Raw genomic sequence first — 57,671 nt, 5'->3', positions numbered from 1 at the left:
CATTTCTTTGTGCTTCTCCCACAATATGATCTCGATCTTTTTGCTGTAGCCAAACTTCTCTAAATTGTGGGAATTCTGCATTCTTTACTTCTAGATTTTGAATTTCATGCTTACGCAAGCGATCTAATTCAATAACGTAATCCATCTTCCTCCCCCCCTTTGTGCTATTATACTATGTGGAGGGGAGTAAAATGCAATTAATTAATATTACACAAAATCAATTTTTAAAAGATTTACCAAGTACAATTTCATTTGCTCAACAATATACTTACGGTTCTTTAACTATTGAATATTACCGAATAAAAGAAAAAGAAAAAATAATAATTTATCATCCAACAAGAAATATTCAACCAAAAGAAATTATTGATATTTATCAGACTTTCCCATTTCCGATTCCAAAAGAAAATCTTAGTTATATCTATTTGTATCATCAATTTCAACTTACATGGAAAAAGCTCCCTAAATAGGGAGCTTCTTTTTATAATAATTTTTTCAGTTCTACATCTGGATACTTATCTTGGAACCAATTCATTGCGTATTGATTTTCAAATAAGAATAATGGTTGACCAAAGCGATCTTTAGCTAAAATGTTACGACTAGAACTCATTTTTTCATCTAAATCTTCTTCATTAATCCAACGAGCCATTTTATTCCCCATCGGTGTCATAATGACTTCTGTATTGTATTCATTTTGCATACGATGTTGGAATACTTCAAATTGTAGTTGACCTACTGCCCCTAAAATATATTCATTCGTTAAGTAAGTAGTGTATAACTGAATGGCACCTTCTTGAACTAATTGTTGAATTCCTTTATGGAATGATTTTTGCTTCATAACATTTTTAGCTGAGACCTTCATAAAGATTTCAGGTGTGAACTGCGGTAATTTTTCATATTGAATTGGAGTTTTACCCGTATACAATGTATCTCCAATTTGGAAATTCCCAGTATCATATAACCCAATAATATCTCCGGCAACGGCATTTTCTACAGTTTCACGACTATCCGCCATAAATTGTGTAGAGTTATTTAAACGCATTTTCTTTTGTGTACGGCATAAAGTAACATCCATGCCACGTTCAAACTCTCCAGAACAAATGCGAACAAAAGCAATACGGTCACGGTGGGCAGGGTTCATATTTGCTTGGATTTTAAAGACAAATCCTGAGAAGCGTTCATCTTCCGGTTGAATTTCTTCTCCTTCTTCGTCTAAGTGACTTGATGGAGCAGGCGCAAATTGTAGATAAGTTTCTAAAAACGTTTGCACTCCAAAGTTAGTTAACGCAGAGCCAAAGAAGACAGGCGTTAATTTTCCTTTCGCAATCGCTTCTTCAGAGAATTCGTTTCCTGCTTCTAGTAATAATTCAATATCTTCTTTTGCTTGAGTGTAAACACTATCTTGATGCAATGGATGGTCTTCTGGAATATCCATCTCTTCATTTAAAGGAATAAAACGCTCTTCTGATCCATATTCTTCTGGACGATGTAGTTCTACACGTTTATGGTAAACATCGAATAATCCTTTTAATCCTTTTCCCATACCAATAGGCCAATTCATTGGATAAGCATCAATACCTAATACTTCTTCTAATTCTGCGACAAGATCTAACGGTTCACGTCCATCGCGGTCTAATTTATTAATAAAAGTAAAAATAGGAATTCCACGCATACTACAAACTTCAAATAATTTCTTTGTTTGTGCTTCAATCCCTTTTGCGCTATCGATAACCATGACTGCACTATCTACCGCCATCAATGTACGATAAGTATCTTCAGAAAAATCTTCGTGCCCTGGGGTATCTAGGATATTAACGCGTTTCCCATCATAATCAAATTGCATCACAGAGCTCGTTACTGAAATCCCTCTTTGTTTTTCAATATCCATCCAGTCTGATTTCGCAAAGTTTCCAGTTTTCTTCCCTTTAACTGTCCCTGCTTCACGAATTGCGCCACCAAACAATAATAATTGTTCAGTAATGGTTGTTTTCCCCGCATCGGGGTGGGAAATAATCGCAAAAGTACGGCGACGTTGTACTTCTTCTTGCAAATGACTCATATTAGTTTTCCTCTTCCTCTACTATTTTTTCTTCTTCTAAAAATTTCACTTTTAATTCAATGATACGTGCATCTTCAATTACTTCTGTAGTTAAAATTAAATGATCCACCTCATAGCTTAAGTGTTCTCCTTCTTCTGGGATTACACCTAAAGCAGAAATTAAATATCCTGCCATAGTATCTACTTCATCCATCTCTAATTTTTGATGGAAAATATCATTAAATTCATTAATTGTCATGCGTCCTTGGATTAAATATTCATTTTCTGAGATTTTCTTATATAGACAATCAATTTCATCACTTTCATCATCAATTTCGCCTACAATCTCTTCTAATAAATCTTCCAAAGTAACCAACCCTACTGTGCTACCATATTCATCTAAAACAATAGCCATTTGATTTTGTGTACGCTTGAATTCATACAATAAATCATCGGCAAAAATAGTTTCAGGCACAAATAAAGGCTCTTGCATCACATCTTTTAATTGGAAATTTTCAAATCCTACTTGATATGCCGCATTTAAAATACGTTTTGTATGAACAATACCAATCACATTATCACGGTCTTCTTGATAGACAGGAATTCTTGAATATCGTTCTTCTAAAATTTTACGGACACTTTCTTTTTGGTCTTCTTCTACATCAATCATAAACATATCTGGTCGTGGTACCATCACTTCTTTTGCTTTCATTGAATCTAAAGAAAATACCCCTTGGACCATTTCTAGTTCTTCATGATCTAAAATGCCTGCTCCTTCATTTTCTAATAAGTAGCGCATTTCATCACGCGTCATTTTGTTTTCTGCATCATCAAATTTCATCGGTGTTAATTTAGACAACACATCGATTGATTTTGACAATAACCAAACAAAAGGCTTCGCTAAAATACTCAACCAACGAATCGGTTGAACAACAAAACGAGCGACTTGGTCGGGACAATTCATAGCAATACGTTTTGGGTATAATTCTCCAAAAACAATGGAGATATACGTCAAAATAATCATCGCAATCACTTGAGAGATTTGATACGCTGCTGTAGAACCTCCTAATAAAGGCGCAATCATCTTCGCAATCGAATCTGCTAAAGAGGCCCCTGATAGCAAAGTAACGACCGTAATTCCTACTTGAATCGTTGATAAAAAGTTCGTTGGTTCTTTTAAAATTTTCAAGATCAACGTTGCTTTTTTATCTCCTTGCTCTGATTGCTGCTCTAAGCGATTATGGTTCACTTGCACCATCGCCATTTCTGCTGCAGCAAAAAAAGCATTAATTAATGTTAAGACGACTAATAATACCAATTCGAATAAAATCGAATGACTGTCTCCGTCTGGCATTTCACATTCCTCACTTTTTATTCATTTTATCGTTATTATAACACAAAAAAGTAAGAGGCGTACCCCTTACTCTTCTCCATTAATTCCTTTAACTAAAGCATCTTCTCGTTGCTGCTGCTTGTGAATTCGGTAAATCTGTAAAAATGACTTCACAATCACCTTAACAATCGCATAGAAAGGAACTCCTAAAATCATTCCTAATACCCCAGCGATATTTCCTGCAACAAGTAAAATAATAATAATTGTTAAAGGATGTATATCTAAACTCTTTCCAATGACATTTGGATAAATAATATTTCCATCAATTTGTTGGACGATTAAAACCACTACAGCACATAAAACGGCTTTCCATGGAGAATGGAATACAGTAACAAACATTGCTGGTGCCAATCCCAAATAAGGCCCTAGGTAAGGAACCATGTTTGTTAGCCCGGCAATAACCGCTAATAAAAAGGCATAAGGAATACCAATTAATTCATAACCAACAAAGGTGCAAAGTGCTACAAACACACATTCCATCGCTTGTCCACTAATATAAGAAGATAAAGTATCACTCATTTTATGTAATAAGTTAGCAATGTCATCACGAATACTTTTTGGCAAATGTTTACGAATTCCTGGAATCATTTTATGACCATCTTTTAGCATGTAAAACAAAATAAAAGGCACAGTAATCATCATCATCACCATACTGGTCAATGAAGATAATAGATTTCCTAGTCCAGAACTAATCGTCACTAATAATCCTTTGATCGTTTTAGCAATCGAAATATCAAATTTATGCAAATATTGATCAATGTTTAATTCTTTCATCCATGGCTCATGGCTAATTTTAGCAAAGAAATCTTGTAAATCTCCCATCACTGAAGGAATATTTTTTGATAAATCTACCAATTGAGCAATCAAGCTTGGGATAAAAGTAGATACAGAAAGACTAATAATGCCAATTAACAATAGAAAAACAATTGCAATTCCAATAATTCGCTTGATTTTAAAGCGCTCTAATAATGTTACTAATGGATTCGTAATATAATATAAAAATCCAGCAAGCAACAAAGGAGCAAACAAGGTCGAACAAAATGCTGAAATTGGCTGGAAAAGAAATTTAATCTTTGTCGAAACAAAAATTAAAGATGCCAAAATCAATAATTCTAACGACCAAAATAAAAGATTCGATTTATTGAATTTTTCAAACATAGATGCCTCCTTTTCTTTTTTTCATTATACAAAAAAAGGCTAGTAAAGACTAACCTTTTTTCATAAAAATCACCCATCAAAACTTATTTTCTCGACAGTTGCTTGTAACGATCATACCAAATATCTACATATTCTTGAGAGAAAGGTCCTTTATGATGATTAATCCAATCGACTAAAATTTTGACATTTTCTTTTAAAATATAGTCTATTTCCTTGGAATAATGCATTTGACGTCGATGAATTTCATACTCGTCTACATCAAGGAGGCGTTTTTCTCCATCTGGGAATACTTTGATATCTAAATCATAATCGATATATTTTAACGCCTCTGCATCTAAAACATATGGGGAAGCTAAATTACAGTAGTAAGATACTCCACGTTCGCGAATCATCGCGACAATGTTAAACCAATATTTTTTGTGAAAGTAGACAATGGCAGGTTCACGTGTAACCCAACGTCTACCGTTGGCTTCAGTTACTAATGTATGATCGTTTACACCAATAATGGAATTCTCACTTGTTTTTAAGACCATGGTGTCTCGCCAAGTGCGATGCAAGCTACCGTCATGTTTATAACTTTGGATGGTAATGATGTCACCTTCTTTTGGAACGTGCATCCTTTACCCTTCTTTCTAACAGAATATCGTTCATTCTTGATTATTATATCGAAAGTTCGTGCTTCTGTCTATTTTCCTTTTTCGCTTTTTTCAATACATTGATTCATCTTTTCTTGTAATTTACAAAGTGCAAATGGAACTTGATTTAATTGATATCCACCAAAATCTGTGGATTCTTTTACTTTTTGAGTTAACACTAAAATATGCCATACTTTATGGGTAAAAATATGTTTCACTTCCCCTGCATAGTGCCACTCTTCTTGATTTGTCGCCAAAGAAGAAAGATAAGGAGTAGATGGCTCCAATAAAGAAACTTGTCCTTTTTCACTATAGTAACGCTCAAAAGACATAAACTTTTCTTTAGAAACTTCTTCTAATGGAAAAAGGCGCATATTTTGTAACAATCCTTTTTCTTTTGGCGGTAAGAAGTAATACTCTCCGTTTTCATTATGGTATGCCATAGCCACAAAATACTCTTCTTTTTTCTCTATCTTTTTCCCTTTTTCTGGAAAATCAAGTACGGTATTTTGTTGGAAAGAAAGACATTGTTCTTGTAAAGGACAATCCAAACAACGTGGTGATTTTGGAGTACAAATCTCACTTCCAAGATCCATCAATGCTTGATTAAAGTCTCCAGGTCGAGTATGAGAAATCGTTTGTTCTACGACTTTACGAACTTCATTGACTGTACGTGCCTTTTTGATATCTCCTTTGATTTGATATAAGCGAGTATATACCCGTAATACATTCCCATCTACTGCTGGAACTGCTTCTTGAAAAGCAATGGACGCAATCGCTCCTGCGGTATAAGGTCCAATTCCTTTTAAAGTAAGTAATTCAGTATAAGAAGAAGGAAAATACCCTAATTCTTGAATTTGTTGGGCTGCGACTTTTAAGTTTCTTGCTCTTGAATAGTATCCCAACCCAGCCCAAAGTTGATGTAACTTTTCTTCAGAAACTTCTGCTAACGCTTGAATCGTCGGTAATTCTTCAATAAATCGTTGATAATAAGGTAAAACGGTCACAACTCGAGTTTGTTGTAACATAATTTCTGATACCATAACATGATAAGGTGTAGGATCACTTCGCCACGGCAATTCTCTTTTATGCCCATCATACCATTGTAATAACTGTTCTTTCATCCTTGCTCCTCTTCTTTTTCTTGTAAATACTGTTGAATATCATCACTGGCATATCCTTTACGATATAGCATCATTTTTAATTTTTCTTTTCTTGTGTATTCATCATATTTTTGATACTTTTTCCAATATCGATCTGCAACCGGACGCATTTTTTCTAATTCTGATTCTAAAGAAAATTCCAATTCGCTACATACTTCTTGAATAATGTCACTTTGAAATCCATCTTGATATAATTTTTGCCGAATTTTTTCTTTTTGTTCTCGAATACTTTTTTTCTGATAGCGCAATTGTAATTTTTCGGCTTGTTTTTTAGCATTCTCGTATTCTTTTTCTCTTGGATATTCTTTTTGGCTTAAAAAAATATCATTTTCAGAAATCCCTTTTTCTTTTAACTGATACGCAATCGCTCGTGGTCCTTTTTTACCCTCTCTTCGTTTGGTACGCATATAACATTGTGCATATTCTAAATCGTTTAACCAACCATAATCGATGAGTTGACGAATCACTTTTGCTCGCACACGCTCCTTATGATTTTTTTCCTTTAAATACTGATCGACTTCTTGAATCGTCCGCATTTGATAAGAAATCCAACGTAAGGCTTGTTCATACGCTTGGTCAGAACTCATATTTTTTTTCATTTCAATAAAGTCTTCTTGCGTGAATTCCTTATCTTTTAATAAGCGGTATTGCACTAAAAAATCTTCTGAAACAATCATTGGCTCATGATTTTGCCAATAGATGCGATAATTTTTCTTTAATTTCTCCACTTTTTGGACTTTTTCATAGATTTCTGCCATCTCTTTTCTCCTTTCATGGTATAGTAAAGGCAAATAACTGTAGAAAGGATCCACTATGAATAATCAATCTCTATTAAACCAAACTTTGCGTTTAAAAGTAAAGCGCCTAGGAATTAACGGAGAAGGAATTGCTTATTATAAAAAAACTTTAGTCTTCATCCCTTACGCCTTACCAAAAGAAACGGTACTTGCTCGTGTGACAAAGGTCAAGCAAAATTACGTTGAAGCTACCCTTGTAAAATTTGAAACTATCAGTAAAGAACGAGTGAAACCTCGTTGTCCTCATTATGCAAAATGTGGTGGATGTCAATTACAGCATCTATCTTATGAGGGACAACTTGCTTTTAAAGCAGATGTCATTTTACAAGCTTTAGAACGCTATTATCCTAAAGGAGCGAAAAATATTTCTATCCGTCCAACCATTGGCATGGATGAACCTTACTTTTATCGTAACAAATTACAATTCCAATTGCGTTATCAAAAGGAAAGAAAAATGGGCTTATTCCAAGAAGGATCTCATACGCTCGTTCCAATCGATGACTGTTGTGTCCAAGATCCATTAACACAAGAAATCGCCAACAGTGTATTTCAAATTTTAAATCGCTTTGAAGCTTCTTTTTACGATGAAAAAACACATCGCGGCTTGTTTAAAACTTTAATGGTTCGTGTCAGTAAATATACAAGAGAAGCACAAGTTGTTTTAATTACTACGAAAAAAAATGTGCCGCAACTAGAACGCATCGTCCAAGCGATTGCTAAAAGTAATGAAGCAATTATTTCTATTATGCAAAATGTTCAACCTGATAAAACTTCTTTAATTATGGGAGAAGAAACCATTCATTTATGGGGTAAAGAAACGATTCGCGAATATTTAGAAGAACAACACTTTGATTTATCTGCTCGCTCTTTCTTCCAATTAAACACAGTACAAACAGAACGTTTATATGAAGAAGTTCGTAAAGCGTTACAAGTTCAACCCAACGATACCATTATCGACGCTTATTGTGGAGTGGGAACGATTGGATTATCTGTTGCCCCTTATGTAAAAGCAGTATATGGGATGGATATTATTCCTAGTGCGATTGAAAATGCTAAGAAAAATGCCCAACAATTAGAAAATAATAATACACACTACGAAGCTGGAAAAGCTGAAGTTATTATTCAACAATGGGTGAAAGAAGGTCTTCCTGTCGATGGAATGATTGTCGATCCACCACGCACAGGATTGGATGATACGCTATTAGATACTTTACAAGCTTATCCGATTCCAAAATTAGTCTATGTAAGCTGTAACCCTTCTACTTTAGCTAAAGATTTAAATCGTTTATCTTCTCTTTATGAAGTACAATATATCCAATCGGTAGATATGTTCCCACAAACAGCTAGAGCAGAAGCGGTTGTTTCTCTAACTCGAAAAAATTAATAAGAAAAGATTAAAAGAAAGAATAAAGAGATAGGATAATTATCTCTTTATTCTTTTTTCATGTTATATTGAACTTGTTTCAAGAAACCTAGTACATAAAGGAGAAAAGAAAAATGAAAAAGAAATGGTTAGGAATTGGCATGGTCGGCTTATTGAGTGTTGCTTTAGTCGGTTGTGGAGATAAAAAAGAAGAGGAACACAAAGAATCTTCTTCTAGCAGCGTAGAGCAAACAACAAAATCGACAAAAGAAGAAACAAAAGATAGCAAAGCTCAATCTGGAAATCAAACCACAAAAGCTGATGCAGCAAAATACGTTGCGACTCCAGAACAATTAAATAAAGCCTTCCAAAAGAAAAACAAAGGATACCAATTGACTGAAGTCAAATTTGAAACAGAAAATCAAACTCCTGTTTATAAAATGGAAGGAATTAACTCTTCTGCTAAGAAAGAAGTAACTTGGGTAATTAACGCCGATAAAATGAACAAAGAACTTCAACGTACAGAAGAAAATGAACAAGAAAATAAAGACCACGAAGTATTACCATTAAAAGAAATCAAAACTTCACCAAAACAAGCCATTGAAATTGCGAAAAAGAACGCAGATACTGATATGAAGGCAACAGAGTGGACTTTAAAAGTTGATGATAATACTCCTGTATATAGTGTAACTTTCCAAAAAGATCGTAAAAATGAACAAAACGAAAAAGAAATTACCTTAACGGCAAAAGATGGTAAAGTCGTAGATTCTGAATCTGATTTTGAAGCAGAATCTAGTTATGATGACTAAAAATAAAAAAAGACCTCTAATCTGAGGTCTTTTTTTATTGCAAACTAACCGACTAAATTAGCAAAACGACTGCTTAAATTTTGATTTTTCGTTGGTGTAAAGTAAGAATCTACAGTATTAGATTCAATATAATCTGAATTTTGTGAAACAAGAACTACTCCTTGTCCATTATGGATCGCAAATAAGTAAGTAGTATCATCCCCATTATTTGTCATTCCATCATAAGCACCTACAATATGATAGCTGCTTCCTGCTTCTTGATTACCTAACGTTACCGTAACAGGTTGTCCACTCACATATAAGGTTGCAGAACCATTTTGGAAATCAGAAACAGAGCATCCCATATTACCTACATATTCAGAAAATCCAACTTTTGAATAATCTTGTCCCATTGAAGCACTCCATTGCGTCATTAAATTCCCTAATTCCGCTTGTTTTGTGCCATTCCATTTTGAATTAGAAACATTGGCGGCTTTTGTGGCTGCTTGTTCTCTTTTTTGTACTTTTTTCTCTTTTGATTTTTGTTGTTTCTCTGCTAATTCATCTTTAGCTTTCGTTTCTAGATCTTTAGCTTTACTATCCATTAATTCTAAACCAGATTCTACTTTGCATACTTTTTTAGCATTATCTAATGCTACATCGTAACGACCTTCACGATAAGCTTCTTTGGCTTTCATATACAAATCTACTTGCTCTTTGGCTGCTTTTAAATCTTTATTATCTGGATCTTTTTTCAAGGCCTCATCTAATTTTTCTTTGGCTTGATTATAAGAATCTTCTTCTAAATCATTTTTGATTTCTACTAAAGAATTTACCGTTTGTTCTTGTGCTGATTCTGAACTAGAAGAAGAACTAGAAGAAGAAGACTGCCCACAACCAGATAAAAGGAAAACGCTAGCTAATCCTAAAGTAGCGACAATATATTGCATTTTTTTCATACGATATTTCTCCTATTTTCATTCTTTTGCCTTTTTAGGATAGCATAGTTTTCTTCCTTTATATACCTTTCTGTTTATTTTTCTTAATTTTTCTCGATTTTTTCTAATAAAAAAAAGAAATTGTACATCTTTCTGTACAATTTCTTTTTCAGTAAAGGCTAATGACTTACCAATTGATTTTTGGCCTTTGTTAATTTATCCATTGCCTCTGTCAATTCATGTTCTGTTGGTTTTGGCATTTCATAAACCGAAAGTGCATACGCATAGGCTTGATAAAAATTCATCCAACTTTCTTTTGTATACTCATCGCTACGATAACTTTGTAAAGTAGCTAATTCATCATATAGTCGATGTAGTAGACCATTAATTCTTTCTGTAGAAGTTTCTTTCTTATCTTCCGCGGTTTCTACTTTGTCTGTAGAGACTGTGGATGATACGGTAACATCTTCTCCTTTTGAAGATTCATCTTTATTTTCTTGCATGCGCATTGCATTTAAAAAAGCTTGTTTTTGTGCATCATCCATTTTGTTCATTGCCCATTCCTCCTTCTTGCGTATTCATTCCTAGAACAGATTGTAAGGCTTGTTTTACTCGTGGTAAATCACCACTAATATCTTCATAAGAAATACCATCTAACATGAAGTTATTTCCATGTAAATAATCAGTTTCCATATGATCAAAACTACTACGATAAGTGGTAGCCATTTTTATCATCACTGACATTGGCATATCGGTTTTCATGTTGTGTTCTACCGTATCTAAAATAGATTTATAATGCAATAAAGAGCTAGCAGAACCTAATTTTTTAATAATCGCTGTCACTAATGCACGTTGGCGTTTTTGACGTCCATAATCTCCATCTGGATCTTCTTTACGCATACGAGTGAAGGCTAACGCTTCTGCTCCCGTTTCAATTTTATTTGGTCCTTTTTGGAAAGTATAACCATCAAAAGTAAAGGCTAAATTACTATCTACCGTTACTCCTCCTACTGCATTTACTAAGTCTTCCAATCCTTTCATATTAATAGTGACATAATATTCAATGGGAATTCCTAATAGCTGCTCTACGGTAGCAACAGAATTTGTGGCTCCTCCATAACGATACGCGCTATTTAATTTAGCCTTTCCACCACCGTTCGTAATATCTACATAAGAATCACGTTCCAAACTCATCATCAACGATTTATTCTCTTTTGGATTCATAGCTAATACCATCATTGTATCGGTTAATCCACCATTATTACTACGATTTAATGCACCATCGTCCGTACCTAGTAATAAAATTGCGATTGGTTCTCTTTTCTTCACTTTTTCATTCGCTACTTTTAGAGACGTTTCATCATTTGGATTTTTTTGATCTTGAATTCCATTCATCATTCTTGTTGTATCCCATAAAAATTTACCTAAGAGAACTAACAGTAGTACAACAATGATCCAAAGCCAATATTTCTTCTTTTTTTTCTTTTTCTTTGGTCCTACTTCTTGGGTAGTAGAAGCAGTAGTTGATGAAATTTTTGTTTCTTCTCTACTTTCTTCTTGTTCTTCTACTCTAGAAGTCTTTTGTTTCTTTTCTGGTACACGCAAAATCTCTTTTTTACTCTTTTTCTTATGACGATCCATTCTTGAAGTCATAATCTACTCTCCATTACTAAAAATAATATTTCTCAATATATGCTCGATCAATAAATAATGCTTTTGGTACATTTTCACATAATAAGTAAACTGCAGAATGACGATCTGCTAGTCGTTTAATAATATCAATACATACATTGTATGATTCTTTAAGTGATTGTACCATATGTTCTAACTGAGAGAGTACCTCTAACCAAGGATTTTTCTTATCCTTAAAATCTTCTTTACTTTCTTCTAACAAAGTTAAATATAATTGCTCAATATATTCAATTCGACGATATAAATTTGTACAATAAATAAAGTTAATTAAATTTCCTTTCTTTTCTACTTTTGGAAAAGCTTTTTGGTCATCGTAAATATATTTTGCTTCTTGCTCTAATGTACTTTTAAACCCATGAAATTGTGTGCTAATACGTAAACAAACTTCTTCCGCTTCCTTACAGCGAAGTTCTAATTTTTGTAAACGATCAAAAATATCATTCGTTTGTTCAATTTCACTTACTTCATCCCAAATTCCCATGATTCTCACCTCGAATATATCTCTCTTACTATTAAATGTATCATAATTTTTACACTATCCCTAATAAAAATAACCGCTTTCTTAAAAAATATGATATGATGACAAAGAACGAATAAGGAGGGATAAAATGTGGCAAAAAATTAAAAACAACGAAATTATTATGTATCTAATTTTTGGTGTACTGACAACTGTGGTTAACATTGTGAGTTTCCAAGTTTTTCTTTTTCTTCATTGTCCTATTATGGTCTCCAACGTGATTGCTTGGATTTTATCAGTTCTTTTTGCCTTTGTTACCAATGCAAAATATGTCTTTCAAAAAACATACACTAGTAAAAGAGAACAAATCAAAGAATTTGCTTCTTTCACTTCATCTCGTATTGTCACTTTAGTTTTAGAGATGATTATTTTAGAAATTGGTCTTTGGTTTTTACCTTCTGCCACTCTTTTAGTGAAAATCATTGCTCAAGTATTAGTTATTATTTTGAATTATCTTTTAAGCAAGTTTATCGTTTTCAACAAAAAAAGCAGGGAATAAGCTCCCTGCTTTTATACTACTTCATCATCGCATTCTTCATCGTAAAAATCTTCAATTTTTTGTACCGATTCTGGATCAATTTGTTCCAAACATTTTTTCATTGTATTCATTGCTTCATCATAGCGGTATTCTTTAAAGTATTGTAGACTTTCATTAATCGTTGATGTTACATCATGAGTAGTACGATAACGATTTGCATATTGCATGTATTGTTCAGCTAAGCGTGCATGACGGACAATTTGATTTGTCTTCATCGCGATATTTGCTACTTTTTCACGAATCGTCGCTACATATTCGTTTAGTTTTAAAATATCGACACGAACTTTTGCTAACTCTACACCTAAACTTTCAATATATTCAGAAACCAAGAAGAAATCATCTAGATATTCTGTAGGTAATCCAGGTAAACGATATTTTTCAATATAGCGTTTATAAGTACGCATTTTAAATTCAAATTCTTCAAAGGCAGCTTCCGCTTTTTTGTAATCCTCTGTCATTTGAACCATCGTTTGATCCATTTCTACTTGTTGATTTTCAATATCCTCTAATACATTGAAGGTTTCCCGATAAAACTCTTCTACTTCACTGTAGATAGCAGTATGGTTATCTAACATTGCTTCCCACATATTCACTTGACTTTGTAAAGAATCAATTTCTTTTTGGAAATTACGTGCACGACCCACTTCATTATTATGGAAAACATAAGACTGTGCAGTATGATCTAATTCAATCGATAACTGACGATTATTTTTATAGGCATGATCTAAAAAGTCACGAATCATACCACGACTGCTATCCACATAATTTTTAGCGTCGACTTCTTTTTGCATTCCTTCATAAAGTTCATGAATTTCATTTGCAATCCGTTTATTTTGTGTTTCTACAATATCAATATCACAACGTTCTAACGCATTTTGTGCTTCTTCAATATGAGCTTTTAGTTGAGATAATAATTCCGAAATATCTCCTAATTCTGCCGGAAATTGGAATTGCATTTCTACTAAATGTTGATATCCTTCTTGTAAATCTAACCATTGTTCTTTGAAGGTAGTTTCGATTTCTTTATTTAATGGTGGAATTGCTTTGAAAAGTACACTTGCTACATTCACTTCTTTTTCCGCTTTTTGTAAGCGTTGTGCAGCTTCTAATGGATCCCCATTTTCATTTAAATCATCTACTTCTTTAAACGTATTGGTTACATATTGCAATTGTTTTTGAACTTCTGGTAGAGCAACACCATAACTTTCAGGATTTTCTTCAATATCAGAGGTTAGGGCTTGTAATAAATCTAACGAAGCTTGAACTCGTTTTGAATTATCGGCTTCACTTTCTTGTAAAAGTTGTAAACCGTCTTCAATCGAATGAACATTTTCTTCCCATTCTTGTAAACGAGCGTCTAAATAATCCATATATTCTTTCGTATGAGAAATGTAAGCATAACGGTTCATTGTTTCTGTAATTTCCATAAAATCTGCTTCGATGTTTTTCTCATCGGCATGAACCACTTGCCAACGTTCTTCCCATTGATGGAAAATATTTTGACTTTGACCTACAAGATGCATCTTTTTGATTTCATCTAATTGTTCTTGGACTTTATTCTTTAATAATTCCATTCTCCGTTCGTTCAATGCTTCATAGCGTTTTTGTAACTTATGGATTGTATAAGTTAACCAAAGGAAAATTCCTAAACTCACAAGAAGAATGAGTATTAAAACGAATAACCAAGTTTTCGATGTCATCTTTATTCCTCCAATAGTATAATAATTTCAAGGTGCAATGAATAATAAAGGATTATCTCCTTTTGCTATGTTGACCCTACATTAGCGACAATATAACAATGATATTATAGCATACTTTAGAACAATAGAAACAAATTCCCTTAAATCTTTTCTTCGCTAGTAATAAAAGAAAGAATCTCTTTTGGTGTTCTTACTATAAAATCTGCACAAGAAGGATCTTGACCATATTGAGGTTGATGATAGGCAATTATCGTTAATCCTGCTTTTTTTGCTGCAGTAATCCCCACTTCACTATCTTCGACCGCAATCGCTTCTTCATTTGAAACCCCTAAATCCTCAATGATTTGTTGATAAATGGCTGGATGAGGCTTTGTTTTTGGAAACTCTTCTCCACTACGAATCTTTTGAAAAACATGTGTTAATTGTAATTCCTCTAAACAACGTTGAATATCTTTTTTCGTTGAAGAAGAAGCAAGCCCTAAAAGATACCCTTTTTCTTTGAGAGACAAAATTGTTTCTACCATCTCTTTATTTTCCATATCTAAATAAGATAAGGGATGTTCTTTTTTATAGGCTACATATTTTTCTTGTAATTCTTGGCAAGAAATATCCACCCAAGGCTCTACTAAATGCCATAAAGAAGAAAAAGTTTCTCCAATAAATTGATACCAATCAATAGTATCTGTAGGGTAACCCAAAGAGGCCATAAAGGCTTTTCGTCTTTCTTGGTAGGCTTGTTCGGTGTCTACAATTACACCATCCATATCAAAAATCACTGCTTTTATTTTTTTCATTGCTATTCCTCATCTCTTCTTTTTTCTAATAAACCAAAATGCTCTAGAGCATGATAAATCCCATGCTCATCGTGATGTTTTGTCACATAATCACAAACTTCTTTTAATTCAGGAATACCATTTCCCATTGCCACACCAATCGCCTTACTTTTCATTACTTCTAAATCATTATAACTATCTCCAAAAAATAAAAGATGTTCTAATCCCATTTGGTGAGCTTGTAGTACCTCTTCAATCCCTCGTTTTTTGGAATGACCTTTTTGGATAATTTCGACGGTAAAAGGATTAGAACGAGTAATGGTTGCTTCTTTTACTTCCTTTTGTAACGATTCATCCTCAGATTGTGGTTGTAACAAAGTAATTTGATAAATCTTCCCTTGAATCTTTGGAACACTAGCAGGTGCTCCTCTTCGTAATTGATAACACCCTTGCAAAACAACATTGGGAATGTAACGTTTCATTTGATGTACTAATGGTAAAAAGACAGAGCTTTGAGCAAAGCGCATAAATAAACTGCCTTTCTCTTCTTCTACCCCTTGCCAAATTCCTTGGATATGTTGAGCTTTTTGATATTGCTTTACTTTATGCAAAATTTTTTCTTCTAAAGGATGGCAATACAAACGATGATAGCATTGATCAATGATGTATTGACCATTAAAGCAAACGTAAAAATCAATGGGTAGCTCACTTACTTCTTTTGGTAGTTGATTTGGACCTCGACTTGTCGCAATACCAATTTTATAACCATTTTCTTTTAAAATTTGAATTGCTTTTTGTGTAGAAGCAAGTACATGATTCTTTCTTGTCACTAAGGTACCATCAATATCAAAAAAGATTGCTTGAATCATTCTACTTCGCCTCCTGTAGAAAAGGAAGCATAGTAATGATAAAGATATAAAAAGCTAATCACAATGAGTGCAACCAATCCATAATTGATTTTTAAAAAGCGATAAACCGTTAGTAAAACTACAATGGCAAACATAAATCCTAAGCACCACATCATAATCTTCCGCCCAAAGCAAGCAACCACTGCTTTTTCATTCGCATTGAGCTCATATTTTCCATTATTTTCTTTCCATTTTATAAAATAACGAGGAAATAAATACAATCCTTTTTTATGAGACCAAAAAGCGCCAAGTACATAAAAAAGAACAAGAAGTCCGAAAATAACCCAACTAAAAGCAGGGATATTTAAATTAACTAAAGAAAACATATTTTTTCCTCCTTTTTTTCTTTTTTATCATGATAACATGATATACTTAAGAAGAAATAGGATTTATGAAAATAATAACAATAGGGAGAGAAAAATTTTGCTACTTTATGTACTCATCGTTTTATGGATTATTATTGCTTTAGGAATCAGTTTGGTTGCTGGAAAACAAATTTATAAAAAATGTCGTACACACGTTCATTTTATTATCACAATCAAGACTGAAAAAGAACAAACGAATGGTAGAAAAAAAATTCATATTCAAGTGAAAAACGAAGGAATTACTAAAATTCTAATTACAGAACTAGGCATTCGTTCTTTAGATACTAAAGAAGTTTATTCTTTCCATAAATTAACAGATCATAGTGCACCTCTTCCTAGTTGGTTAGCACCAAATCAAACCATTGAATTCATCCAAAACTTAATGGATATTCCTCTTGAATTTCGTGATAAAACAAAAGAATATGCCATTTATGCTAAGGATGATCAAGGAAAGGTTTACTACGAAACCTATCAGAGAAAGGATGAAAAATAAAAAATGGGGTTATCTTACACTACAACACACCAAGTTCAATTTTATGAGTGCGATATTCATAAACAGCTTACTTTACCAATGCTGATGAGTGTTGCCATCACAGCAGGAGAATTACAAACTTATTCTCTTGATCCTACTGCGGATGCGTATTTAGAAGAACATCATTTAGGATGGATTATTACCAACCACAGCTTAGATATTCATCAATTTCCCAAAGAAAATGAACAAATTTTTGTCACAACGGAAGCTGAATCTTACAACAAATTTTTCTGCTATCGTAACTTCTATATTCATAATCAACAAGGCAAATGTCTAGCTACTATGAAAAGCGTTTTTTCTTTAATGGATCTAGAGACAAGAAAAATCGTTACCGTACCAGAAGAAGTCATTTCTGTTTATCAATCAGAAAAAATTAAACGTATTCATCGCTTCCCAGTGGTACCAGATCCAAGTGGAGAAATGCTAGCACAAGAAAATTATCGTGTTCGTTACTTTGATTTAGATACAAATCGTCACGTAAATAATGCACGTTATTTAGCTTGGATGCTAGATGTACTTCCTTTCTCTTTCTTAGAAAAATACGAACCAACACACATTGAAATTTCTTTCCAAAAAGAAATTGAATATGGCAATACCATCTCTAGTCAATGTGAAGAAAGAGAATCTACAGAAGCAGATAAAGAAACGGCTCATTACATCTATAATCAAGATGTTTTATCTGCCAAAGCTCTTATCTCTTGGCGCCAAAGAAATGAGAATGAATAAAGAATCGAGGAATCGTTTATGCAAGTTACAAAACAAATCAATTGTCCATCCTCTTTTATTTATAATGAATTGATTGATTCTGTCTTATATGATATTAAAAGAACTACTGGAAAGAAGCCTAAACGCTCTCATCTAGAAAATTTTTCCTACGAAAAACGATTCCATGATGGGAGTATTGGCACAGTCACGATTACAAAACAAGAAGATGATCGTTGCTATGCTTTCCAAACAAAAACTAAAAATAATACCTTTTACACTTCTTATGAAATCACACCCATTGATGACTATCACTGCCAAATTTTTGTGCAAGAAAAAGTAGAATCCGATGGTTTTTTCCAAAAAATCAATGACTTCTTAATGATGACATTATTTTTACGTAATAAAAAGCAGCACTTATTGCAAATGCTTGCGGAAATGGAAAAAAAATATCAAACTGAAAAAATCAAAGAAGATAACGACCGTTTGAAAAAATAAGCATTTTTCGTTATAATTAGACTTGATTTTTCGTCCTCGTAGCTCAGCTGGATAGAGCATCGCCCTCCTAAGGCGAGTGTCGCACGTTCAAATCGTGTCGGGGACGTAAAAAGGACTAGAGAATTTTCTCTAGTCCTTTTTTATTTCTAACGTTCTTTATTTCTCATTATTACCCTTTTCATTTGCTTGATTAATGTTTCAAGTCTTTAGCAGCTGCTTCGTCAATAATAATCGTTACATCAGGATGTTTTTGTAAAATACTTGCTGGTAAATCTTCTGTAATTTCCCCTTGGATCATTTTTGCTACTGCATCTGCTTTCTTTTCGCCATAAGCTAATAAAATAATAGATTTTGCCTGCATGATAGAATCAATTCCCATAGAATATGCTTCTGTTGGCACATCCTCTACACAATCAAAGAAACGCTTATTCGCTTCAATCGTTGATTTAGTTAATTGAACTTTATGCGTTGGAGTCGTGAATGGTGTTCCTGGTTCATTAAATCCAATGTGTCCATTTTGACCTAAGCCTAAGATTTGTAAATCAATAGGATGCTCTTTTAAAATTTGATTGTATTCCGCGCAAGCTTCTTCTCCTTTTTTCCCATCTGGAATATAGCTTTTCTTAAATGGTTTTACATTAAATAATTGCTCTTGCATAAAATAGTGATAACTTTGTGGATCTTCTGCTCCTAATCCTACATATTCATCTAAATTTACAGAAATTGTATTGGAAAAATCTAAATTACTATTGCGAATGTTTTCATATAAAGTACAAGGAGTGCCTCCTGTTGCTAATCCCAAAACGTTTAATTGTCCTGTTGCCATTGCTCCTTTAATTTGATCAAAAGCAATGCGTCCGCCTTCTTGTTCATCTTTTACAATTAATACACGCATGTTGGTTCTCCTCCGTTCTCATTGGTCTATACCAAAAATATACCATAGGGCGAAAAATCTGTCTATACCATTTATCGAAAAAAATAAAAAATAATCACCAAAAGAATTTTCCTTGGTGATTATAATGTATTAATACAATGAAGCTGCCAATACTTCGCTACCTTTATTTGATCCAATATATAATTTACCATTAGAATAAGCAATTCCTTCAGCTTCACGACGTTGACTATTTAATTTCGTATTCGCAATCAATTTCGAACCGCCCGTATCTTCTGTTGATGTTGGTAATGTGAAACCAATAAATCCACCATCAGTTACAACATACAATGCATTTTTATTCGCAATATAAGTCATACCTTGAATTGGTGTATCAATGCCAATTGGCATACGTAATGAAATTACTTGTCGAGATTTAAATGTACCATCACTTTGACGTTTTGATTCCCAAACTTCCCAATTAGCTGCTGATGATGTTCCCGGTTTTGTATTTTTGTATTCATTACATTTATATAAAGCATAAAATGTATTCTCATCTTTAGCTGCCATATTGAAAAATTGACGATTCGCAATATAGGAACGAGACTTATTTGTTGCAATAATACGTGATGTTGTATATTCACTCACTGTCAATGTATTTGGATTCACTTTGTTAAATGAATTAACTCCTGTTAAATCTCTATTATTTTCTCCCTCATTTGTTGTATTAACAAATAAGTTTTTACCATCTGTTGTTAATGTTTGTCCATGTCCCACAACAATTTCTGGTCCAACAGTAATTCCTGTAGAAATGGAAGCATATTTATTATAATCTTCACGAGATAATGCACGTAATTGACGTAAATCGCCCAATTTTCCTACTTTACTTTGGTCATAACATACAATATAGCCTCGATTTTTCATTGGATTTGAAGCTGATTTTTTCTCATCTAGTTTTTTATATAAAACATATATTTTCTTCCCAATTACGGATAATCCTTGTGGTTGCACTGTCTCCGAATTAGCCATTGACTCTTTATTGTTTGATTCACTTAAACGATAAGGTGTAAACAAAGCTGTTTTAAAAGTCATGTTCGGTGTACCTTTAGCTGTTGTCCACGTATTTGGAATCGATGATACTCCATATCCATTATCTCCTTGTGGTGCTGTGCCATAACTAGAACCACCTTTATACCCTGCTAAAGTATAGTTTAAATTAGTCATTTGATTCAAATATGGAATTTTTGGATATCCTTGGGCTGGTTGTTGAGGGTTTGCATTATATTTTACTTCCATTTCTGATTCACTATCACGGACTACAATATCCACTGTTTTACTTGCTGTTCCAATAGAATAGGTAACTTTATGGATTCCTGGTTTTGAAGTATCAATAGATGTTTTGTCTACTTTGACATCACGTGTCGGATTTAAAACAGAGCCATAATTACTTGTTGCATAGTTTACTGCGTTTAATGGATTCCATTTAGCAACATAGGTACCATTTTCATTTTTATATGAACGAACTAAACTAATTTTAGTTGGCACATTAATTTGGTTACGTAATACAAAATCATTATCTACCCAACCTGCATTAGCACCATTGCTAACAATATGATATTGTGTTATCCCTTTTGGATTGATATATTGCTGATTTACCTCAATATGTCCTTTTTGGAAAGTTGACATTGTTGTAAGTTTTGATCCGCCATCTGGTTCACTCCATACGCCATAATGATTTTTTTCATGGTTAGCCATTTTAGCTGTCGTGTTACTATCATAAATATAACGACGATCTAACCATCCTAAAAAAGTATTCGAACTTGGTTTTGTTCCCTTAAATACTTTCACTCGGTTACCAGATTCGTTAAAAGATTCGTCTGTATAACAAACTTTCGTACTATAACCTAATTTTCGATTGGTATAATCATAGTTTGATGTTGGTCCACTATAAAATTTTAATGTAGCTCCTGTGTTGATATATCCAGTTTTATCACTAATATTTTTATAATCAAAATATTGATTATAAACAGATTTTGAATCAACTAGTTTCGCGCAACCACCATCAATATAGCCCCACCATTTTTCTTTACCATTACTATCTGTACGATATAATGAATAATAACGATGTCCGTTTAAATAATAATATCCTTTTGCTTGGTATACCTGCCCATTTTTAGCAGTTGCATTCGGATTTGCCATTTTTTTAGAAAAATATAAATTATTCCATAATGAGTAATTATTTTTATCAATCACCACTTTTTTATTGTAAGATGTATATTTCATATCACGTAAGGATCCACTATACGTATACCCTTTCCATACGCGTTTTCCATTACGATCATATTGCGCCAAAGAATAATATTTTTGTCCATTTCCTAAAGTGTAATAACCATCTGTTTCATAGACACGTTCTCTATCTGAAGTTATATTTTTCTTTTTAAAATATAAGTCATTCCAAATATTTTTACCTTTCAAAGCAATGTATTTCTTTGATGAAGATAAATTTGTTTTTGTTAGTTTTTTAACATTATCAGAATGCATATATCCACAATATTTTGACCCTTGGTACATACGATAATAACGCTTACCATTAATATTGCGATAACCATCAGCTTGATATACAGTTCCTTGTTTTACGTTACTACTGCTTTTTAATGAAGAATCTTTAAAAATTCTTCCGTTTGATGATGATACAGTCATTTTTGATTGATAATTATATAATCCACTGGTTGCTGCATCTGCTTGATTATTTTCTAAAACTATTGAGGTAAATAATCCTATTGTGACTAATGCTAAATAACCTTTTTTCACTCTATCTTTCCCTTTCTTTTAATCATTAAATCATTCAATTAATATAAACAATCTATCAGATATACAATAAAAAATCATCACCTTCTATATTTTAATAAAAGATGATGATAATAATTCTACTTATTTTGTACCAAATAGACGGTCTCCAGCATCTCCTAATCCTGGAACGATGTAACCATCTTCGTTTAATTTTTCATCTAAACTTGCGGTATAAATATCAATATCTGGGTGTGCTTCTTGTAATGCTTTAACCCCTTCTGGAGCAGCTACAAGACATACAAATTTGATATTATTACCTCCACGTTTTTTCAATGCATCAATCGCCATAATTGCAGATCCACCTGTTGCTAACATTGGGTCTACTACGAATAATTGACGTTCATCAATATCTGAAGGTAATTTTACAAAGTATTCTACTGGTTCTAAAGTTTCATGGTCACGATATAATCCGATATGACCTACTTTAGCAGCTGGAATTAAAGATAAAATTCCATCCACCATACCTAATCCTGCACGCAAGATTGGAATAATTGCGACCTTTTTCCCAGATAATGTTTTTTGTGTTGTTTTAACAATTGGTGTTTCCACAACATAATCTTCTAGTGGCATATCACGAGAGACTTCATATGCCATTAACATCGCGATTTCATCAACGACTTCACGAAATTCCTTCGTTCCACAATTTTTATCACGAATAATACTTAGTTTGTGTTGAATCAATGGATGATCAATCACTTGGAAAATTCCCATGCCTAATCCCTCACTTTATCTTTACTGATACTATACTATCATGAAAACGGTTTTTGAGCTAGGCTAAGAATTGATTTCCTCCTGCTGCTTTTTCTAGTCGATTCATATACGCACGCTGAATTCCTGCACTCTCTTCTTCAATCGGAAAGGCTTCCGCTAAAATGGTTTCTACTCCCCATTCATCACAAGTACGTAAACCTGCAAATAAACGTTGTGCGGCTTCTTGTAATGTATTTCCTAGAGAAAATGCTTTTTCATTTGGAAACTGAGCAATAACATCATCAGAAGCTAATAGGGCAACCTTTTCTTTTCCATAATGTTTTATTGCTTGAGCGAAATCTTTCTTTTCTACCATCACTACGGGAGTTGTTGGAGAATAATGACGATATTTCATCCCTGGCGCTTTAGGAATCCCTTTTTCACCTAAAATAGTTTGGTCATAGACAACAGGAACATCAACGACTTGTTGTAATTCCTCTACACCAATTTTTCCTGGACGTAAAATAACAATTTCTTCTTCATTAGATAAATCAATGACGGTAGATTCTACTCCTACTTGGCACTCTCCACCATCTAAAATCCCTGTCACTTTTCCTGCTAAGTCATGATAAACATGATCAAAAGTTGTTGGACTTGGTTTTCCTGATGTGTTGGCAGAAGGACCTACTAAAGGGCCAGTTTTTTCTAATAATTGCAAAGTCAACGCTTTATCTGGCATACGAAAAGCGCAAGTATCTAATCCGCCGGTTACCGTTTTTGAGAGACGCTGATTTTTTAAAGGTAAAATAATGGTCAATGGACCTGGCCAAAAGGTATCCATCAATGTTTTTGTCACTAAAGAAAAATCATCCGTATAAGAAAGAATATCTTCTGGTTTAGCAATATGGACAATTAATGGATTATCACTAGGACGACCTTTCGCTAAATAAACTTTTTTTACTGCCGCTTCATTTTCTGCACAAGCTCCAAGACCATATACCGTCTCTGTCGGAAAAGCAACGACTTCTCCATTTTTTAATTGTTCTGCTGCTTGATCTATGCTTTCTTTTGTATATCGTTTTGTTTCCATCTTCATTTCCCCTCTACAATCAATAAGCGATCATTGCCACTCCAATCTTTTAACACTTCCACTTGATGTTTAGGAAATGCATTTTGGAATAGTGTTTTCACTTTCTGTCCTTGTTGGTAACCAATTTCTAAATAGGCTCGCCCATTTTCTGCTAAATAGTTTGGTAATTCTTGAGCAATTTTTTCATAAATCGCATAACCTTGATGATGAGCATATAACGCCAATTCTGGTTCAAAACGTTTTACCCCTTCATTCATCACTTCTTTTTCTTCTACTCCAATATAAGGTGGATTAGAAACAAAAAGATTAATCGGAGCGCCATGATAATTAGAAAATACATCACTACAAACACATTCTACCTTTGCTTCTAGTCGTTCTGCATTTTCTTTTGTAATGGCTAATGCCTCTTTAGAAATATCTAGTTCTTGAACGATAAACGAAGGTCGTTCTTTTTTCAAAGTAATACCAATACAGCCACTGCCACATCCTAAATCAACGACTTGTTGCTTCTGATTAGGTTCTCTTTGTAAGATTTGTTCAACTATCCATTCGGTTTCCCAACGTGGAATTAACACAGATTCATTGACTAAAAATTCACGTCCATAAAAAGATTGATACCCTAAAATATAACCGACTGGATAATAATCTTGAACCTTTTGTAGTGCTTCTTTTAGCCATTCTTGCTCCTCTTTGGGCATCACTTTCGTTTCATTTTGCCATAATTCTTGAGCGGACCAATGATGATATCCTTGAATTAACGCAATTGGAGCATCACAATCTAACTCTGGGTCTTTTTGTTCTTCTAAAAAAAGGACTGCTTGAGTAAGCACGTCCTTGTAAGTAAGATTAGATTTCATTATTTTGCATCTCTTCTAATTTTTTCGTTTGGTCATAGATGACTAAAGCATCAATAATTTCATCTAATTTTCCAGATAAAATTTGGTCTAATTTTTGTAAAGTCAAACCAATACGGTGATCAGTCACACGATTTTGTGGGAAGTTATAAGTACGAATACGTTCTGAACGATCCCCTGTTCCGACCGCTAATTTACGGTTGGCATCATATTCGCTTTGTGCTTCTGATTGTAATTTATCATAAACACGTGCACGCAATACTTTCATCGCTTTTTCACGGTTTTTAATTTGGCTACGTTCATCTTGCATTGCCACGACGATTCCTGTTGGCAAGTGAGTTAAACGAACCGCAGAAGCTGTTTTGTTGACGTGTTGTCCACCAGCTCCAGAAGCGTGATAAATATCTACACGAATGTCTTTTTCATCTAAATCTAATTCCACTTCTTCTGCTTCTGGCATAACCGCAACTGTCGCTGTAGAAGTGTGGACACGACCTTGAGATTCTGTCACTGGAACACGTTGTACACGGTGAGCTCCGTTTTCATATTTTAATTTAGAATATACATTATCTCCTGTAATCATCATGATTACTTCTTTGTAACCACCAATTCCAGTGACGCTTGCTTCTAAAGTTTCTACTTTCCAGCCTTGAGATTCTGCATAACGAGTATACATATTGTATAAGTCTCCAGCAAATAAGGCTGCTTCGTCTCCTCCTGCAGCTCCACGGATTTCCATGATAATGTTTTTATCATCATTTGGATCTTTTGGTAAAAGTAAAATTTTAATTTTTTCTTCTAATTCTACTTTTTCTTTTTTCAATTCAGAAAGTTCTTCTTTTGCCATTTCTAAAATGTCGCTATCACTTTCTTCTTTTAAGATTTCTTCATCTTCGACAATTCCTGCGACTACTTTTTTATATTGGCGGTAGCATTCTACAGTTTCACGAGTAGAAGCTTCCTCTTTTGATAACGCCATAAAACGTTTTGTATCTGCAATTACATCTGGGTCACTTAATAATTCCCCTAATTCTTCATAACGATCTTCTAACGCTTGTAATTGATCAAACATGCAATTTCTCCTTATTTATCTTCTTTCTTTTCAATCGGTTTTGGATGATGATAATGTTTGCGACAAACTGGATAGTACGCTTCATTGCCTCCAATTTGAATTTGTTCACCATCATAAACCGGCTTACCATCAATATAGTGTAAATTCATTGTTGCTTTGTGCTCGCAAAACCAACAAATCGTTTTAATTTCTTCAATCTTATCCGCTTGTAATAGTAAATGTTTCGTTCCTTCAAACATTTCATTGCGGAAATCATTTTTTAATCCAAAGGCCATCACAGGAATCTCTAATTCATCAACGATTTGCGCCAATTGATAGACATGTTTTTTTTCTAAAAATTGTGCTTCATCGACAAGTACACAATGGATGGTTCCTTGTTCTTCTTGAATTCTTTTGACATCAGCAAAGACATCTGTGTCCTCTCCAATGATTTTTGCTTTTCGTTCTAATCCAATACGGCTTGCAATCATTCCTTGGCCAGCTCTTGTATCTAATGCACTTGTAAATAAAAGAACCTTTTTATCTTGCTCTTCGTAATTGTGGGCCACCTTCAAAATTTCAATGGTTTTCCCACTATTCATTGCGCCATATTTAAAATAAAATTGTGCCAAAAGAATCTCCCCTTTTATCTTTGTTACTTTGATATTTTACTACATTTTTCCCTCTCACTCAATGAAACTTTTTTTGCTCAAAAAGAAAAAGAAGAGGAAATCCCTCTTCTTTTCTTTGTTATCCTTCTATTAATTCTTCTTTTTCTTTGGCCAGTGCACCTTTGATTAAGAATGGTGAAATTAAGGTTGTTAAAATAATCGCCATAATAATTTCAGAATACATATTATCACTAATTAAATGATAGCGAACGCCCATTTGGACAATGATTAATGCCATTTCTCCACGGGACACCATCCCTGCTCCCACAACAAAACTTTGACGAGAAGTTAAATGAGAGAATCGTCCACCAATGTAACCACCAATCAGTTTTGAAAGCACTCCTAATACCGTTAAGATTAAGATGAAAGGTAAGTTTTTGATGAATCCATCAAAACGAACATTTAATCCAATCGAAACAAAAAAGATTGGAATAAATAAAGAGTACCCGATAACGTCGATTTTTTCTTGGACTACTTTTTGGTGTTCGGTTAAAGAAATCATTAATCCGACAAAGAACGCACCAATAACATCGCTCATTCCTAATTCTTCAGATAATAGTGCAAAAGCAAAACATAGTGCTAAAGAAAATGCAGTTACTGCTTCTGTCGCATATAAGCGTTTTGCAATACGTAATAATGGTAATAATAAATATTTTGCAAATAAGAAAGCTACTAAGAAGAATAGTAATTTTCCACCAATCATATCCCATAAGAAAGCTAGATTAAAAGAAAAGCTACCTTTTTGATCTAAAATCGTGGTAAAAATACTTACAATCATTACCACCATAATGTCATCTACAACCGCAGAACCAAGAATAATCGAGCCATCTTTTGAATCCAAATGATTGTACTCACGTAACACTTGAACCGAAATACTTACAGAAGTTGCCGCAAACACGATTCCTAAAAAGACCGCTTCCATCGTTGGCATATGGAAGACATTTCCCACAATGAAAAATAAGATCATTGGTAAAATAACTCCCAAACAAGCAATGACCACCGAAGGCTTCATATATTTTCGTAAAAGATGGAAATCACTCTCTAATCCTGCTAAGAACATTAAAAAGATTACTCCAATTTGAGAAAAAATTTCCATGGTTTGCGAAGGATGGACGAGATTTAACATCGCAGGTCCCAATAAAATCCCTACTAACAATTCACCAATAACCGATGGAATATTAATCAATTGGCACAGATGAGCTGCTAGCTTTGTCCCTAATAAAATGACAATAAAAGCTAATAAAATTTCTATCATATTCTTTTCCTTTCTTCACATAACAAAAGACGCCGTTCCAATGTTTTTCCCGCCCCTGAAAAACAAACCTTGAAACTAGCGTCCAACCGTTACTTATTCTCTTTTATTTTACAAAAAATTAATCTTTACTTCAATCCTTAGCTAAATTCTTTTCTTTCTGTTGGATTTTATCATCAAAAAAATAAAAATGTGATATGATGAGAAAGAATGGAATTTAACCGAAAGAAAAGAATAAAGGAGAAAGTAAATGTCTTTTAAAGGTCAAATGGCCATGATGGCTGGAAAAAGCTCACAATGGTTTTTACGCACTTTTTTAAAACGTGGAAGTAGTCTACCTGGAAAGATTGCGTTAAAAATCGATCCTAATGTTTTAGAAGAGCTTGCAAAAGATTATGAAATTATCGTGGTTACCGGTACAAACGGAAAAACATTAACCACTTCTTTAATTGTTAATATTTTAAAACAAAAATATCCACATATTATTACCAATCCAACGGGTGCGAACTTAAAACAAGGAATTGTTGCAACATTCCTTTCTGCACCAAAAATCAAAGACGGGAAAAAATTTGCGGTCTTAGAAATTGACGAAGCAACACTAAAAAATGTCACTCAATTTTTACAACCAAATGTATTTGTCTTTACTAATATTTTCCGTGACCAATTGGATCGTTATGGAGAAATTTATACGACTTATAAATTAATTGCGGAAGGACCAAAAAATGTCCCAAGCGCAACAGTCATTGCCAATGGAGACACTCCTCTTTTCAATGACTCTTCTTTAAAAAATCCACATTATTATTATGGATTTGATCATTTACCAGATGGAGAACAACTAGCAGATGCCAATACGGATGGTGTATTGTGCCCTCATTGTCAACATATCTTACATTATAAAATGATTACTTATGCGAACCTTGGAAAATATTATTGTCCAAATTGTGATTTCCAACGTCCAGCATTGGATTGCCGCTTAACGGATTTAGAAGAAATCACCAACCACTCTTCTTCTTTTGTCGTTGATGGTCATTCTTATCAATTAGAAGTCGGTGGCTTATACAATATTTATAATGCTTTAGCTGCCATTGCCGTTGGAAAATTTTATGATATTCCTGCTGAACAAATTGCAAAAGGCTTACAACAAAGTAAAAATGTCTTTGGTCGTCAAGAAGTGATTCAAGTCGATGATAAAGAAGTGACAATTATGCTCGTGAAAAATCCAGTAGGTCTAAATCAAGTCTTAGATACGATTGCTCTTGCGCCGCAGCCTTTTGGTGTTGTGAGTCTTTTAAACGATAAATATGCCGATGGAATCGATGTTTCTTGGATTTGGGATGGTCATTATGAAAAATTACAAGAAATGGAAATCCCACAAGTAATTACAGGTGGAAAACGTCATAAAGATATGACTCTTCGCCTAAAAGTTGCAGGTTTAGAAGATCGTTTAACTGAACAACCAGAGTTTGCGAATCTAATTGAAAACATTAAAGAAATGCCATGTCAACGCATTTATGTCTTAGCTACTTACACAGCGATGTTAGAGCTACGTCAATTATTCAAAGAAAAAGGCTATTTAAAATAGGAGGAAATCATGAAAGAATTACGTATTTGCCATTTATATGGAAATTTGATGAATACCTATGGAGATATCGGTAATATCTTAGTAATGGAATACTATTGTAAAAAAATGGGTATCACCACAACTTACGATTTAATCAGCTTAGAAGATGATTTTGATCCTAATGCCTATGATTTTGTTCTTTTTGGTGGTGGACAAGATTATGAACAATCCGTGATTGCCAAAGACCTACAAACTAAAAAAGCTCCATTGACGACTTACATTGAAAATGGAGGTGCTCTTTTAGCAGTTTGTGGTGGATACCAATTACTAGGTCAATATTATGTTACCGCAGATGGAACAAAAATCGATGGAATTGGTGCTCTTTCTCACTACACTCGTAGTCAAGCAGAAAATGAAGATCGCTTAATTGGTAACGTTAAAATTTATAATGATGATTTTAAAGAAGAATATATTGGCTTTGAAAATCATGGGGGACGTACGTATTTAGGAGACGACGAAAAACCACTAGGAAAAATTTTAGAAGGAAATGGAAATAATGGTACCGATGGTGGCGAAGGAGTCATTTACAAAAATACTTTTGGTACTTACTTCCACGGCCCAATCTTAGCTCGTAATGAAAACTTAGCGGTACGCATGATTAATATCGCCATGAAACAGCGTTATGGTGCAGAATATACCGAAATTCCTTTTGAAGATGTAAAATAAGAAAAACCTCTATCGTAAAAGATAGAGGTTTTTTTCTTAGGCTTCTTGGTTGATAGATTTGCCTTCTTCTTTTTGTTGTTCTCTCACTGCTAATTTAACAAATGGGATATACATCAAAATAGAAATGATTAAGTTTACGGCCGCTAACACTCCGCCTTGCCAACTTGCGGTAGCTAATACCCCACCAATTACAGGTGGTGTAACCCAAGGTGGCATAACCGTTGCGGCTGGGACAAGGCCAAATTTTGTTGCCCAATAAGAAGTAGTTACTAATACCAATGGAGTCAAGATAAATGGAATGAATAAAATTGGATTTAATACAATTGGTAATCCAAACATCAATGGTTCATTGATATTAAACACTCCTGGAGCTGCAGATAATTTGGTTACAGTCATCATTGATTTACTCTTACGTCCTACTAAGAAAATCGCAATAATTAAACCAATCGTTGCTCCTGTTCCTCCGATGTTAACAAATACATCAAAGAAAGGTTTATTTACAATATTTGGAGCAATTTGTCCTGCTTGAATCGCACGAATATTTTCTTCAATCGCTGGCGCATTTAATGTTTGCATTAAAGGTTCTACCATGTTTCCACCATGTAAACCAAAGAACCATAATAATGGAGTGATTAAGGCTAAGATTAACGCTGAACCATAACTATTAGCTAGACCCATAAATGGTTTTTGTATCCATTCATAGAAAGAACCAATGATATTTGGCATATTAAATCCAGCAAAGATAGCATAAACTAAAGCAAATAAACTAATCGTAATCATAGATGGTAATAATGCCGCAAAAGCTTTCGCTACTGCAGGTGGAACTCCATCTGGCATTTTAATGACTAGGTGTTTATTTCCACTTAAACGAGTAAAGATTTCAGCAGAAACGATTCCTACAATTAAAGCTACGAATAATCCTTGAGAGCTCATTCCAGCAATGTTATCTGGAGTATTTAAAGCACCTAATGCAAAGAAAGAAGCTAAAGATACAATTCCTGCAGATAATCCATCTTTTCCGTAACTATTGGCTAAATGATACGCAACTAAAAATGAAATACAAACAGATAAAATAGCAAAAGTTGCGTTCCAAATGCCTCCACCAAATCCTTTCCAAGCTTCTCCATGGAAAATTTGATTCATGAAGTTTTGGAAAAATGGAATTGGTAAGTTATTAATCATTACGGCTAAAGCGCCTAAAATCATCAATGGCATCATGACCATAAAGGAATCACGAATGGCCACAAGATGACGTTGTGCCCCGATTTTTGCGGCTATCGGCACAAATTTTTGTTCCATAAAATTCATAAATTTTTTCATCATCATTATTCCCTTTTCATTTATTTTTCGTCAATACGTTTATAAACTTCCACAAATTCTTTAGCTAAATCTACAAACGTAATAGCAGTCATTAAATGATCTTGACTGTGGACAACCAAAAGCGTCACTTGCATCTCTTCTCCTTGCGCCTCTTTAGTTAATAATTCTGTCTGCGCATGGTGTGCTTGCACTAAACATTCATTGGCTGTCTCTAATTTTTCTTTCGCAACAGTGAATTCTCCTTTTTTAGCAGCTTGAATCGCCTCTACTGCTTCACTTTTTGCATTCCCTGCATTCATAATTAAGCCCATCACTGCTTGTAAAGTTTCTTGTTCCATTGTATTTTCCTCGTGTTTTGTTCTTATCCTTCAATTAATTTTAGGGCAGTATGTAGAACATTTTCTCCATTCATCATGCCATAATCTGCCATATCAATGACCGCTACAGGAATGCGTCCATTTACTTTTTCTTCAAAAGAAGGTAACATAAAGCGCACTTGTGGTCCTAATAATAAAACATCAATATCTGAACGATCTTCTAACATTTTTTCTGCTTCATTAGAGGCACAAGCAAAGATTTCTGCTTCAATTCCTTCATTTTTTGCTGCCTCTTGCATTTTGCTGACTAATAAACTTGTGCTCATTCCTGCTGAGCAAGCTAACATAATAGTTTTCATAATAAATTCTCTCCTTTTTTCTTTGTACACTTAATATAAGCAAGAATCGTGCCAACTTTTTATGCTTGAAAACGCTTTATTTATCACGTTTTGAGCGTTTTACACACTACAGAAAAAAATAAAAAAATCTACACACTGAAAATAGTGTGTAGATTCTACGTTTTAATTATTCACAAAAATTTGTGCGATATAAGCAATTTCATCATCCGAGATAGTAATACCATATTTTTTCTCTAAAGAAAGTAATTGCGCTGAAATGATATCAAATGGCAATTTATTTTCTTTTTTAAAGGTCTCTAACTCTGGGAATGTACGCTGAGAAGCATCATGATTGGTCAATAATAAATCAATCAAAAATGCTAAGTGCATAATAATTCCTAGTTCCACGCTTGGATCTAAAATAATATGTAGCGTTTGTTTCATTCGTTTAATTTCTTGATGAATTAACGATAAACATTGATCCAAATCTGGAATATGCGTCAATGTTTCGGATAAGGTACGTTCAATTTGCCATAGATCAATTTCATTTTCTAATAAGCCATAGAATTTTTGTGCTCGTTCTTCATCAAATAAATCTAAAGCTGAGAAATAAGGAATATTTTGATAATGAATCTCTGCTGTTCCAATAATCGCACGGACATCATATTCACTACGTAAATGATCAATATGACGAATAAAAGCACCAGATTCTAAAAATTGCATCGGAATAATTTGATATTCATCTTTAGGAATTAGTTTTTCTAAGCGACTTTCTAACTTATTCGCTACACTTTCTCCTGTAAAGCAAGACACAATAATAGCTTTTGGTTTTTCATAATTCTCTTCTATTGCTTCTTTTTCATTACTATATAAAATATCACGAATAGAAGTCGTTAATTGAGATTTAATTTCTGATAGAGAATAACCATCATGTGCTAATTGTAAAGCTTCCATCACTACTAAGGTACTTGTTAAAGAAATGGATTCTGTTTTAATTTGAATATCTTCTTCTAAAATTCCTGCCAAACGATTTAATGAGCCCATGTCCGTCAATAGTAGAATTCCATTTTGATATTCTTCTTTATTTTCTAAAACATGAGATTTTAACTCTTCATAGATTTCTGAGACATCCATTGTCATTGGCATGTTCATTGCGTATCCTTCACGAATTCCTGTTAGTTCTTGTGCCGATTTCAACATCGCACTAGAAATTTCTTCCCCATGCATAATCGTAATAATACTTACATGATTACGAATGGCTTTTTTCTTCTCTTGTACCGGCAAATGTAAAAGTAAAGATAGATAACCAATTTCTTCCATCGGTAAAAACAAATGATATTCTTGTTCAATCATGGAGGCAAGTTCTAGAGCTACTTGGAATTCTAATAGATAGTGTTTACGAATTTCATTGAGTTTTTGGTTTGGAATTTTCTTTCCACTTTGAATTCGTTCAATCGCCGCTTGTAAATGCAAAGCTAATGTAAAGCGATCTTTTTTAGAATATACGCGATTTAGCTTCATACTTGCTTCATCACAAACACGATCTGCTAATTTTTGTGTTTTTAAAGGAACTTCTTCTTGTACTTCCTTTTCTAATGTATACAAGCTAAACGCTTCGTTTTTCTCATTTTCTGTCACTTCTTTGGTTTGCCAATGAATAGAACGTTCTTCTTGATTGAAATATAATTGATGCCATTTCTTATGTAAAAGGGTTTGGATTTCTTGATGTAAATGTTTCTCGTTTAATAATCCTTTTTGAACAGTAATTGGTAAATCTTGTTGCTCAATTGTAATTTCTTGTTGGTCTTTTTGTTGATAATGTAAAAATCCTTTGGCACAAACCAATTTGATGTCGCGCTTTAATTGACCAATATTACCTGGTGTTGAATATAGAAGAAACGCAAGTAAAACATCGCGATGTAATAAAATATTAGTTTCTAAACGCATTGCTTCTTGTAAAAAGAAACTTGTAATCATCTGGTAACGTTCTTCAATCGTGCGGTCGGCTAGCGAAGGCAATTCAATACACATTGGAATACGACGTTTAAATGTTTCTAAGAAATTTTCCTCAGATTCTGTCGTTGCGCCAATAATTTGTACCGTTGCTTTCTTTTCTTCTCCGCTATCTCCTAAGGGATGATATACTCCTTTATCAATAAAAGTAAAGAGCATTTCTTGTCCTTCTGGAGGTAGACGATGGATTTCATCTAAGAAAAGAATGCCACCGTTTGCTTGTTGAATTAATCCTGGACGATCTTCATCTGCTCCGGTAAACGCTCCTTTTTTAATGCCAAAAATATGTCCAAATAACAATTGTGGATTTTGTGCATAATCGGCACAGTTAAAGGCAATAAAAGGTGCTTCTTCATCTACCACTTCTGATTCTTTTGCAAATTGATACATGCATTCTGCAAATAAAGTTTTCCCTGTACCAGAAGCGCCAAAAATCATCGTATGTAATCCTGTTGGAGGATATAAAATCGCAGCTTTTCCCTTTTGAATCGCACTACTTAATGATTCCTCTGCCCCAATTAAATGATCAAAAGAAAGATGATTTTCATCTAAAAGCAAAGGAATAGAATTCGTATTTTCTTCATTTGCCTGAATAGCTACTGGATGTTGTGTCACTTTATAAAGAACTGGACGTCCTTTAATTTTGACAATTTTTCCTTCTTTATATAATTCATTTAAATATCGACTTACATTGGTACGGTGTAATTGTAACTCTTCTGATACTTGATCTGCTGTTTTCGCTTCTGTTGCTTCTTTTAAATATTGATAGATTTCATCTTTCCGAAATGGCATAATATACCTCCTTATAAAATTCAAAATTTATTCTATCATGTTTCTACCTAAATTGTTATGAAAATATATAGAAATACATTAAAGTTTAATTTTCTATCCTTTCTCTGCATTTTTTCGATTTTCTTTCTTAGTATTTTTATAGTAAAATAAAAATGACTATTCAAAAAGAAACACTTTTTCAAGGAACTATCCTTGTCATCCCTGTATCCTTCCTTTATAATGAAAGGTGATTGAGAATGATTTTCAATTTCAATTAAATAACCATCCTCAATCAATCCATCATAAAGGGGGAAAGAAATGGATACGCGGAACAAGTCTTTAGAAGACATTAACAGTTCCATCGCCCTGCCTAAAACAAAAAACTTCTGGAAATTGCTATTTTCTTATTTAGGACCAGGAGCATTAGTGGCCGTGGGCTATATGGATCCAGGAAACTGGGCAACTTCAATTACCGGTGGACAATACTTCCAATACCACCTACTATCAATTATTTTACTTTCTAGTTTAATTGCGATGGTATTACAATATGCCTCTATGAAACTAGGAATTGTAACTCGTCTAGATTTAGCACAGGTTACAAGAAAATATACAACCAAGCGCTTGAGTGTTGTATTATGGATTGTTGCGGAATTAGCGATTATGGCTACCGATATCGCAGAAGTTATTGGTGCTGCGATTGCCTTAAAACTACTATTCCACATTCCATTACTTTTTGCGGTTTTCATTACCATTTTTGATGTATTCTTACTATTACTATTAACAAAAATTGGTTTCCGTAAAATTGAAGCGTTAGTTGTGTGTTTAATTGCGGTAATCTTCCTTGTCTTTAGTTACCAAATTTACTTATCTGATTTCCAATTTGGTGAAGCATTAAAAGGAATGATTCCATCTTTATATACCGTACAAGACCATCCAGTGATTGGCGGAACTTCTCCGTTGGCCTGCTCTTTAGGTATTATTGGAGCAACGATTATGCCGCACAACTTATACTTACACTCATCAATTTCACAAGTTCGTAAAATTGATGGAGATCATTCCACAAAAGAAATGATCAAATTTTCAACGATTGACTCTAATTTACAATTAGGAATGGCTTTTATCGTCAATGCCCTTCTATTATTCATGGGTGCTGCCGTATTTAAAGGCAATGCGATTCAAGATACGTCATTCTTTGGGATTTATGATGCGTTACAAAATCCAGCGTTGATTAGTAACCCAATTATGTCTAATATTGCAAAAACTGGTATTTTATCTACCCTATTTGCCGTCGCTTTATTAGCTTCTGGACAAAACTCAACGATTACTGGTACTTTAACTGGACAAATCATTATGGAAGGATTCGTACATATCAAACTTCCACCTTGGTTACGTCGTTTAGTGACTCGTTTATTAGCCGTATTACCAGTTATGATTTGTATCTTATTTACACATCATATGTCTACCGCACAGCAACATTTGACTATTAATAACTTAATGATCGATTCCCAAATTTTCTTATCTTTAGCGTTACCATTCTCTATCATTCCATTATTAATGATTACGAACAACAAACGCATTATGGGAGAATTTGCTAATCGCTTATGGATTAAAGTGATTGGATGGGTATCAACGATTGTGTTAGTATATTTAAACTTAACTTCAATCGAAGGACAAATTGCTTCGATTTGTCATGACTTTGAAATTCCAGCCAATCAAACAGTAATTCAAGTTATTAGTTTTGTATTATGTGCCACTATTATTTTATTATTAATTCGTGTTGCTTGGGATATGCATAAACGTATGAAAGAAATTCATCCTGAGTAACAAAAAAGCAAGAGTTACCCCTCTTGCTTTTTATTTTTATTTTTTACTTTTCTTTTTCTTTGCTTTTTTCTTTTTCGCTGTTGCCTTATTTTTTTTCTCTTTTTTTGGTTTTTCTTTCTTTTCTTCTTTTTCTGGTTTTTCATCCCAAAGCATAGATTCATATAAGAAAATTTCGTGTAAAGGTTGACCTAACTCTTTGCATAATTGTGATAAATTACGGCGTTCACGGTCATTTACTAGACTGATCACTGCCCCTTCTTTCCCCATACGACCAATGCGTCCTACACGATGAATATAAGTTTCTAAAAATTCTGGCACATCAAATTGCACGACATAAGATAATTCAGGTAAATCTAGACCACGACTAGCAATATCTGTCGTAAATAGAAGGTTTGTTTTTCCTTCATTAAATAATTTCAATGACAATTCACGTTCAAACTTACTTTGGTCTGAAGCTAACGTACTTACAGAAACTCCTTCATAAATTAATTTTTCTGCAGCTGCACCTAGATCAGATAAATGATTGAAAAAGACTAGCGCCTTAAAGTCTGGTACATAAGAAAGTCTACGCAAAGTATCTACGCGTTTACGTAATGGTACTTCTAAATAAGTGTGCTGTACTTTACCTGCCGTTTTATCTTCTTTTACTTCTACTACTTCATAGTCATTACGGAAGAAGCTTCCTAATTCCTCTTCGGTAGCGGTTGCAGAAACAAAGACAAATTGTGTATCTTTCTGTACACTTTGTAAAATTTTAGTTGTAAAGTTCCATTCAACACGACTATTCACTAATTCATCTGCTTCATCTAAAACAATCGTATTTAAGAAATGAGGACGAATTTTTTTGCGTTCCATTAACTCATAAATACGACCTGGAGTCCCCACAATAATTTCTGGATGTTTTTTCAATTGATCCATTTGACGACGAATATTTGCATTACCAATTAATAATAACGTGTGTAAATTTCTTAATTCAGCCCAAGTTTTTACTACTTTTTGTACTTGAGCAGCTAATTCTTGGGAAGGAAGTAAAATACATAACTGTGTTCCTTTTCCTTCTTCTACTTGATAGACTAATGGCCAAACATAAGCTAATGTTTTTCCTGTTCCTGTAGGAGCTTTAATGATGGCGGATTTTTGCTTTTTTAATACTGGAATTGCTCTTTCTTGAATCGTAGAAAGTTGAGTAAATCCTTCTTTTTCATATTGTTTTTGCCAAGTTTGCATTTTCTTCCTCCTTAACAAAAAAGGACCCAGTTACCCAGATCCTTTCTTCTATTTATTGATTACTTGTCTGTGTGGATAAATATAATTTTTCATAGGCAGTTTCAAATTTTTGTACATCTCCTGCTCCCATAAAAATAATTACGGCATCTTCATGGTCTAATAATGGAGACATATTATCTTCTTTTAATACTTTACCACCTTTATGAATTAATTGCGACAAATCTTCAATTTTAACATCTCCACTGTCTTCACGAGCAGAACCAAAGATATCACAAAGATATACTGTATCTGCTAAATCTAACGCTTCAGCAAATTCGTGCATTAACGCAATCGTACGTGTGAAAGTATGAGGTTGGAAGACTGCTACAATCTCTTTGTTTGGATATTTTTGACGTGCAGCATCAATCGTGGCACGAATTTCTGATGGATGGTGTGCGTAGTCATCTACAATCGTCATATCCCCAATTGTTTTTTCACTAAAGCGACGTTTTACCCCACCAAAAGTTTTCAATGCATGGGCTACATCTTCCATATCTTCTCCTTCTAAGTAAGCTACCGCAATGACTGCTGTCGCATTGAAGATATTGTGTAAACCAAACGCTGGTAATTCAAACGTACCAATCGCTTTTCCATCATGGTAAACAGTGAAAATTGAACCATTTACTGTACGTTTAATATCATCCGCCTTGAAGTCATCTTCATCTTGAACACCATAATAATAAATAGGTACATCGGCTTTAATTTTGCGTAAATATGGATCATCTCCAAAAGCAATGATACCTTTTTTCACTTGATTGGCTAAAGATTGAAAGGCAGAGAACACATCATCAATACTTGTATAATAATCTGGATGGTCATAATCAATGTTTGTCATAATCGCATAATCTGGAGAATAAGCTAAGAAATGACGTTTATACTCACAAGCTTCAAAAGCAAAGTATTGAGCATCGGCTTCTCCATGACCCGTACCATCTCCAATTAAGTAACTTGTTGGTGCTACTTCACTTAATACGTGAGCTAACATTCCTGTAGTACTCGTTTTTCCATGAGCTCCAGTTACCGCAATACTTGTATAATCACGAATTAATTCTCCTAAAAAATCATGATAACGAATCACAGGAATTCCTTTTTCACGAGCAGCCTGTAATTCTTCGTGGTCGTCAGAAAATGCATTTCCAGCGATAACAATCATATCTTTATCTTCTTGAATGTTGTCTTTAGAAAATGGATATAGTGGAATATGATTACTTTCTAAATCTCTTTGGGTAAAAAAGTAATTTTCCACATCACTTCCTTGTACATTGAACCCTTTTTCATGCAAGATTAGGGCTAAAGAGCTCATTCCAGAGCCTTTAATTCCGACGAAATGATAGCATTTATCTTTACTAATTTCCATTTACTTTCTTCCTTCTTTACTTCGTTCTGTTTGTTTCCGACAAAATGGAATATCTGCTCGTTGAATTTCACGAACACGTTGGATACTCTCTTTAATCTGTGGAAGCTTATCTTTTGTTTCAGCGAGTTCTTCTTCTTGTTGCTGCTTTCTTTGTTTTTCTTCTGGCGAAATTGAATTAGCAAATTGAGCATAAACAGAAGTAGGAGCTCCTTCTTTTGATGAAGGAGTTTCCTTTTCTTCTTCTTTCGCCTCTTCTATTTCAACTTCTTTTCCAGTTTCATCTTGTACCTTTGTTTCTGCTGCTTCTTCAGCTTTTTTCAATTGTTGCTGAACCGTTCCTTGATTCGATAACAAATTAATTTCTTCAATCTCATTGGTATCTGGCTCATCATAGGAAGCATAAGGCTCAATTTCAATTGGTAAAGGTACATTTTTCTTTTCTTTATTTTGTGACCATTTAGGTTTCACAAAATCTTGTTTGCGATGATAAATCGCGGGTTGTTGATTTTTTTCTTTTTTCCACTCTGGAATCGAATCAATTTTCAATTCTTTTTTATGTGGAAAATTGAACACCCCAGACTCATCATCATATATGGGAAAACGAAACGGTGTCGTCATTTTTATCGCCTACTTTTCTAACCAAGACGCAACACGAGCAAACGCTTCTTCTAATCCTGCTGGATTTTTACCACCGGCTTGTGCTAATTGTGGACGACCACCACCGCCACCACCAACACATGGTGCGATTTCTTTAATTAAGTCTCCAGCTTTATAACCTTCTTTGATTAAGTCTTCAGAAACAGCTGCTAGTAAGTTTACTTTACCTTCATGAACTAATGCTAATACTAAGACATCAGAAACAGATTTTTGTTTCCATTGGTCTGCTAGTTGACGTAATTGATTCATATCTGAAGCTTGAACTTTCGCAGCAATGTAAGATTTACCATTTGCTTCTTTCACATCTTCAAAGATAGACCCTGCTTGTTGATTCGCTAATTTTGTATTTAAGCGTTCATTTTCTTTTTGTGCTTCTTTCAATTGAGTATTTAAATGAGCTACTTTTTGAGCAGCATCTAAAACGTTTGGTGCTTTCACTTCAGTAGCTACTTCGTGTAAGACACGTTCTTCTGCGCAGATCATTTCATAAGCTTTTTTACTTGTAACCGCTTCGATACGACGAACGCCAGCTCCAATTCCTGATTCAGAAACAATTTTGAAAATTCCTAATTGACTTGTATTTTTCACGTGAGTCCCCCCACATAATTCAATACTCCATTCGTCAATGTCTACAACACGAACTTCATCGCCATATTTTTCACCAAATAAAGCCATTGCGCCCATTTCTTTTGCTTTGTCTAATGTTGTTTCAATGGTTTCTACTGGTAAAGCCGCAAAGATTTTTTCATTTACTTCTGCTTCCATTTGCGCTAATTCTTCTTTTGTCACTTGACCAAAGTGTGTGAAGTCAAAACGTAAATAATCTTCTGTTACTAATGAACCTGCTTGGTTGGCATGTTCTCCTAAAACATCTTTCAATGCTTGGTGTAATAAGTGAGTCGCTGTGTGGTTATTTGCAATTAATTGACGACGTTTTTGATCAATACGTAATACGTATTCTTGACCTACTGTTAATGGTTGTTCTAATTCAATGACATGTAATGGTTGTCCATTTGGTGCTTTTTGTACATCAATCACTTGTCCGATAACTAAACCATCTGCTTGTTCAATCACACCGATATCTGCAATTTGTCCACCCATTTCAGCGTAGAATGGTGTACGGTTAAAGATTACTTTTGCAGTTCCTGCATTCATAGATTCTACAGCTTCTTCATCTTTAACAATTAAGATTGGTTTTGCTGTTGTTTTTCCTTCTAAGTAACCTGTGAAGACTGATTCTTCGGTAAAGTCAGTTAATAATCCAGATTGAGTTTTCATAGATTGTTCGTTACTACGAGCATTACGCGCACGAGTACGTTGAGCTTCCATTTCACGTTCAAATCCTTCATGGTCAACTGCAAAACCAGCATCTTGAGCTACTTCTTCTGTTAATTCCACTGGGAAACCATAAGTATCATAAAGTTGGAAGATCACTTCTCCACCTAAGATTGTTTCATTGTTTGCTTTTAATTCTTCTAATTTAGATTCTAAGATATGTAATCCATCATTCATTGTTTCATAGAAGCGTTCTTCTTCCATACGGATTACTTTTTCAATGAATTCACGTTTTTCTAATACTTCTGGATAGTAACTTTCCATAATGTGTCCAACCACAGGAACTAATGTATATAAGAAAGGTTTATGAATTCCTAATTTTTTACCATGCATTACTGCACGACGGATTAAGCGACGTAATACATAACCACGACCTTCATTAGAAGGTAGTGCGCCATCTCCAATCGCAAAAGAAACTGCACGAATATGGTCGGCAATTACTTTGAAAGATACTTTTTGTTCTTCATCTTCTCCGTATTTTACGCCATCTGCTAATTCTTCTGTCGCATGAATAATTGGTAAGAATAAATCAGTTTCAAAGTTTGTTGGTGCATCTTGAATAATAGATACCATACGTTCTAAGCCCATGCCCGTATCAATATTTTTATGTGGCAATGGTTCATAAGTATGTTCTGGTGTGTGGTTAAATTCAGAGAATACTAAGTTCCAAATTTCTAAGTAACGTTCATTTTCACCACCAGGATAGCTTTCTGGATGATCTTCTGGTAAATCATTGTATTCTTGTCCACGGTCATAGAAAATTTCTGAGTCTGGCCCACATGGACCTGCACCGATATCCCAGAAGTTATCTTCTACAGGAACAATATGATCTTCTGCTACTCCTGTTTCTAACCAATAACGTTTTGCTTCTTCATCTTTTGGATAAACTGTTACATATAATTTTTCTTTATCAAAATCCATCCATTCTGGACTTGTTAAAAATTCCCAAGCCCAAGCAATCGCTTCTGGTTTGAAATAATCACCAATTGAAAAGTTACCTAACATTTCAAACATTGTATGGTGACGAGCTGTTTTCCCTACATTTTCAATATCGTTGGTACGGATACTCTTTTGAGCATTTGTAATACGATGATTCTTTGGTACAACTGTTCCATCGAAATATTTTTTCAATGTAGCTACTCCAGAGTTAATCCATAATAATGTTGGATCATCTACAGGGATTAAAGATGCACTTGGCTCTACGCTATGCCCTTTTGTTTTGAAAAAGTCTAAAAACATCTGACGGACTTCCGCACTTGTTAATGATTTCATATCATTTCTCCTTGTTCATTCATAAAATTTCATTCGTTTATAATAGGTAGATTTTATTTTTAAATATAAAAAAACACCATTACAATTCAAGGACGACATGCGCGGTACCACCTTGATTGCAATGCTGTTGACATTACCTCTTTCATATTCTTTAACGCAGAATGTACGGAATTATTTCTAATTCTTGCTTGAGGTAGCAAATAATAATCCATCACGGTATTTGTTTCAGCCTCGCAAATACTCTCTGTCCATGAATTTGATTACTATCTTCCTCTTAATTATAGATACAGACCTATTATAATTTTTTTCTCGCTTTTCCGTCAAGTGCTTTTCCTTACTTTCTTCCTTTTTACTTGTATTTTAATCAAACAGAAGTAAATTTTGTTTTTCTATTTGTCGATTCTATTCACAAAAAACAAAAACGTAATTTTATTGTATTTTTTATATTTATATATTCTTCTTTTCTTTCTATTTGTGTGAATAATAACAATCATTCCTCACTCTTTTGCAAAAGTTTCTTTTAGTTATCAATAAAATGACAACTCCATTCCTTCTTCATTCATTCTTTTTCGATTCTTCCCTGTGCTATCATTAAATTGTGTCGTATTCACAAGGAGGCTCGGTTATGAAAAAAAAATGGATTTCACTAACCCTTCTTTTTACTTTACTTTTTTCTTTTCTACTAACCCCATTAAATATTTATGGAAAAGAGATTGATATTACAGGTAATACTGCACAAGATGCTACAGTAACTACTTCTAGTGGTGAAAATGTTACAGATAAGGATGACTTAGATCGTTACGACAATTATGAAATTACTTATGATTGGTCCATCCCTAATGGAACGAGTATTCAAAATGGAGATACAGCGACTTTCACTATCCCTGATAACGTACAAATTTTGACAGACACTTCATTTGAAGTAAAAACTAGTGATGGTAAAGTAATTGGGACATTCACTATTAAAAAAGGACAACGTGTAGGAACATTAACATTTAATTCCTATCTATCTCAACACCCAATGACGAATATTCATGGGACTTTATCTATTTGGGGAAATGGTACGGTTGACCAAAAGTATGAACAGTCTGAAATACATAAAGCAGGTTGGATTGATGGAAATAACCAACCAACCTGGGATATTCTTTATAATCCCAATTCAGAACATCGCACAAATGTTGTAATTACCGATACATTATTTGGACCACAACAGCTAGATCCTAACTCAATTCAAGTCAGTTTAGGAACAGCAGACGCTCAAGGGAATTTCACAGGAACCGTTGATCCTTCTATCAAACCAATTATTGAAGGAAATAAATTCACCATTAAAATCCCTGACTTAAACCAAGCAGTACAAATTGTCTATCATTCTACACCGACGACTTCTGGTCAAGTAAGTGTAAATAATCAAGTTTCTGGAAAATCTGACCAATTAAAAGTGATGCAAGTAGGTGCTTCTTTAACCGTTGGGGGTTCAGGAACAGCAGGTGGAGTAACACCAACGCCTGTCCCATCAGAGTCAAATTCAGATACGGATTCTTCTGACCAAGGACATTCTGGTGGACATCATTCTGATCAATTTCCAGTAGGTGGAGGATCTACTACTTCTACATCCGAAGCAAGTGGTACTTCTTCCACTACTTCTGAATCTGTAAGTGGAAGCTCTTCTTTCACTCCAGAATCTAGTACTACTTCTACAACAAGTTCAGCATCCTCTTCAGACAAAGATACAACAAAAACTTCTTCTACAAGTACTTCTTCTGAAGAAGATGCAACGAATAGTGACTCAACAAGTAGTACAACCGATAAAAAACATCTTGAAATAATGGGTGGTGGAACTTCTTCTAATTCTTATCCTAACCATAAAAATAAAGAGGCCAATACCATTTCTGGTGATTTACCACAAACAGGAACTCACTCTTCTCAAGAATGGATTTTCTTTGGTCTTGTATGCGTAACACTAGCTACAATTGGTTGGTTCACTTTAGAAAAGAAAAAACAAGCATAAAAAAGTAAAAAGAGAAAGCAGACGTTAACGTCTGCTTTTTTATTACCTTCTTATACAAAATCAACTCGCATATTATAACGTTTTTTCTAGTTATTTTAATCTTTCTTCTTTTTCATTAGAAATGTCTCTATTTTTTTAGGACTTAACTTCATATCAAAAAAAATTGATAAAAATCAAAAATTTCTCAAGAATAAAATACAACTTTATGATATAATATAAAAGAAACTTAAAAAGAATTCATTTTTATATTAACAAAACCCTTAAATAGATAAAATACCCCTATCATAAGACACTATGTCCCTTTCTATGACTAAGAAGAAAGAGATGACGATATGACAAAAAGAAAAATGTTTAAAATTATTTTTTTAGTAGTCCTGAGCATTTTTTATTGTTTAGCACTACGCTATACTTTTTTATATTCTTCAGAAACATTACAAGGAGATTTAACTACCTTCTTTCTTGTTGAAGGACATCCCTTAGATAATCTTTTTTGTAATCTTTCTAGTATTTTATTTTATATTTTGCCATTCCTATTTTTTCAAAATCAATGGTTCTATTATATTGATCATAAAGATCAATATCATCCAGATTCATTAAATCATTTTTGGTGGGCAGAATTTTTCTTAGGATTATTTAGTATTCTATGGTATGTTGCAAATATTATTTTATTGCTTGTCTTTCAACAAAGCGCAATTCTATCTTTCTTTCCTTGGAGTATTGGTATTTTCTTACTTTTAGGAAATATCAGTCTCTTTTTCCATCTTATCCATCGAGAACGATGGATTCCTTTTGTTTGGATTGCGTTATTTTTCGTCTTATTAACCTATGATTTATTGGCTTATATTTTTGTAACCTCTGCATTACTACTTATAATTTTGAATTTCTTTTTATATTATCAACAAGACACATAAAAGCACAGAGTATTCTCTGTGCTTTTTTCTTTTATTCTTTTTCTAACCAAACTTTGTCTTTTTGTTGGATAATACGGAATCCTTTTTCAAACGTTTGAATATAGCGTGAACCTACTTTGCGAATATCTGAAGTTGGGAACCCAAATGTTTGTTCTCCTCCCATTTGCTCGAACATTTCTGTGATTAACTCATCTTTCATTAAACTGGCAAAATATTTATCTTTTGTTCTATAAATTACGCCATAGGTAAAGAAATATTTTGCAGTACCATCATGGAAATATTGGGTATATTGGTAATCGCCATAAGTATCTTTTCCACCATTGGTTTTGTAATACTTACGCATAGCGGCTTCTACATCTCCAGGGTAATCTGGTTTTGGATCTACCGGTTTTTCTGGTTTTGGTTCTACCGGTTTTTCTGGTTCTGGTTTTTCTGGCTTTGAATCTTTTGCTTTTACTGCATCCATGGCTGCTTTGGCATTAACAATTTTCATTGTCGTATTACTCATTGGATCATATTCTTTTTGAGCGGTTTCTTTCAAAATACGTTCAATTTCATCTGGTTTCAAATCAGGATTTTTCTCTAACATTAAAGCAACAATACCAGTGACTACTGGAGCTGCCATTGAAGTCCCACTCTTGAATTCGTCACTTTGTTGACCAGGACTTTGTTGACCATTGTTACATGTAGAGAAAATATTAGAACCTGGTGCATAAACATCTACAGCACTTCCCCAATTAGAAAAACCAGATTTTGCTCCACGGTCATCATGTGAACCTACAACTATACTATTGCCGACATTCGCTGGCGTGGTACGATTTGCATCCACATTATCATTTCCTGCCGCAATAACTAATGTAACTCCTTTTCTGCGTAATTCATCAAATACATAGCGATACGTTTGTGGAACAGGAGCTAATCCAGGATAAGGTTGTGAACCTAAAGAAGCATTAATAACTTTTGCAGGATGTTCATTTTTAGGTACTCCTTGCACCTCCATACCACCAAGCCAAGCAAAAGAATCTGCGATATCTGATAAATATCCTCCTCCTGCTCCTAATGAACGTCCAGCTGTGAATTTCGCTTTATAAGCTACGCCTGTGACTGAATTATTCCCTTTTCCAGTCGCTGCCGCAATTCCTGCTACGTGTGTGCCATGCCAACTAGAAGGGACCATTTGACCATATTCGTTATAATGCCAATCCCCATTATCTGTTGGATCTGCATCACGTCCATCTTGGTCGTGAGACATTTGTGGATTTTGAATAAAATCATATCCTCCTAGATAGTTAGGTGCTAAATCTTTATGTGGGATATATCCACAGTCATTGATACCAATGGTTACTCCTTTCCCAGTATATCCTTCTTTCCACACCTCTTTAATATGAGTGTAGTCAAGATGCCATTGTAACTGACGCACCATGTCATTACGATTAATAAATTTCTCTAAATCAGAAGGATCATCTTGTTTATAAAAGACATCTGGTTCTACATATTGAACATTTTTATCTTTCTTCAATTCTTTAACGACTGCTTGTTGCTCTTTTGGCGTCATTTTTTCTGTTTGTACCACTTGAGCTCCTGTAGATGTTTTTTTCACTACCGTTTCTTTCACTTCATCTTCTTTTGTCGCTTTTTTTGTTGATTGCTGAACATCTGTAAGTAATTCTTTTACATTGACTTTAGAGTTCTTCTTCAATTTAACAATCACGCGATCGGTTTCATTATTTTTTAAAGGCTCTTTATCTGCCTTATTTTCTGCAAATCCTACGGCACCACTCATTAAAAATTGTGCACTTAATAAAGCAACACAACTCATACTAATTCCTTTTTTGTTCATTATCTATACTCCTTTTTCTAAAATATAATGTAATAGTATATAAACTTTTTATCTTTTTCAATTATTTTTTTATTTTTATTTTAATTTTGAACAATGAGTATGAATCGATTTTATACTTAAAAATACTTTAAAATAAAGAATAAATAATGAAAAGGAGAGAAATTTATTTTGTTTTATTTTTTCTATTTTTAGACATCATTGTTTTTAATAACAAATTATGAATATTTTACTCAAACTTCAACAAAGGAGAATTGAACTAAATTCAAAGAAGCATATGAAAAAGTGGAACGTGTTGATCCAAATGAATACTTGGTAAAAGAATATTATCAAGCGATGAAAATGGGCTGGGAATCAAATACTCTACCATTTAAGATTTTATTAACAGCTCATGATGGATATAATGAACTGCAACGAATTACAGAGTTATTGAATATTACTTATGAAGAAATAATTAGTGAAAGATATAATTAAAAAATAAAGACAAAAAAAGAAGTTAATTTCGCACCCTACTTCGAAATTAACTTCTTTTTTGTTTCCTATTTGAGCTTTCACCCTATTGACAATGCATAGTATTATAACCTATTATAAAGATAAGTGGAATAAGTTCTACTAAATTGTTTTCGTAATTTAATTTATCTTACCCTATGATCAATTAAATTACTGATTACCCTATTATGTTTATATACCCAATCATTTCGTTAACAACTACCCTATTTTGTAACGAAATGTACTTGATAAAAAATCTTCATACCCCAATTTTAGATTTTTTATCCTTCTTATTTTTATAGTGGACTTTAGGATTACATACCCCTTTTTTCAATCATAAAGTTCATTATAAAAATAATTTGATGAATATGCGTATCAATAAAGTACCCCTATTTTATTGATGAACTCATACACGTATATCTCATAACATACCCCTATATCATAAGATATTTTCTTCTAACTTGTTTGTACCCCTACTTACAAGTTAGTTTTTTTATTCATCATATTCATCTAGGTTTTTCTCATACACTATGTATCCCCTACAACATTAATATACCAAAAATCATTTCCTTATATCTTTTTTATTTTTACTTTTACTCTCTATTTCCTCAAATTCCTAAACGCCCTATTTTAAAGGATTTTTCTTTCCCACTCTTCCATTTTATAAATTTAAATAGTAGTTTTATGTAAAATTTGTTTTTTATCTTTTGAATTTTTTTGCGTTTTTTGACCCTCATCGAATAATTTCTTGACAAAAATGAGAAAATTTTAATCTAAAAATTGATATTTTTCCTCATTTTTTTGTTTTTTAGGGTTGCTTTTTATTTTATCTCCTTAATTTTTTTGTTTATTTTTGCGATATAATTCATCTCCATCAGCTCAAACCCTTATTTATACAAGGTTTTATATTAAAAAGTAAAATACAAAATTTGTTTTCAAAAATTTGTCTAGGAGTGGGAGACAAAAAGTTACTTTTTGAATTTATTTTTTCTCTTGTCATTTTTGGGAATTATCGATATAATAGTCGCAATTAGAAATTATATGACTTTTTAAATGTAGTCCTGTGAGGCTTCAAAGAGATTCATCGTTATTTCTAACTTACTATAGAGAAATACTATCTTTCTATCCTTTTTAGGGTCGAATCATATAGAAATCAAATAAATAACGATGCAATTGAATATTCGAAGTTCACAGGCGCTAACTTAGTTTAGCGTCTTTTTTTTGTGAAAGGAGAATAAATTGTGACTAAAATTTTACGTTTAAAACATTTTTTAAGTGTGGAACGCCTATCGAATCAAGAAATTTTCACACTTATCCAACGCGGAATTGAACTAAAAAAAGGAGAACAGCCGATGATTCCAAGTTCTTGGTTTGTTTCTAACCTCTTTTTTGAAAATAGTACGCGCACGCATAAAAGTTTTGAAGTGGCAGAAGAACGATTAAATGGAACAATTATTCCTTTTGAAACAAGCACCAGCTCTGTTCAAAAAGGAGAATCACTATATGATACCGTTCTAACTCTTTCTGCTTTGGGGATTGATATTTGTGTCATTCGTCATTCAGAGGAGAATTACTATTATCCATTGATTGAATCAAAAACGATTCAAACTTCGATTATCAATGGTGGAGATGGGACCGGACAACATCCTTCTCAATGCTTACTAGATTTGATGACAATTTATGAAGAATTTCATCGATTTAAAGACTTAACCATCGCGATTTGTGGAGATTTACGCCATAGTCGTGTGGCTCGTTCCAACATGATGATGTTAAAACGTTTTGGTGCCACCCTTTATTTCTGTGGGCCAAAAGAATGGTATGATCCTCAATTTGATATTTATGGATCTTATGCCGATATTGATGACGTAATTTCTAAAGTTGATGTTTGTATGTTACTACGTGTCCAACATGAACGTCATACGGAAGAAGAAGAAGCTTCTTTTTCTAAAGAAGATTATCATCGTCAATTCGGTTTAACTAAAGAACGTTATCAAAAATTACAACCTCATGCCATCGTAATGCACCCTGCTCCTGTCAATCGAGATGCAGAAATCGCCGATGAACTTGTCGAAGCACCCAAATCTCGTATTGTAGAAGCAATGAAAAATGGAGTTTATGTTCGCATGGCAATTTTAGAAGCGATTTTAGCGGCTCGTGATAAGGAAGGAGAAAAAGTATGTTAATTCAAAATGGAAGTTTATTTCAAAATGGACAATGGGTTCAAAAAGATTTACGAATCGAAGGAGAAGAAATTTTATCAGTTGCAGATCAACTAACACCAATGGCAGAAGAATTGGTGATTGATGCTAAAGGGAAAAAAGTTGTCCCAAGTTTTACAGATTTACACGTTCATTTCCGTGACCCAGGATTTTGTGATAAAGAAGATATTTTCACTGGCTCTTTAGCGGCTGCACATGGTGGATTCACTCGTGTTTGTACGATGCCAAATGTAAAACCTGTGCCAGATACACCAGAATCATTCCAAAAAATGCAAGAACATAATGCATTATCTGCGATTGAAATTGATCAATATGCCCCAATTACTAAAGGATTATCTTCCTCTTCTATTGTCGAAATGGAACAATTCTTACCAAGTCATCCGATTGCTTTTACCAATGATGGTGTAGGAGTGCAAGATGCATATACTATGGAACAAGCCATGAAACAAGCACATGCCTTAAATAAAACCATCGTAGCTCACGTCGAAGATGAATCCTTCTTACATCATGGAAGTTTCCACAAAGGAACCGAACACACTCGCCTCAACGATGCAGGAATTCCAAGTATTAGTGAATATTTACAACTCTTACGTGATTTAGCTTTAGTCGCAAAAACAGGTTGTGCCTATCACATGTGCCATATTTCTACTAAAGAAAGTGTGGCTTTGATGCGTAAAGCCAAAGCTTATGGCTTACCGGTAACCTGTGAAGTTACTCCTCATCATTTACTACTCAATGATACCGATATTCCAGAAGTTAATAGTAACTATAAAATGAATCCTCCTCTTCGCAGTCGAGAAGACCAAGCCGCGTTATGGGAAGGATTATTAGATGGAACGATCGATTGTATCGCAACCGACCATGCTCCACATACAAAAGAAGAAAAAGCTCGTTCCATTGAAAATGCTCCTTTTGGGATTACAGGATTAGAGTTAGCTTTCCCATTACTTTATACCTATGCTGTAAAAGAAAATCGTTTATCTTTAGAACAACTCCTTTCTTTCTTCCTAGAAAAACCTGCGCAAGTTTTTGATCTACCTACTTTTGCGATTGAAGAAGGAAAGAAAGCAAACTTAACGATTATTGATTTAGAAACTCCATTTGAAGTAACGGAAGACTTCTTCTTATCTAAAGGAGTGAATTCTCCATTTATCGGTCAAACGTTATATGGAAAAATCGAATATACGCTATGTAAAGGAGAAGTGGTCTATGAGCCTACAATGTCTTGCTAAAATCATCGAAAATCAAGAAATTGCCAAAGATATTTTTCAACTGATCCTTGAAGGCGACTTTGTAGAAAAGATTGAACAACCAGGACAATTTGTTCATCTTTTAATTCCTAGCCAAAAAACTTTTTTACGTCGTCCTTTTAGCTTAGCTTCTTACCATCAAGATAAAAATCAGTGCACGATTCTTTATAAAATATTAGGAACAGGAACAAAAGAATTAGCACAACTTAAAAAAGGAACTTCGATTTCTTTACTAGGACCTTTGGGAAATGGCTTTTTTGTTAATCCTTTATATGAAAAGGTATTACTTATTGGAGGGGGCATCGGAATTCCTCCTCTTTATGAACTAGGAAAAGAATTTCAAAAAAAAGGTACAGAAGTCACTTTTCTTTTAGGGTATCGCAATCAAGAAGAAGTCTTTTATCAAGAAGAATTCGCAAAACTAGGAACCGTGATTACTTATACCGAAGATGGTTCTTTTGGCCATCAAGGACGAATTGACGCTGCCTTTCCAACCTTGGAAAAAGATTGGAATGCCGTCTATAGTTGTGGTCCTACTCCAATGTTAAAGGCAGTCAAAGAAAATTTTTCTAACCAATATCCCACTTACCTTTCCCTAGAAGAACGCATGGCTTGTGGCTTTGGGGTTTGTTACGGATGTGTGGTGGCACAAACAAAGAAAAAAACTCCTTTAAAAGTATGTCAAGATGGACCGGTCTTTTTAGCAACGGAGGTGGAACTATGAATCGATTAGCTGTGGAACTACCCGGATTAAAAATGAAAAATCCCATTATGCCAGCGAGTGGTTGTTTTGGCATGGGAAAAGAGTTTGGTGAACTTTATGATTTAAATCAATTAGGAGCATTGATTACCAAAGCAATTACGTTAGAACCTCGTTTTGGGAATCCTACCCCTCGAGTGGCAGAAACGCCACAAGGAATGCTCAATGCGATTGGCTTACAAAATAAAGGATTAGATACCGTTTGCGCTGAGGAATTATCTTATTATGAATCTTTTGATGTTCCTTTATTAGCCAATATCGCAGGCTCAACCAAAGAAGAATATGAAATAGTAGCTCAAATTCTTTCTAAACAATCCGTCGTTTCGGCATTAGAATTGAATATCTCTTGTCCAAACGTCAAAGAAGGAGGCATTACTTTTGGTACTGATTCTGACATCGTCTTTGATTTAGTTCAATCGGTGAAAAAAGTAAGCACTGTACCCGTCTATGTCAAACTTTCGCCAAATGTAACAGATATTGTAGAAATCGCTAAAGCCGCAGAAGCTGGTGGAGCGGATGGTCTTACGTTAATCAATACCCTTCTTGGAATGCGAATGAATTTAAAAACAAGAAAACCACTGCTCGCTAATGGGACAGGTGGACTTTCTGGTCCAGCAGTCCTTCCTGTTGCGTTGCGCTGTGTCTATCAAGTGGCACACGCAACTTCACTACCAATTATTGGCATCGGTGGCATTTCAACCGTCGATGATGTATTGGAGTTTTTAATGGCCGGTGCCAGTGCGGTACAAATTGGAACGGCAAACTTTGTCGACCCTTATGTCTGCCCAATAATTATTGATCAACTGGAAACTCGAATGGATGAATTAAATATCTCGTCTTTAGAACAATTAACAAAGGAGGCACGCTCATGATTCCGATTATTGCTTTAGACTTTCCAAGTAAAACGGAAGTAGAAACTTTTTTATCTCCTTTCCAAGGACAATCGCTCTTTGTCAAAGTAGGAATGGAACTTTTCTATAAAGAAGGTCCATCTATTGTTCACTACTTACAAGAACAAGGACACCAAATTTTCTTAGATTTAAAATTACATGATATTCCCAACACGGTAGAACGTGCCATGGAAAATTTAGGACAACTGGGAATTCAAATGACTACCCTTCACGCTGCAGGAGGAACCAAAATGATGGCTGCAGCGAAAAGAGGCTTAGAAAAAGGAGCGAAAAAAGCAGGAGTTCGCCCTCCACTTTTAGTCGCCATTACCGAACTAACTTCCACTTCACAAGAACAAATGAATGAAGAAGAACAAGTCCCAGGGCGTTTACAAGACCATGTATTACACTACGCTTCTTTAGTAGAAAATGTAGGATTAGATGGAGTGGTTTGTTCTGGCTGGGAAGCAGAATCTATCCATGCTCACTGTCCAAAACTATGTACCGTGTGCCCAGGTATTCGTTTCCAACCAACTAATGATGACCAAGTACGTGTACTAACCCCAACCGAGGCAAAAGAAAAAGGTATTGAATACATCGTTGTTGGACGCCCTATCACACAAGCAAAAGATCCACAACAAGCATATCAAAACATTTTGGAGGCATAAAAATGAATCAACAAGAACAAATTGCATATGACTTATTAAAAATTGGTGCAGTACAACTGGATACGGATAAAGGATTTACTTGGGCCAGTGGCATTCAAAGTCCTATTTATTGTGATAATCGTGTAACATTGAGTTATCCTGCGATTCGCAAACACATTATTCAAGCGATGAAAGAATATATTGAAATGTATTATCCAGATGTCCAATGTATTGCGGGCACTGCCACAGCAGGAATTCCTCATGCGGCACTATTAGCTGAGGCCTTAAATCTACCTATGATTTATATTCGTAATAAACCAAAAGATCATGGTCGTTGTAGCCAAATTGAAGGAACGTTCTTGCCAGGAACAAAGATGATTGTGATTGATGACTTAATTTCCACTGGAGGTTCTGTATTAAATGCGGTAAAAGTCGCACAAAACGAAGGAGCTAACGTGTGTGCAGTCTTTTCTATCTTTAGTTATCAATTACCAAAAGCAACCGAAAACTTTGCTAAAGCAGGAATTCCTTATCATTCTATGACGAACTATCAAGCGTTAATTCAAATCGCAGCTAAAGAACATTATATTGAAGAAAAAGACCTTTCTTTCTTAGAAGAATGGCGCAAAGAACAACAATAAAAAAAGAAGTGAGGATGTCCTCACTTCTTTTTGTTTTGGATTATGAATTATTTTTTGTCCGCTAGTGCTTCACGCAATTCTTTTGTAGTTTCTACGATGTTTTTCCAGTTAGCTAAACTTGGATCTTTGATATACTCATTAGCACTTTTTACTAAAGTAATCTCTTGTTTTGTTTCAGATTTATTTTCTTCAACTTCTTTAACTAATTTTTCTAAATCTGTTGTAATTACTTTCATACCTTTGAAATCAGCTACTAATTGTTTAATCGTATTTTCAAATTGATCTTTTGTAACTGAATTTGTGTTACGAGCGTATTTTTGTAGTAATTCCATAGCTTTGTAATAATGACCTGAACCTAATTTTTCAAATGATGACCAACCACCATCATTTACTAATCCTTGGTTATTTTCATCATCAATTTCAGAATCAATTAATACTTCGCCACCACGAGATTTAATTACTTTATGTCCTGTACTATATGTCCATACTGGATAAGCTACTTCATCTAACAATTGAGCTAATTGTTTAGCAGATTCAGCATTATCACCTTCTGCTTTTGAATCCATTACAACTCGACATAACGCTGCTGGATTTGTTAATTCGTAATTATCTGTTGTTAAAGTATCTCCTTTTTGGAATTTTTTTTCTGCTGTCCACTTACCAAATGTATCTACTGTACCAATTTTTTCTGGAATTGTACTATCAACAGCAGCTTTAACTGTAACTTCTTTTGCTAATTGAGCATTTTTACCAGCTGCTTCTAAAGCTCTAACTACAAATTCTGGATTACCCTTATCTACATCAGGAAGAGTTACCTCTGTTACTTCTGCTTTAGTTCCACCTTTGCTAGTTGAGCTGCAGAACATAGCTTTGATTCCATTTTCGTTTAATACATTTGAAGGCATGGGCCATTTAGATAAGTCTAAAGTCTTAAATTTAGTAGCACCAAACATATAATTAAAATCAGTTACCTTAGAAGTATCCCAACCCTTCATACCTTCTACAGTAGTAATATTTGATCCTTTAAACATTGCACGCATGTTAGTTACACCTTCAGTATCCCAACCGCTAGCATTCAATGTATGTAAGTTCGTACCAGCAAAAGCAGCTTTTAATGAAGTTACTCCTTTGTGAACTAATTTTTCAGATCCTTTAATTTCACTTAGATAGAAATCATTCATAAATGTATTTTCCATCTTCGTCATATCTTTTGTATCTAATTCTGTTACATCTACTGTACCAATTTGTTTATTATCTGCAAAAGCATATGAGAAGTCAGCTCCAGTTTTAGGTTTTCTACCATCAGTAGCTGTTTCAAATTTCACTTCTGCATTTCCTTTACCAGTATCACTTGTACCATTGAATAATTGATTTCCTTTTGTAGATTCCACTACAACTTGTTTATCTTTTAATGAACCAGGAATTTCAATTACTTGTTCACCATCTTTTTTAGTTAATCCTGCAGTTGATGTATAATCACCAGTATATTTAGTTAATTTGATGATTCCATCTTTATCTTCAGAGACAGTCCAATCTTTAACTTTTAGCTCTTTAATTTTTTCTTTTAATTCATTTTCCTTAACTGCGGCATCTTTACCATTTTGAACTTGAGTAGCACCTACTGAACGTTTAGAACGTTTTACAGATTCACCATCTAATTTTTGTTCTGCTTTTTCTGCAGCATCTAAGGCATTATTCATAGCTTCATAAGAATCTGATTCATAGAATTTCGCATTTGGCGCAGATTGACCATCTTCTTTAGATCTATTTACACCTTCAATGCGTTTTGCTTTTTCAATTACATCATTGATTTCTTGAACTTGATCTTTATGGATTTTTTCATTTAATGTTTTCGCTGCATCAATCATTTTAATTAAATTTTTAGCATTTGCATTATCCACTTCTACTTCAAAATTACGTAATAATTTTTCAGCTTCTTCTTGATGTACTTCATCTAAATCTTTAATAGCATCTTTAGCAGCTTTATCATATTTTTGTAAGTTTGTATGATTTACTTCTAAGTTAGCCATAGAATCCATTAATTCTTTAGCTGTATTTTTTACTTGTTCAGCTGTATATTTTTCAGTTGCATCATTTTTAGAAGCTGTATCCTTTTTGATATTTTCTAACATTTTATCTGCAACTTTATCTTTTTCTTCAACTGTATTCCAATTTTCGAAGATATCGTTTTCTTTACCTTTTAATTTACCAACTACTTCTTGTTCTTTTTCAGTTGCTTTGATTAATTCCTTAACGTCAGCTTCTGTTGGTTGACCTTTGATAAATTCTTCTGCTTTTTTCAATTGAGCATCGATTTCTTTTAATTTATCTGTATTAGATAAATCTTTATTTTCTGCAGCTGTTTTAGCGTCTTCAATGAACTTGTTAAATTCATCTTCTTGAGTTTTAGTCATGTAGACTTTATCGCCTTTTTCTTTAACAGCTTCAATTTTTTTATTTAAAGCATCAGTATTTAATTTCAATCCATTGATAAAGTCATTAACTTTCTTAGTCTCAGCATCAATTTTAGCTTTATCTGCTTTACCTAAAACAGCTTCATCCAATACTTTTTGTGCTTCATCTAATACTTTTTGATAATCTTCATTATTAACTAAGTTACCTGCACCTAATTTTTGTGTTTCTTTTAATTGTTCAATTGCGTTATGTAAAGCAATGATTGATTCTTTATTTACAGAAGGTTTTAAAGTAATTCCTTTGATTGCAGCTTCAATTTCTTTTGTTGCATTTACAACTTGTTCTTTTGTAGATTTATCTTTATCTGCTAAGATTTTTTCTGCTTTTTCTAAAGCTTTCTTAACTGGCTCTACACCATCTAAATTCTTTTCAGCAGCCACTACTTTTTTCGCTTTTTCTACAGCATCTTCTAAAGATTTCACTTCTTCTTCTGATGGTTTTGGAGTTTCTGGTTTTGGTTTTTCTGGCTCACTTGGATCAGTTGGTTGATCTGGTTGTCCTGGTTTATCTGTTTCTCCACCACCTGTTCCTGGTTTATTATCTGTATCGCCACTTCCTGAACCACCTTGATCAGGATTTTCTGGTTTACCTGGCTCTGTTGGTTTGTCTCCACCTGTTCCTGGTTTGTTATCTCCACCTTGATCTGGCTTATCTGTTGGTTGATCTGGTTTTGTATCTGGTTTTTCTGGTTTACCTGGTTCTGTTGGTTTGTCTGGTTTCGCTTCTGGTTTTTCTGGATTTGTTGGTTTATCTTCAGCAACTACATCTAAAGCTTCTACATTGGCATAACCTACCCATGTATCTCCATCGTATAATGAAGCGTATTTCTTACCATTTCCGTAAGTATATACATATTTCGCAGTTAAAGTTTTTCCTTTGTAGTCTGCTAATTTTGCTTTTTTAGTGTAGAAGTGGTCACTATATGTGTTCCATTCTTTAGCTACTTTAACTTTAGAATCAGCT

52 protein-coding genes and 1 tRNA gene (1 of these 53 running past the window's edge) are annotated in these 57,671 nt (G+C 33.9%); 20 read left to right on the top strand and 33 right to left on the bottom strand.

The window, feature by feature from the left end:
- Nucleotides 1-145, bottom strand: the 5' portion of a protein-coding gene (locus tag C683_RS01895) for a hypothetical protein (RefSeq protein ID WP_009488804.1). 50 nt of this gene lie to the left of the window's left edge; the window shows 145 of its 195 coding nt (coding positions 1-145); it begins with the start codon at nucleotides 143-145; the stop codon falls past the left edge of the window.
- Nucleotides 146-191: 46 nt separating this feature from the next.
- Here C683_RS01895 and C683_RS01890 point away from each other — a divergent pair, with 46 nt between their 5' ends.
- On the top strand, nucleotides 192-467 hold the full coding sequence (locus C683_RS01890) for a DUF1827 family protein (protein WP_009488802.1): 276 nt from the start codon (nucleotides 192-194) through the stop codon (nucleotides 465-467).
- An 11-nt stretch (nucleotides 468-478) separates the two neighbouring features.
- Here C683_RS01890 and C683_RS01885 read toward each other — a convergent pair whose 3' ends face one another.
- The 6 genes from C683_RS01885 to C683_RS01860 form a co-directional block, all read right to left on the bottom strand.
- Complete coding sequence (locus C683_RS01885) at nucleotides 479-2,056, bottom strand: peptide chain release factor 3 (protein ID WP_009488800.1); 1,578 nt, start codon at nucleotides 2,054-2,056, stop codon at nucleotides 479-481.
- A gap of 1 nt (nucleotide 2,057) precedes the next feature.
- Complete coding sequence (locus C683_RS01880; RefSeq protein ID WP_009488798.1) at nucleotides 2,058-3,389, bottom strand: hemolysin family protein; 1,332 nt, start codon at nucleotides 3,387-3,389, stop codon at nucleotides 2,058-2,060.
- 66 nt (nucleotides 3,390-3,455) lie between these two features.
- The gene (locus C683_RS01875; protein ID WP_009488796.1) at nucleotides 3,456-4,586 is read right to left on the bottom strand and encodes an AI-2E family transporter; all 1,131 of its coding nucleotides are present in this window, start codon (nucleotides 4,584-4,586) and stop codon (nucleotides 3,456-3,458) included.
- Nucleotides 4,587-4,669: 83 nt separating this feature from the next.
- On the bottom strand, nucleotides 4,670-5,203 hold the full coding sequence (gene ntdP, locus C683_RS01870; protein ID WP_009488794.1) for a nucleoside tri-diphosphate phosphatase: 534 nt from the start codon (nucleotides 5,201-5,203) through the stop codon (nucleotides 4,670-4,672).
- Between the two features lie 68 nt (nucleotides 5,204-5,271).
- Nucleotides 5,272-6,345: an A/G-specific adenine glycosylase gene (gene mutY, locus C683_RS01865; RefSeq protein ID WP_009488792.1), complete on the bottom strand. Its 1,074-nt coding sequence runs from the start codon at nucleotides 6,343-6,345 to the stop codon at nucleotides 5,272-5,274.
- Nucleotides 6,342-7,142 (bottom strand): RecX family transcriptional regulator, encoded by an 801-nt coding sequence (locus C683_RS01860; protein WP_009488790.1) that lies wholly within the window; start codon nucleotides 7,140-7,142, stop codon nucleotides 6,342-6,344. Before C683_RS01860 ends, mutY begins: the two co-directional genes overlap by 4 nt.
- Nucleotides 7,143-7,197: 55 nt before the next feature.
- Here C683_RS01860 and rlmD point away from each other — a divergent pair, with 55 nt between their 5' ends.
- Nucleotides 7,198-8,565 carry a 23S rRNA (uracil(1939)-C(5))-methyltransferase RlmD gene (rlmD, locus tag C683_RS01855; protein ID WP_009488788.1) on the top strand — a complete coding sequence of 456 codons (1,368 nt, stop codon included), beginning with the start codon at nucleotides 7,198-7,200 and terminating at the stop codon, nucleotides 8,563-8,565.
- 113 nt (nucleotides 8,566-8,678) lie between these two features.
- Nucleotides 8,679-9,353, top strand: a complete 675-nt coding sequence (locus tag C683_RS01850; protein ID WP_009488786.1) for a PepSY domain-containing protein — start codon at nucleotides 8,679-8,681, stop codon at nucleotides 9,351-9,353.
- A 44-nt stretch (nucleotides 9,354-9,397) separates the two neighbouring features.
- On the opposite strand, the gene C683_RS01845 is transcribed toward C683_RS01850, so the two are convergent.
- The 4 genes from C683_RS01845 to C683_RS01830 all read right to left on the bottom strand — a co-directional run bounded on the left by C683_RS01845 (nucleotide 9,398) and on the right by C683_RS01830 (nucleotide 12,443).
- Nucleotides 9,398-10,291: a DUF4767 domain-containing protein gene (locus tag C683_RS01845; protein ID WP_009488784.1), complete on the bottom strand. Its 894-nt coding sequence runs from the start codon at nucleotides 10,289-10,291 to the stop codon at nucleotides 9,398-9,400.
- 158 nt (nucleotides 10,292-10,449) lie between these two features.
- Nucleotides 10,450-10,824 (bottom strand): hypothetical protein, encoded by a 375-nt coding sequence (locus C683_RS01840; protein ID WP_009488783.1) that lies wholly within the window; start codon nucleotides 10,822-10,824, stop codon nucleotides 10,450-10,452.
- Nucleotides 10,808-11,923 carry an LCP family protein gene (locus C683_RS01835; RefSeq protein ID WP_009488782.1) on the bottom strand — a complete coding sequence of 372 codons (1,116 nt, stop codon included), beginning with the start codon at nucleotides 11,921-11,923 and terminating at the stop codon, nucleotides 10,808-10,810. The genes C683_RS01840 and C683_RS01835 overlap by 17 nt, the downstream gene beginning before the upstream one ends.
- A gap of 16 nt (nucleotides 11,924-11,939) precedes the next feature.
- Entirely contained in the window at nucleotides 11,940-12,443 is a 504-nt protein-coding gene (locus C683_RS01830; protein WP_009488781.1) for a hypothetical protein, read from the bottom strand.
- A 127-nt stretch (nucleotides 12,444-12,570) separates the two neighbouring features.
- Here C683_RS01830 and C683_RS01825 point away from each other — a divergent pair, with 127 nt between their 5' ends.
- Nucleotides 12,571-12,978 carry a GtrA family protein gene (locus tag C683_RS01825; RefSeq protein WP_009488780.1) on the top strand — a complete coding sequence of 136 codons (408 nt, stop codon included), beginning with the start codon at nucleotides 12,571-12,573 and terminating at the stop codon, nucleotides 12,976-12,978.
- A gap of 11 nt (nucleotides 12,979-12,989) precedes the next feature.
- On the opposite strand, the gene C683_RS01820 is transcribed toward C683_RS01825, so the two are convergent.
- The 4 genes from C683_RS01820 to C683_RS01805 all read right to left on the bottom strand — a co-directional run bounded on the left by C683_RS01820 (nucleotide 12,990) and on the right by C683_RS01805 (nucleotide 16,724).
- Nucleotides 12,990-14,717: a septation ring formation regulator EzrA gene (locus C683_RS01820; protein ID WP_009488779.1), complete on the bottom strand. Its 1,728-nt coding sequence runs from the start codon at nucleotides 14,715-14,717 to the stop codon at nucleotides 12,990-12,992.
- 140 nt (nucleotides 14,718-14,857) lie between these two features.
- Nucleotides 14,858-15,511 (bottom strand): HAD family hydrolase, encoded by a 654-nt coding sequence (locus tag C683_RS01815; protein ID WP_009488778.1) that lies wholly within the window; start codon nucleotides 15,509-15,511, stop codon nucleotides 14,858-14,860.
- Nucleotides 15,512-15,513: 2 nt separating this feature from the next.
- Nucleotides 15,514-16,359, bottom strand: coding sequence for an HAD family hydrolase (locus C683_RS01810; protein ID WP_009488777.1), 846 nt, complete (start codon nucleotides 16,357-16,359; stop codon nucleotides 15,514-15,516).
- Entirely contained in the window at nucleotides 16,356-16,724 is a 369-nt protein-coding gene (locus C683_RS01805) for a hypothetical protein (protein WP_009488776.1), read from the bottom strand. Before C683_RS01805 ends, C683_RS01810 begins: the two co-directional genes overlap by 4 nt.
- Nucleotides 16,725-16,821: 97 nt before the next feature.
- Between C683_RS01805 and C683_RS01800 the strand changes: the two genes are divergently transcribed.
- The 4 genes from C683_RS01800 to C683_RS01785 all read left to right on the top strand — a co-directional run bounded on the left by C683_RS01800 (nucleotide 16,822) and on the right by C683_RS01785 (nucleotide 18,601).
- Nucleotides 16,822-17,256 (top strand): hypothetical protein, encoded by a 435-nt coding sequence (locus C683_RS01800; RefSeq protein WP_009488775.1) that lies wholly within the window; start codon nucleotides 16,822-16,824, stop codon nucleotides 17,254-17,256.
- A gap of 3 nt (nucleotides 17,257-17,259) precedes the next feature.
- Nucleotides 17,260-18,021, top strand: a complete 762-nt coding sequence (locus C683_RS01795; RefSeq protein ID WP_009488774.1) for an acyl-ACP thioesterase domain-containing protein — start codon at nucleotides 17,260-17,262, stop codon at nucleotides 18,019-18,021.
- A gap of 18 nt (nucleotides 18,022-18,039) precedes the next feature.
- Nucleotides 18,040-18,495 (top strand): DUF3284 domain-containing protein, encoded by a 456-nt coding sequence (locus C683_RS01790; protein WP_009488773.1) that lies wholly within the window; start codon nucleotides 18,040-18,042, stop codon nucleotides 18,493-18,495.
- Nucleotides 18,496-18,527: 32 nt separating this feature from the next.
- A tRNA-Arg gene (locus tag C683_RS01785) sits at nucleotides 18,528-18,601 on the top strand.
- 84 nt (nucleotides 18,602-18,685) lie between these two features.
- Here the strand turns inward: C683_RS01785 and C683_RS01780 are convergent.
- The 8 genes from C683_RS01780 to C683_RS01745 all read right to left on the bottom strand — a co-directional run bounded on the left by C683_RS01780 (nucleotide 18,686) and on the right by C683_RS01745 (nucleotide 27,827).
- On the bottom strand, nucleotides 18,686-19,390 hold the full coding sequence (locus C683_RS01780) for a glucosamine-6-phosphate deaminase (RefSeq protein WP_009488772.1): 705 nt from the start codon (nucleotides 19,388-19,390) through the stop codon (nucleotides 18,686-18,688).
- Nucleotides 19,391-19,519: 129 nt separating this feature from the next.
- Complete coding sequence (locus C683_RS01775) at nucleotides 19,520-22,177, bottom strand: glycosyl hydrolase 53 (protein WP_009488771.1); 2,658 nt, start codon at nucleotides 22,175-22,177, stop codon at nucleotides 19,520-19,522.
- Between the two features lie 120 nt (nucleotides 22,178-22,297).
- Nucleotides 22,298-22,927: a uracil phosphoribosyltransferase gene (gene upp, locus C683_RS01770; protein ID WP_009488770.1), complete on the bottom strand. Its 630-nt coding sequence runs from the start codon at nucleotides 22,925-22,927 to the stop codon at nucleotides 22,298-22,300.
- A gap of 58 nt (nucleotides 22,928-22,985) precedes the next feature.
- Nucleotides 22,986-23,996, bottom strand: a complete 1,011-nt coding sequence (locus C683_RS01765) for an L-threonylcarbamoyladenylate synthase (RefSeq protein ID WP_009488769.1) — start codon at nucleotides 23,994-23,996, stop codon at nucleotides 22,986-22,988.
- A gap of 2 nt (nucleotides 23,997-23,998) precedes the next feature.
- Nucleotides 23,999-24,853 carry a peptide chain release factor N(5)-glutamine methyltransferase gene (prmC, locus tag C683_RS01760; RefSeq protein WP_009488768.1) on the bottom strand — a complete coding sequence of 285 codons (855 nt, stop codon included), beginning with the start codon at nucleotides 24,851-24,853 and terminating at the stop codon, nucleotides 23,999-24,001.
- Nucleotides 24,843-25,922 (bottom strand): peptide chain release factor 1, encoded by a 1,080-nt coding sequence (gene prfA, locus C683_RS01755; protein WP_009488767.1) that lies wholly within the window; start codon nucleotides 25,920-25,922, stop codon nucleotides 24,843-24,845. Before prfA ends, prmC begins: the two co-directional genes overlap by 11 nt.
- An 11-nt stretch (nucleotides 25,923-25,933) precedes the next feature.
- The gene (locus tag C683_RS01750; protein WP_009488766.1) at nucleotides 25,934-26,533 is read right to left on the bottom strand and encodes a thymidine kinase; all 600 of its coding nucleotides are present in this window, start codon (nucleotides 26,531-26,533) and stop codon (nucleotides 25,934-25,936) included.
- A gap of 118 nt (nucleotides 26,534-26,651) precedes the next feature.
- Entirely contained in the window at nucleotides 26,652-27,827 is a 1,176-nt protein-coding gene (locus C683_RS01745; RefSeq protein ID WP_009488765.1) for a cation:proton antiporter, read from the bottom strand.
- Between the two features lie 247 nt (nucleotides 27,828-28,074).
- On the opposite strand from C683_RS01745, the gene C683_RS01740 reads away from it, so the two are divergent.
- Nucleotides 28,075-29,406, top strand: a complete 1,332-nt coding sequence (locus C683_RS01740; protein WP_009488764.1) for a Mur ligase family protein — start codon at nucleotides 28,075-28,077, stop codon at nucleotides 29,404-29,406.
- Between the two features lie 9 nt (nucleotides 29,407-29,415).
- Nucleotides 29,416-30,111 carry a type 1 glutamine amidotransferase gene (locus C683_RS01735; protein WP_009488763.1) on the top strand — a complete coding sequence of 232 codons (696 nt, stop codon included), beginning with the start codon at nucleotides 29,416-29,418 and terminating at the stop codon, nucleotides 30,109-30,111.
- A gap of 36 nt (nucleotides 30,112-30,147) precedes the next feature.
- Here the strand turns inward: C683_RS01735 and C683_RS01730 are convergent, their stop codons facing one another.
- The 4 genes from C683_RS01730 to C683_RS01715 all read right to left on the bottom strand — a co-directional run bounded on the left by C683_RS01730 (nucleotide 30,148) and on the right by C683_RS01715 (nucleotide 34,891).
- On the bottom strand, nucleotides 30,148-31,431 hold the full coding sequence (locus C683_RS01730) for a PTS sugar transporter subunit IIC (protein WP_040388600.1): 1,284 nt from the start codon (nucleotides 31,429-31,431) through the stop codon (nucleotides 30,148-30,150).
- Nucleotides 31,432-31,451: 20 nt separating this feature from the next.
- Entirely contained in the window at nucleotides 31,452-31,769 is a 318-nt protein-coding gene (locus C683_RS01725) for a PTS lactose/cellobiose transporter subunit IIA (protein ID WP_009488761.1), read from the bottom strand.
- 23 nt (nucleotides 31,770-31,792) lie between these two features.
- A complete protein-coding gene (locus tag C683_RS01720; RefSeq protein WP_009488760.1) occupies nucleotides 31,793-32,107 on the bottom strand; it encodes a PTS sugar transporter subunit IIB in 315 nt (104 codons plus the stop codon).
- A gap of 162 nt (nucleotides 32,108-32,269) precedes the next feature.
- Entirely contained in the window at nucleotides 32,270-34,891 is a 2,622-nt protein-coding gene (locus C683_RS01715) for a sigma-54-dependent transcriptional regulator (protein ID WP_009488759.1), read from the bottom strand.
- 297 nt (nucleotides 34,892-35,188) lie between these two features.
- Between C683_RS01715 and C683_RS01710 the strand changes: the two genes are divergently transcribed.
- Nucleotides 35,189-36,694 (top strand): Nramp family divalent metal transporter, encoded by a 1,506-nt coding sequence (locus tag C683_RS01710; protein ID WP_009488758.1) that lies wholly within the window; start codon nucleotides 35,189-35,191, stop codon nucleotides 36,692-36,694.
- A 36-nt stretch (nucleotides 36,695-36,730) separates the two neighbouring features.
- On the opposite strand, the gene C683_RS01705 is transcribed toward C683_RS01710, so the two are convergent.
- From C683_RS01705 to alaS, 4 genes are read right to left on the bottom strand one after another with little or no spacing between them, the layout of a single operon-like run.
- On the bottom strand, nucleotides 36,731-37,921 hold the full coding sequence (locus tag C683_RS01705; protein WP_009488756.1) for a DEAD/DEAH box helicase: 1,191 nt from the start codon (nucleotides 37,919-37,921) through the stop codon (nucleotides 36,731-36,733).
- 52 nt (nucleotides 37,922-37,973) lie between these two features.
- Nucleotides 37,974-39,317: a UDP-N-acetylmuramate--L-alanine ligase gene (gene murC, locus C683_RS01700; protein ID WP_009488754.1), complete on the bottom strand. Its 1,344-nt coding sequence runs from the start codon at nucleotides 39,315-39,317 to the stop codon at nucleotides 37,974-37,976.
- Nucleotides 39,318-39,935 carry a hypothetical protein gene (locus C683_RS01695; protein ID WP_040388585.1) on the bottom strand — a complete coding sequence of 206 codons (618 nt, stop codon included), beginning with the start codon at nucleotides 39,933-39,935 and terminating at the stop codon, nucleotides 39,318-39,320.
- Nucleotides 39,936-39,944: 9 nt separating this feature from the next.
- Complete coding sequence (gene alaS, locus C683_RS01690) at nucleotides 39,945-42,581, bottom strand: alanine--tRNA ligase (protein WP_009488750.1); 2,637 nt, start codon at nucleotides 42,579-42,581, stop codon at nucleotides 39,945-39,947.
- A 625-nt stretch (nucleotides 42,582-43,206) separates the two neighbouring features.
- Here alaS and C683_RS01685 point away from each other — a divergent pair.
- Nucleotides 43,207-44,589: an Ig-like domain-containing protein gene (locus C683_RS01685; protein ID WP_009488748.1), complete on the top strand. Its 1,383-nt coding sequence runs from the start codon at nucleotides 43,207-43,209 to the stop codon at nucleotides 44,587-44,589.
- Nucleotides 44,590-44,921: 332 nt separating this feature from the next.
- Entirely contained in the window at nucleotides 44,922-45,500 is a 579-nt protein-coding gene (locus C683_RS01680; RefSeq protein WP_009488746.1) for a hypothetical protein, read from the top strand.
- Nucleotides 45,501-45,531: 31 nt separating this feature from the next.
- Here the strand turns inward: C683_RS01680 and C683_RS06340 are convergent, their stop codons facing one another.
- Nucleotides 45,532-47,340 carry a S8 family peptidase gene (locus C683_RS06340; protein WP_009488744.1) on the bottom strand — a complete coding sequence of 603 codons (1,809 nt, stop codon included), beginning with the start codon at nucleotides 47,338-47,340 and terminating at the stop codon, nucleotides 45,532-45,534.
- Between the two features lie 282 nt (nucleotides 47,341-47,622).
- Here C683_RS06340 and C683_RS01670 point away from each other — a divergent pair, with 282 nt between their 5' ends.
- The 7 genes from C683_RS01670 (at nucleotide 47,623) to pyrE (ending at nucleotide 54,233) form a co-directional block, all read left to right on the top strand.
- A complete protein-coding gene (locus C683_RS01670; RefSeq protein WP_009488742.1) occupies nucleotides 47,623-47,811 on the top strand; it encodes a hypothetical protein in 189 nt (62 codons plus the stop codon).
- Nucleotides 47,812-49,064: 1,253 nt separating this feature from the next.
- A complete protein-coding gene (locus tag C683_RS01665) occupies nucleotides 49,065-50,009 on the top strand; it encodes an aspartate carbamoyltransferase catalytic subunit (RefSeq protein WP_040388584.1) in 945 nt (314 codons plus the stop codon).
- A complete protein-coding gene (locus C683_RS01660; RefSeq protein ID WP_009488738.1) occupies nucleotides 50,003-51,277 on the top strand; it encodes a dihydroorotase in 1,275 nt (424 codons plus the stop codon). Before C683_RS01665 ends, C683_RS01660 begins: the two co-directional genes overlap by 7 nt.
- Nucleotides 51,255-52,019: a dihydroorotate dehydrogenase electron transfer subunit gene (locus tag C683_RS01655; RefSeq protein WP_009488736.1), complete on the top strand. Its 765-nt coding sequence runs from the start codon at nucleotides 51,255-51,257 to the stop codon at nucleotides 52,017-52,019. The genes C683_RS01660 and C683_RS01655 overlap by 23 nt, the downstream gene beginning before the upstream one ends.
- Nucleotides 52,016-52,927, top strand: coding sequence for a dihydroorotate dehydrogenase (locus C683_RS01650; protein WP_009488734.1), 912 nt, complete (start codon nucleotides 52,016-52,018; stop codon nucleotides 52,925-52,927). Before C683_RS01655 ends, C683_RS01650 begins: the two co-directional genes overlap by 4 nt.
- A complete protein-coding gene (gene pyrF / locus C683_RS01645; RefSeq protein WP_009488732.1) occupies nucleotides 52,924-53,613 on the top strand; it encodes an orotidine-5'-phosphate decarboxylase in 690 nt (229 codons plus the stop codon). The genes C683_RS01650 and pyrF overlap by 4 nt, the downstream gene beginning before the upstream one ends.
- Nucleotides 53,614-53,615: 2 nt before the next feature.
- Entirely contained in the window at nucleotides 53,616-54,233 is a 618-nt protein-coding gene (pyrE, locus tag C683_RS01640) for an orotate phosphoribosyltransferase (protein ID WP_009488730.1), read from the top strand.
- A 47-nt stretch (nucleotides 54,234-54,280) separates the two neighbouring features.
- Here the strand turns inward: pyrE and C683_RS01635 are convergent.
- Nucleotides 54,281-57,671 (bottom strand): BspA family leucine-rich repeat surface protein (locus C683_RS01635; protein ID WP_040388583.1); only part of this gene is annotated, 3,391 nt, incomplete at its 5' end.

Origin of the sequence: Catellicoccus marimammalium M35/04/3, assembly GCF_000313915.1 — a bacterium.
Classification (GTDB): Bacteria; Bacillota; Bacilli; order Lactobacillales; family Catellicoccaceae; genus Catellicoccus; species Catellicoccus marimammalium.
Note: the sequence above shows the minus strand (reverse complement) of the source record. Positions and strands in the feature narration are given on the sequence as shown.

Coding starts and splice junctions, on each gene's coding strand:
- C683_RS01890 (WP_009488802.1), top strand. CDS start 192: ATGCAATTAATTAATATTACACAAAATCAATTTTTAAAAGATTTACCA.
- C683_RS01885 (WP_009488800.1), bottom strand. CDS start 2,056: ATGAGTCATTTGCAAGAAGAAGTACAACGTCGCCGTACTTTTGCGATT.
- C683_RS01880 (WP_009488798.1), bottom strand. CDS start 3,389: ATGCCAGACGGAGACAGTCATTCGATTTTATTCGAATTGGTATTATTA.
- C683_RS01875 (WP_009488796.1), bottom strand. CDS start 4,586: ATGTTTGAAAAATTCAATAAATCGAATCTTTTATTTTGGTCGTTAGAA.
- ntdP (WP_009488794.1), bottom strand. CDS start 5,203: ATGCACGTTCCAAAAGAAGGTGACATCATTACCATCCAAAGTTATAAA.
- mutY (WP_009488792.1), bottom strand. CDS start 6,345: ATGAAAGAACAGTTATTACAATGGTATGATGGGCATAAAAGAGAATTG.
- C683_RS01860 (WP_009488790.1), bottom strand. CDS start 7,142: ATGGCAGAAATCTATGAAAAAGTCCAAAAAGTGGAGAAATTAAAGAAA.
- rlmD (WP_009488788.1), top strand. CDS start 7,198: ATGAATAATCAATCTCTATTAAACCAAACTTTGCGTTTAAAAGTAAAG.
- C683_RS01850 (WP_009488786.1), top strand. CDS start 8,679: ATGAAAAAGAAATGGTTAGGAATTGGCATGGTCGGCTTATTGAGTGTT.
- C683_RS01845 (WP_009488784.1), bottom strand. CDS start 10,291: ATGAAAAAAATGCAATATATTGTCGCTACTTTAGGATTAGCTAGCGTT.
- C683_RS01840 (WP_009488783.1), bottom strand. CDS start 10,824: ATGAACAAAATGGATGATGCACAAAAACAAGCTTTTTTAAATGCAATG.
- C683_RS01835 (WP_009488782.1), bottom strand. CDS start 11,923: ATGACTTCAAGAATGGATCGTCATAAGAAAAAGAGTAAAAAAGAGATT.
- C683_RS01830 (WP_009488781.1), bottom strand. CDS start 12,443: ATGGGAATTTGGGATGAAGTAAGTGAAATTGAACAAACGAATGATATT.
- C683_RS01825 (WP_009488780.1), top strand. CDS start 12,571: ATGTGGCAAAAAATTAAAAACAACGAAATTATTATGTATCTAATTTTT.
- C683_RS01820 (WP_009488779.1), bottom strand. CDS start 14,717: ATGACATCGAAAACTTGGTTATTCGTTTTAATACTCATTCTTCTTGTG.
- C683_RS01815 (WP_009488778.1), bottom strand. CDS start 15,511: ATGAAAAAAATAAAAGCAGTGATTTTTGATATGGATGGTGTAATTGTA.
- C683_RS01810 (WP_009488777.1), bottom strand. CDS start 16,359: ATGATTCAAGCAATCTTTTTTGATATTGATGGTACCTTAGTGACAAGA.
- C683_RS01805 (WP_009488776.1), bottom strand. CDS start 16,724: ATGTTTTCTTTAGTTAATTTAAATATCCCTGCTTTTAGTTGGGTTATT.
- C683_RS01795 (WP_009488774.1), top strand. CDS start 17,260: ATGGGGTTATCTTACACTACAACACACCAAGTTCAATTTTATGAGTGC.
- C683_RS01790 (WP_009488773.1), top strand. CDS start 18,040: ATGCAAGTTACAAAACAAATCAATTGTCCATCCTCTTTTATTTATAAT.
- C683_RS01780 (WP_009488772.1), bottom strand. CDS start 19,390: ATGCGTGTATTAATTGTAAAAGATGAACAAGAAGGCGGACGCATTGCT.
- upp (WP_009488770.1), bottom strand. CDS start 22,927: ATGGGAATTTTCCAAGTGATTGATCATCCATTGATTCAACACAAACTA.
- C683_RS01765 (WP_009488769.1), bottom strand. CDS start 23,996: ATGGAAACAAAACGATATACAAAAGAAAGCATAGATCAAGCAGCAGAA.
- prmC (WP_009488768.1), bottom strand. CDS start 24,853: ATGAAATCTAATCTTACTTACAAGGACGTGCTTACTCAAGCAGTCCTT.
- prfA (WP_009488767.1), bottom strand. CDS start 25,922: ATGTTTGATCAATTACAAGCGTTAGAAGATCGTTATGAAGAATTAGGG.
- C683_RS01745 (WP_009488765.1), bottom strand. CDS start 27,827: ATGATAGAAATTTTATTAGCTTTTATTGTCATTTTATTAGGGACAAAG.
- C683_RS01740 (WP_009488764.1), top strand. CDS start 28,075: ATGTCTTTTAAAGGTCAAATGGCCATGATGGCTGGAAAAAGCTCACAA.
- C683_RS01735 (WP_009488763.1), top strand. CDS start 29,416: ATGAAAGAATTACGTATTTGCCATTTATATGGAAATTTGATGAATACC.
- C683_RS01730 (WP_040388600.1), bottom strand. CDS start 31,431: ATGAAAAAATTTATGAATTTTATGGAACAAAAATTTGTGCCGATAGCC.
- C683_RS01725 (WP_009488761.1), bottom strand. CDS start 31,769: ATGGAACAAGAAACTTTACAAGCAGTGATGGGCTTAATTATGAATGCA.
- C683_RS01720 (WP_009488760.1), bottom strand. CDS start 32,107: ATGAAAACTATTATGTTAGCTTGCTCAGCAGGAATGAGCACAAGTTTA.
- C683_RS01715 (WP_009488759.1), bottom strand. CDS start 34,891: ATGCCATTTCGGAAAGATGAAATCTATCAATATTTAAAAGAAGCAACA.
- C683_RS01710 (WP_009488758.1), top strand. CDS start 35,189: ATGGATACGCGGAACAAGTCTTTAGAAGACATTAACAGTTCCATCGCC.
- C683_RS01705 (WP_009488756.1), bottom strand. CDS start 37,921: ATGCAAACTTGGCAAAAACAATATGAAAAAGAAGGATTTACTCAACTT.
- murC (WP_009488754.1), bottom strand. CDS start 39,317: ATGGAAATTAGTAAAGATAAATGCTATCATTTCGTCGGAATTAAAGGC.
- C683_RS01695 (WP_040388585.1), bottom strand. CDS start 39,935: ATGACGACACCGTTTCGTTTTCCCATATATGATGATGAGTCTGGGGTG.
- alaS (WP_009488750.1), bottom strand. CDS start 42,581: ATGAAATCATTAACAAGTGCGGAAGTCCGTCAGATGTTTTTAGACTTT.
- C683_RS01685 (WP_009488748.1), top strand. CDS start 43,207: ATGAAAAAAAAATGGATTTCACTAACCCTTCTTTTTACTTTACTTTTT.
- C683_RS01680 (WP_009488746.1), top strand. CDS start 44,922: ATGACAAAAAGAAAAATGTTTAAAATTATTTTTTTAGTAGTCCTGAGC.
- C683_RS06340 (WP_009488744.1), bottom strand. CDS start 47,340: ATGAACAAAAAAGGAATTAGTATGAGTTGTGTTGCTTTATTAAGTGCA.
- C683_RS01660 (WP_009488738.1), top strand. CDS start 50,003: ATGTTAATTCAAAATGGAAGTTTATTTCAAAATGGACAATGGGTTCAA.
- C683_RS01655 (WP_009488736.1), top strand. CDS start 51,255: ATGAGCCTACAATGTCTTGCTAAAATCATCGAAAATCAAGAAATTGCC.
- C683_RS01650 (WP_009488734.1), top strand. CDS start 52,016: ATGAATCGATTAGCTGTGGAACTACCCGGATTAAAAATGAAAAATCCC.
- pyrF (WP_009488732.1), top strand. CDS start 52,924: ATGATTCCGATTATTGCTTTAGACTTTCCAAGTAAAACGGAAGTAGAA.
- pyrE (WP_009488730.1), top strand. CDS start 53,616: ATGAATCAACAAGAACAAATTGCATATGACTTATTAAAAATTGGTGCA.